Origin of the sequence: Nocardiopsis sp. ATB16-24, assembly GCF_030271535.1 — a bacterium.
In the GTDB taxonomy this organism is placed as follows: domain Bacteria; phylum Actinomycetota; class Actinomycetes; order Streptosporangiales; family Streptosporangiaceae; genus Nocardiopsis.
On the sequence record NZ_JASCXJ010000019.1, the window covers coordinates 1 to 57,671 of the forward strand.

Annotated in this window: 48 protein-coding genes, 1 tRNA gene and 2 pseudogenes (1 of these 51 running past the window's edge); 16 read left to right on the forward strand and 35 right to left on the reverse strand. The window is 69.5% G+C overall.

The features are described 5' to 3' along the window. Positions 1–158 precede the first annotated feature (158 nt). The 6 genes from PFX91_RS18405 to PFX91_RS18430 all read right to left on the reverse strand — a co-directional run bounded on the left by PFX91_RS18405 (position 159) and on the right by PFX91_RS18430 (position 10,426). Entirely contained in the window at positions 159–488 is a 330-nt protein-coding gene (locus tag PFX91_RS18405) for a hypothetical protein (RefSeq protein WP_285733529.1), read from the reverse strand. Positions 489–683: 195 nt separating this feature from the next. Then, the gene (locus PFX91_RS18410; RefSeq protein WP_285733531.1) at positions 684–857 is read right to left on the reverse strand and encodes a hypothetical protein; all 174 of its coding nucleotides are present in this window, start codon (positions 855–857) and stop codon (positions 684–686) included. Next, positions 854–2,467 (reverse strand): TRAFAC clade GTPase domain-containing protein, encoded by a 1,614-nt coding sequence (locus PFX91_RS18415; protein WP_285733533.1) that lies wholly within the window; start codon positions 2,465–2,467, stop codon positions 854–856. Before PFX91_RS18415 ends, PFX91_RS18410 begins: the two co-directional genes overlap by 4 nt. Next, on the reverse strand, positions 2,464–5,067 hold the full coding sequence (locus PFX91_RS18420) for a GTPase-associated protein 1-related protein (RefSeq protein WP_285733534.1): 2,604 nt from the start codon (positions 5,065–5,067) through the stop codon (positions 2,464–2,466). The genes PFX91_RS18415 and PFX91_RS18420 overlap by 4 nt, the downstream gene beginning before the upstream one ends. A 164-nt stretch (positions 5,068–5,231) precedes the next feature. Next, the gene (locus PFX91_RS18425; RefSeq protein ID WP_285733535.1) at positions 5,232–6,443 is read right to left on the reverse strand and encodes a TRAFAC clade GTPase domain-containing protein; all 1,212 of its coding nucleotides are present in this window, start codon (positions 6,441–6,443) and stop codon (positions 5,232–5,234) included. 254 nt (positions 6,444–6,697) lie between these two features. Continuing rightward, a complete protein-coding gene (locus PFX91_RS18430; protein WP_285733537.1) occupies positions 6,698–10,426 on the reverse strand; it encodes a SaeA-related protein in 3,729 nt (1,242 codons plus the stop codon). 696 nt (positions 10,427–11,122) lie between these two features. Here PFX91_RS18430 and PFX91_RS18435 point away from each other — a divergent pair. Together PFX91_RS18435 and PFX91_RS18440 are read left to right on the forward strand one after the other, a co-directional pair. After that, positions 11,123–12,124: a hypothetical protein gene (locus tag PFX91_RS18435; protein WP_285733538.1), complete on the forward strand. Its 1,002-nt coding sequence runs from the start codon at positions 11,123–11,125 to the stop codon at positions 12,122–12,124. A gap of 215 nt (positions 12,125–12,339) precedes the next feature. Further along, the gene (locus PFX91_RS18440; protein ID WP_285733540.1) at positions 12,340–14,127 is read left to right on the forward strand and encodes a SpoIIE family protein phosphatase; all 1,788 of its coding nucleotides are present in this window, start codon (positions 12,340–12,342) and stop codon (positions 14,125–14,127) included. Between the two features lie 63 nt (positions 14,128–14,190). Here the strand turns inward: PFX91_RS18440 and PFX91_RS18445 are convergent, their stop codons facing one another. The 7 genes and pseudogenes from PFX91_RS18445 to PFX91_RS18475 all read right to left on the reverse strand — a co-directional run. Next, the gene (locus PFX91_RS18445) at positions 14,191–15,591 is read right to left on the reverse strand and encodes a DEAD/DEAH box helicase (RefSeq protein ID WP_285733542.1); all 1,401 of its coding nucleotides are present in this window, start codon (positions 15,589–15,591) and stop codon (positions 14,191–14,193) included. Positions 15,592–15,818: 227 nt separating this feature from the next. After that, entirely contained in the window at positions 15,819–16,022 is a 204-nt protein-coding gene (locus PFX91_RS18450) for a cold-shock protein (protein ID WP_285733544.1), read from the reverse strand. 671 nt (positions 16,023–16,693) lie between these two features. Continuing rightward, positions 16,694–18,388, reverse strand: coding sequence for a SulP family inorganic anion transporter (locus PFX91_RS18455; RefSeq protein WP_285733546.1), 1,695 nt, complete (start codon positions 18,386–18,388; stop codon positions 16,694–16,696). Then, positions 18,385–18,744, reverse strand: coding sequence for an ArsR/SmtB family transcription factor (locus PFX91_RS18460; RefSeq protein WP_285733547.1), 360 nt, complete (start codon positions 18,742–18,744; stop codon positions 18,385–18,387). Before PFX91_RS18460 ends, PFX91_RS18455 begins: the two co-directional genes overlap by 4 nt. 120 nt (positions 18,745–18,864) lie before the next feature. Beyond that, on the reverse strand, positions 18,865–20,760 hold the full coding sequence (locus PFX91_RS18465; protein WP_285733549.1) for a heavy metal translocating P-type ATPase: 1,896 nt from the start codon (positions 20,758–20,760) through the stop codon (positions 18,865–18,867). A 134-nt stretch (positions 20,761–20,894) separates the two neighbouring features. Continuing rightward, positions 20,895–21,146, reverse strand: coding sequence for a hypothetical protein (locus PFX91_RS18470; RefSeq protein WP_285733690.1), 252 nt, complete (start codon positions 21,144–21,146; stop codon positions 20,895–20,897). A gap of 503 nt (positions 21,147–21,649) precedes the next feature. Then, a pseudogene (locus PFX91_RS18475) lies at positions 21,650–21,964 on the reverse strand (saccharopine dehydrogenase NADP-binding domain-containing protein); the annotation flags it as partial. A 99-nt stretch (positions 21,965–22,063) separates the two neighbouring features. Here PFX91_RS18475 and PFX91_RS18480 point away from each other — a divergent pair. The 3 genes from PFX91_RS18480 to PFX91_RS18490 all read left to right on the forward strand — a co-directional run bounded on the left by PFX91_RS18480 (position 22,064) and on the right by PFX91_RS18490 (position 24,177). Next, a complete protein-coding gene (locus tag PFX91_RS18480) occupies positions 22,064–23,017 on the forward strand; it encodes a helix-turn-helix domain-containing protein (RefSeq protein ID WP_285733551.1) in 954 nt (317 codons plus the stop codon). An 85-nt stretch (positions 23,018–23,102) separates the two neighbouring features. After that, positions 23,103–23,573: an NUDIX domain-containing protein gene (locus PFX91_RS18485; RefSeq protein ID WP_285733553.1), complete on the forward strand. Its 471-nt coding sequence runs from the start codon at positions 23,103–23,105 to the stop codon at positions 23,571–23,573. A gap of 103 nt (positions 23,574–23,676) precedes the next feature. Further along, positions 23,677–24,177 (forward strand): hypothetical protein, encoded by a 501-nt coding sequence (locus PFX91_RS18490; RefSeq protein ID WP_285733555.1) that lies wholly within the window; start codon positions 23,677–23,679, stop codon positions 24,175–24,177. A gap of 43 nt (positions 24,178–24,220) precedes the next feature. On the opposite strand, the gene PFX91_RS18495 is transcribed toward PFX91_RS18490, so the two are convergent. From PFX91_RS18495 to PFX91_RS18525, 7 genes are all read right to left on the reverse strand, one after another. After that, positions 24,221–25,207, reverse strand: coding sequence for a bile acid:sodium symporter family protein (locus PFX91_RS18495; RefSeq protein ID WP_285733557.1), 987 nt, complete (start codon positions 25,205–25,207; stop codon positions 24,221–24,223). Between the two features lie 190 nt (positions 25,208–25,397). Then, entirely contained in the window at positions 25,398–26,411 is a 1,014-nt protein-coding gene (locus PFX91_RS18500; protein ID WP_285733560.1) for an L-histidine N(alpha)-methyltransferase, read from the reverse strand. Beyond that, positions 26,408–27,409 (reverse strand): iron-containing redox enzyme family protein, encoded by a 1,002-nt coding sequence (locus PFX91_RS18505; RefSeq protein ID WP_285733562.1) that lies wholly within the window; start codon positions 27,407–27,409, stop codon positions 26,408–26,410. Before PFX91_RS18505 ends, PFX91_RS18500 begins: the two co-directional genes overlap by 4 nt. Then, positions 27,406–27,621: a CDGSH iron-sulfur domain-containing protein gene (locus PFX91_RS18510; protein WP_285733564.1), complete on the reverse strand. Its 216-nt coding sequence runs from the start codon at positions 27,619–27,621 to the stop codon at positions 27,406–27,408. Before PFX91_RS18510 ends, PFX91_RS18505 begins: the two co-directional genes overlap by 4 nt. Next, positions 27,614–28,267, reverse strand: a complete 654-nt coding sequence (locus PFX91_RS18515) for a HemK2/MTQ2 family protein methyltransferase (protein WP_502888334.1) — start codon at positions 28,265–28,267, stop codon at positions 27,614–27,616. Before PFX91_RS18515 ends, PFX91_RS18510 begins: the two co-directional genes overlap by 8 nt. A gap of 1,030 nt (positions 28,268–29,297) precedes the next feature. After that, the gene (locus tag PFX91_RS18520) at positions 29,298–29,537 is read right to left on the reverse strand and encodes a DUF397 domain-containing protein (protein ID WP_352231704.1); all 240 of its coding nucleotides are present in this window, start codon (positions 29,535–29,537) and stop codon (positions 29,298–29,300) included. A gap of 71 nt (positions 29,538–29,608) precedes the next feature. Next, a complete protein-coding gene (locus tag PFX91_RS18525; protein ID WP_285733568.1) occupies positions 29,609–30,472 on the reverse strand; it encodes a helix-turn-helix domain-containing protein in 864 nt (287 codons plus the stop codon). 229 nt (positions 30,473–30,701) lie between these two features. Between PFX91_RS18525 and PFX91_RS18530 the strand changes: the two genes are divergently transcribed. Both PFX91_RS18530 and PFX91_RS18535 read left to right on the forward strand, forming a co-directional pair. Further along, a complete protein-coding gene (locus PFX91_RS18530) occupies positions 30,702–31,271 on the forward strand; it encodes an ATP-binding protein (RefSeq protein ID WP_285733570.1) in 570 nt (189 codons plus the stop codon). A gap of 94 nt (positions 31,272–31,365) precedes the next feature. Beyond that, on the forward strand, positions 31,366–31,812 hold the full coding sequence (locus PFX91_RS18535) for a hypothetical protein (protein ID WP_285733571.1): 447 nt from the start codon (positions 31,366–31,368) through the stop codon (positions 31,810–31,812). A 263-nt stretch (positions 31,813–32,075) separates the two neighbouring features. On the opposite strand, the gene PFX91_RS18540 is transcribed toward PFX91_RS18535, so the two are convergent. From PFX91_RS18540 to PFX91_RS18550, 3 genes are all read right to left on the reverse strand, one after another. Further along, the gene (locus PFX91_RS18540) at positions 32,076–33,410 is read right to left on the reverse strand and encodes an NAD-dependent succinate-semialdehyde dehydrogenase (protein ID WP_285733573.1); all 1,335 of its coding nucleotides are present in this window, start codon (positions 33,408–33,410) and stop codon (positions 32,076–32,078) included. A gap of 70 nt (positions 33,411–33,480) precedes the next feature. Further along, on the reverse strand, positions 33,481–34,581 hold the full coding sequence (locus PFX91_RS18545) for an alcohol dehydrogenase catalytic domain-containing protein (RefSeq protein WP_285733574.1): 1,101 nt from the start codon (positions 34,579–34,581) through the stop codon (positions 33,481–33,483). Further along, entirely contained in the window at positions 34,581–36,074 is a 1,494-nt protein-coding gene (locus PFX91_RS18550; RefSeq protein ID WP_285733577.1) for an APC family permease, read from the reverse strand. Before PFX91_RS18550 ends, PFX91_RS18545 begins: the two co-directional genes overlap by 1 nt. Positions 36,075–36,299: 225 nt before the next feature. On the opposite strand from PFX91_RS18550, the gene PFX91_RS18555 reads away from it, so the two are divergent. Further along, on the forward strand, positions 36,300–36,962 hold the full coding sequence (locus PFX91_RS18555; protein WP_285733579.1) for a TetR/AcrR family transcriptional regulator: 663 nt from the start codon (positions 36,300–36,302) through the stop codon (positions 36,960–36,962). A gap of 740 nt (positions 36,963–37,702) precedes the next feature. Further along, positions 37,703–38,791 (forward strand): DNRLRE domain-containing protein, encoded by a 1,089-nt coding sequence (locus PFX91_RS18560; protein WP_285733581.1) that lies wholly within the window; start codon positions 37,703–37,705, stop codon positions 38,789–38,791. A gap of 371 nt (positions 38,792–39,162) precedes the next feature. Here PFX91_RS18560 and PFX91_RS18565 read toward each other — a convergent pair whose 3' ends face one another. Then, positions 39,163–39,828 carry a dihydroxy-acid dehydratase domain-containing protein gene (locus PFX91_RS18565; RefSeq protein ID WP_352231701.1) on the reverse strand — a complete coding sequence of 222 codons (666 nt, stop codon included), beginning with the start codon at positions 39,826–39,828 and terminating at the stop codon, positions 39,163–39,165. Between the two features lie 16 nt (positions 39,829–39,844). Between PFX91_RS18565 and PFX91_RS23170 the strand changes: the two genes are divergently transcribed. The 5 genes from PFX91_RS23170 (at position 39,845) to PFX91_RS18585 (ending at position 44,129) form a co-directional block, all read left to right on the forward strand. Then, on the forward strand, positions 39,845–40,102 hold the full coding sequence (locus PFX91_RS23170) for a DUF7691 family protein (RefSeq protein WP_352231702.1): 258 nt from the start codon (positions 39,845–39,847) through the stop codon (positions 40,100–40,102). Next, a complete protein-coding gene (locus tag PFX91_RS23175) occupies positions 40,095–40,448 on the forward strand; it encodes a DUF7691 family protein (protein WP_502888336.1) in 354 nt (117 codons plus the stop codon). Before PFX91_RS23170 ends, PFX91_RS23175 begins: the two co-directional genes overlap by 8 nt. A 657-nt stretch (positions 40,449–41,105) precedes the next feature. Continuing rightward, positions 41,106–41,990 (forward strand): P1 family peptidase, encoded by an 885-nt coding sequence (locus PFX91_RS18575; RefSeq protein ID WP_285733583.1) that lies wholly within the window; start codon positions 41,106–41,108, stop codon positions 41,988–41,990. Between the two features lie 131 nt (positions 41,991–42,121). Further along, complete coding sequence (locus PFX91_RS18580; RefSeq protein WP_285733585.1) at positions 42,122–42,505, forward strand: VOC family protein; 384 nt, start codon at positions 42,122–42,124, stop codon at positions 42,503–42,505. A gap of 457 nt (positions 42,506–42,962) precedes the next feature. Beyond that, positions 42,963–44,129: a S1 family peptidase gene (locus PFX91_RS18585; RefSeq protein ID WP_285733587.1), complete on the forward strand. Its 1,167-nt coding sequence runs from the start codon at positions 42,963–42,965 to the stop codon at positions 44,127–44,129. Between the two features lie 126 nt (positions 44,130–44,255). On the opposite strand, the gene PFX91_RS18590 is transcribed toward PFX91_RS18585, so the two are convergent. The 5 genes from PFX91_RS18590 to PFX91_RS18610 all read right to left on the reverse strand — a co-directional run bounded on the left by PFX91_RS18590 (position 44,256) and on the right by PFX91_RS18610 (position 49,894). Further along, the gene (locus PFX91_RS18590; protein ID WP_285733588.1) at positions 44,256–45,086 is read right to left on the reverse strand and encodes a hypothetical protein; all 831 of its coding nucleotides are present in this window, start codon (positions 45,084–45,086) and stop codon (positions 44,256–44,258) included. Positions 45,087–45,204: 118 nt separating this feature from the next. Then, complete coding sequence (locus PFX91_RS18595) at positions 45,205–47,262, reverse strand: hypothetical protein (RefSeq protein WP_285733590.1); 2,058 nt, start codon at positions 47,260–47,262, stop codon at positions 45,205–45,207. Continuing rightward, the gene (locus PFX91_RS18600) at positions 47,259–48,404 is read right to left on the reverse strand and encodes a 5'-methylthioadenosine/S-adenosylhomocysteine nucleosidase family protein (protein WP_285733592.1); all 1,146 of its coding nucleotides are present in this window, start codon (positions 48,402–48,404) and stop codon (positions 47,259–47,261) included. The genes PFX91_RS18595 and PFX91_RS18600 overlap by 4 nt, the downstream gene beginning before the upstream one ends. Next, positions 48,401–49,132, reverse strand: a complete 732-nt coding sequence (locus PFX91_RS18605; RefSeq protein WP_285733594.1) for an NUDIX hydrolase — start codon at positions 49,130–49,132, stop codon at positions 48,401–48,403. The genes PFX91_RS18600 and PFX91_RS18605 overlap by 4 nt, the downstream gene beginning before the upstream one ends. A 606-nt stretch (positions 49,133–49,738) precedes the next feature. Beyond that, positions 49,739–49,894: a hypothetical protein gene (locus PFX91_RS18610; RefSeq protein WP_285733596.1), complete on the reverse strand. Its 156-nt coding sequence runs from the start codon at positions 49,892–49,894 to the stop codon at positions 49,739–49,741. 408 nt (positions 49,895–50,302) lie between these two features. Here PFX91_RS18610 and PFX91_RS18615 point away from each other — a divergent pair, with 408 nt between their 5' ends. Continuing rightward, the gene (locus PFX91_RS18615) at positions 50,303–51,517 is read left to right on the forward strand and encodes an AAA family ATPase (RefSeq protein ID WP_285733598.1); all 1,215 of its coding nucleotides are present in this window, start codon (positions 50,303–50,305) and stop codon (positions 51,515–51,517) included. Between the two features lie 44 nt (positions 51,518–51,561). Then, on the forward strand, positions 51,562–52,194 hold the full coding sequence (locus tag PFX91_RS18620) for a hypothetical protein (RefSeq protein ID WP_285733600.1): 633 nt from the start codon (positions 51,562–51,564) through the stop codon (positions 52,192–52,194). 33 nt (positions 52,195–52,227) lie between these two features. Here PFX91_RS18620 and PFX91_RS23275 read toward each other — a convergent pair. The 6 genes and pseudogenes from PFX91_RS23275 to PFX91_RS18655 all read right to left on the reverse strand — a co-directional run. After that, positions 52,228–52,929, reverse strand: a pseudogene (locus PFX91_RS23275) (transposase family protein); the annotation flags it as partial. Between the two features lie 373 nt (positions 52,930–53,302). After that, positions 53,303–53,378 (reverse strand) — tRNA-His (locus PFX91_RS18635). A gap of 67 nt (positions 53,379–53,445) precedes the next feature. Further along, entirely contained in the window at positions 53,446–54,105 is a 660-nt protein-coding gene (gene orn, locus PFX91_RS18640) for an oligoribonuclease (protein WP_285733606.1), read from the reverse strand. 91 nt (positions 54,106–54,196) lie between these two features. Then, entirely contained in the window at positions 54,197–56,080 is a 1,884-nt protein-coding gene (locus tag PFX91_RS18645) for a DUF2510 domain-containing protein (RefSeq protein ID WP_285733608.1), read from the reverse strand. 100 nt (positions 56,081–56,180) lie between these two features. Beyond that, the gene (locus PFX91_RS18650; protein ID WP_285733610.1) at positions 56,181–56,810 is read right to left on the reverse strand and encodes a hypothetical protein; all 630 of its coding nucleotides are present in this window, start codon (positions 56,808–56,810) and stop codon (positions 56,181–56,183) included. A gap of 235 nt (positions 56,811–57,045) precedes the next feature. After that, positions 57,046–57,671 carry the 3' portion of a substrate-binding domain-containing protein gene (locus tag PFX91_RS18655; protein ID WP_285733612.1) on the reverse strand. The gene runs 1,135 nt beyond the window's last position, so 626 of the gene's 1,761 nt are visible here — the last part of the coding sequence; the start codon falls outside the window, past its right edge; the stop codon is at positions 57,046–57,048.

Sequence of the window (57,671 nt, forward strand, 5' to 3'; positions counted from 1 at the left end):
CTCAAGGTCGCCGGCCCTGCCGAGCAGGCGGGCCTCCAGGATGGTGAGTTCCTCGCTGACGGGGCGGATGATGCTGACGAAGGACTCGATGGAGCGGGGGGAGAAGAAGAGTTGGAAGGAGGCCATGGTCTTTCTTGCCGATACGGGGGTGGGTGGGGTCAGTCGGAGTTGATGTCCCGGTGGAACTCCCAGGGGGTGTCGTACTCCTCGGCGGACTCCAGATCGTTGAGCGCGGTCTCTCCCGCACCCGCCTGGATGTTCTCGGCCAGTTGCAGCCCGTGGTCCTGGACCTCCTGGAAGATTGGCTGCATGTCGTTCTTGAACAGCCCGAAGCCCAAGGCGACGTTGGGGTGGCCCGAGGCGGTCTTGGCGTCTTCCATGATCAGGTCGAACATGTCGGCGATTCCGGCCATGGCCGAGGCCAGGGTCTCGGCGTACTCGCCGCCCTGCATTGCCTCGATCGGATTGGCGCCGGCTTCGTTGGTCATGTCGGGGGACTCCTCTGCTCGGCGAACAGGGTGCGTGGGTGGGGATGGTCCGCAAGTTAGCACGCGTAACTCCTGGTGACGCGGGCGAACTTTTCCCCCTGAGTGAAGGGACACCTGATACCTGCTGCTTCGTGGAATGGCCGCTTCCGGCCAACGTGGTGAGGTTCACCCCGGCGCCCGACGAGCGCCTTCTCCTCAGACTCCCTCGGCCACACGGTCCAGGGCGTAGGCCCACACTCCCTGGACGATGGCCACGCCCAGCCACACCATCGCCGCGACGCCGACGACGGTCAGCACCCCGGCGAGCGCGTAGACCATCGCGGCGACGGTGCGCCGGGCGGCACGGTGTTCGGGTACCGGCTGGGTCATCGCACTTCCTCCACACGCTCCGACTCGGGGCCCCGCTTCCGCTCGGGTCGCTCCGATCCGGCCGCGTCGAGGTCGGAGGAGGGCGATCCCGGGGCGTCGACGGGGGACAACAGCGCGGTGAACGCCTCGTCCTCCTCGGCCAGCAGCCAGCGCAGCAGCGCGCCCAGGCTGGGATCGATCCTGCCGGAGGCGTCCATGACGGCCGAGGTCACCAGCACCTGGACCTTTCCGAAGTGGGCCTCGGCGTCGCGCAGCAGATTCCCCAGGCCCAGAGTCCGTTCCGCCCACCGGCGGGCGTCCTCCGACCCGGGGGCGACGGCGGTCCCCCGCAGCAAGTCCCCGCGCGTGACCACCACCGCCAGGCGGGTCCGCCCGACTTCGGGGGCACGACCGAGTCCCGGCATCCGGTACTGCCGACGGATCTCGTCGCGCACCGCCCCGTAGGCCAGTTCCGGATCGCGGGTGTGTGAGCGCTCCCCGGCCAACCTCCCCCTCTCCTGAGAGGTCAGTGACCGCCACACCGCTTCGATCCCCAGCGGGTCCACCACCAGCACGAACGTCGAGGCCTTGCCCAGGTAGGCCAGCTCCTCGGCGGTCGCCGACCGGTTGAACCGCTCACCGGCCGCGTCGAACAACTGTAGGACCAGGCTCGCGCCGCCCGCACCGAGGCGGACGGTCAGCCCACGCACCTCGCGCCCCGGTGGAGTGGGCGGGGTGCGCGTGGACAGAAGGCGCTCGCAGTCGCGCAGCCGCCGCACGGCCTCCTCGCCCACCGGCTCCACGTAGGCCCGCGGAACCTCGCGTACGGCCTGTGTCAGGGCCAGGTGCATCCCCGTGACCAGGCGTGTCTTACCCGCTCCGGTACCACCGAACAGCGGCAGCACGAACTCCCGCGACTCTCCCGGCCGGTGCTCCAGGTTCCGGTCGCAGTGCGGACACCGCGCCTCCAGATCGGCCGAACCCAGCAGGAGCAGTGTCGGCAGCCGTGCCCCGCACAGGCACCTTCGCCACCACAGCCCCCGGCCGCCGGGCCGGATGGAGCCGTGCCGACGACCGCACCGCGTGCACAGGTACGCCGGGTAGGCCAGGTGCAGGAAACATCCGGGACACACCATCCGGATCCGGCGCACCAACAGCAGGAACCGATCCGCCGTACGCAGCGCGCCCGCGACCGTCCACGCCGCGGCCAGGTAGACGACCACCACCAGGGCGTGGACCAGCAGGTGAGGCAGCAGGAACACGCTCCACGGCGCCGACGTGCCCCAACACCATCCCCACACCGCGCGCAGGTCCCACCAGGCCGGGCCGCCGTGATAGGCGAGGTGGGCGGGATCGTCCCCGGCACCGGGAAGCGGTGCGTCGGGATGCTCGCCGCCGAGCAGGACCGCGTGCGCGCGGCGCAGGTACAGCCACACCAGGCCGCACCATCCGGCCACGGCGACGGAGCCCCCCACGATCACCACCGCGCTCACCAGACCCGCGAGCAGCCACCACCGCAGCAGGTAGGCGACGACCAGCACCAGGAACACTCCGGCCGCGACGAACAGGGCCACGGCGAGTCGCGCGGCGCCGTCGTCACACCGTGGTCGTGGGGGCGTCGCCCGCCTCACGGGCGCCCCCCGCCCGCCCGTCGACCCAGCCCGAACAGTCCACGCGCGCGCGGGCCGCGCACATGGGAGGCCCACTCGTCGAACGCGCCCCCCGACTCCCGGGACAGCTGCCTGCGCATCCGGGCCACGTGACGGCGCTTCCACGCGGCCACGGCGGGGGTGAGCACCACCGTCTCCAGGTATCGCGCGCGCTCGTGGCCCACCAGCGCCTCCTGCCCGGTCGCCTGGTAGACGAGCGCGGCCGTGGCCGTGTCCGGACGTTCGTCGGCCAACCGCAGGGACACCGTCCGACAATAGGCCTCGAACACCTCCTCGGGGCAGTCCCGCAGGGCCTCGGCCAAGGGCGCGCACCGTCGCCACCCCAGCAGCATCCGCGCCACCAGCCTCCGGGTGACCTCCCGCACCACGGGGTGGGTCCCCCCGACGGCCCGGTGCACCGCCTCCAGCCGATCGGGGCCCTGCTCGGCGCCGGCGGCGCGCAGCGCGACCAGGACCGGACGCACCTGGGACCACTCGGCCAGCACCCTCTGGCCGGGCTCGGGCAACCGGCCGCGCAGCCAGTGCCCGGACACCTCGTCCACCAGCTCACGCCAGGCCCGTTCCTGTCCGGAGGGCGGGGCGGACGTGATCGCCGCGGACACCCAGTCGCCCACCCCCGGCGCCACCAGGGTTCCCGGGCGCAGGACGCGCAGGGTCAGCAGAGCGGCCCCGGGATCGTGGTCGGGTCCCCACACCCGGACGAGCAGGTCCTCGTCCACGTCGTAGGCGGCGATCCCCCGGGCACGGGCGGCCCGGCCGTCCCTGCGCACCGCCACCGCGTGCGACAACAGACCGGGAGGGTCGGTGCGGTCGGCGGTGCCCAGGAGTCGTAGTTCACGCAGGACGGCCGTGGAACCGTCACGGTCGTCGGCGAACAGGGCTCCCACCGGCCCGGCCGCCAACGTGGCCAGACGGTCACGGGGGAGCTGTGCCAGGCCCGTGGCCGCACCACGCCGGATTCCGGCGTGCGAGGTGATCAGGGTCCGTACCGCCGGATCGGGCAGGAGGGAGCCGGACAGCAAGGGGGCCAGGACCTGGCCGCCGTACCGTTCCAGACTCGTCGTCGGGGGTGCCAGTCCGCCCGCGCGTGCCCAACGCAGCAGTTCGACCGCGCGCTCGGGCGCGACCTCGCCCCGCTCCCCGGAGAGCAGGGCGGCCACACGTTCACGCGCCGTCTCACGTACCGACTCCGACCTGACCGGATCCACCGACGGGGCGGTCCTTCCGGCGGCGATGTCGTCCAGCGACCGACGCACCATGACGCGTTCGATCCGGTCGGTGACCCCCGACACCCCGCCGACGCGGTGCGCCGCCCTCTGCAACCCGGCCAGGGCTCCGTGGTCCAGGGTCATGCCCTCGGAGACGCCGTGCGCCTTCACCGCCAGACCCGCACCGACCGTGTGGGGGAAGTCGCCGGGGCCGTTCCCGCCCGGTCCTCCCGCGGTGGCCGCCGCTGCCGCGACCAGGGGCCTGGACTCCCGTTCACAGACGGAACCGCACGTGCTCCGTGCGCACGATCGGCACTCCGAGGTCGTGTCGGCGTCCAGGATCCGATGGATCAGGGTCGCCGCGTCCTCGGGGGCCAGCCACTCCACCGCCTCGGGAAGCCACTCGCGCACCGCGCGGAGGTCCTCGGCGGAGGCCGCCCACTCTCGCAGGAGCGAGACGGCGGCCAGGACCGGAAGCCAGTCCGCCAGGGAAGCCTCCCCGCCCGAGGAGTAGGAACGGGCCTGTCGCCACAGGGCGGCGGCCCGGCGTGTGCCCAGCCGGGCCAGGCGTTCGGCCACCGCCCACGCCCGAGGTCGGGGGACGGGCAGGTCGTCCAGCGAACCCAGCTCGGGGTCGTAGACGGTGAACCGGTCCCGCCACGGCGCGGTGTCCGAACCGGGAGGCACGCCCACCACGTGCACGAACGCCTCACCGGGGTTGCCGCAGTAGGTCGAGAACGACAACATCCGGGACCGTTGCGGTGGCATCAGGTGGGTCAGGGTCGCCACCCAGTGCGCCACGGACGCGCTGTCGGCCACCAGCGCCAGGGGTCGCTCACCGTCCACGGCGCCGTCGACGGCGAGCAACAGCCGCGCCACCACCTCCGGAGACCAACGCCGGACCCAGGAGTCGGTGCGTTCCCGGTCCAACGGCCCGGGACCCACCTCCGACTCCGACAGCTCCGACAACTCCACCGCCGCCGGGTCGTCCACCGGTGTCTCCACCCAGAAGTCGGCCTCCCACAGCTCCGCGGGCAGCGGACCGGTGCCCGGTGCGGCGGCCACCAGGCTGTGCGCGAAGTAGTTGCCCGGACGGCCCGAGGGGTCGTCTCCGCTGGAGACCACCCGACTCAGTACCGGAACCCCTCCCACGTCGGGTGAGTAGCACAGGTTCACCGGATGTTCGTCCACCCGGTCGGGCGGGCAGGAGCGTGGTGGCTCGTACACGGTGAACCGTTCGATCTCCCGTAGGACCCGGGGGTCCACGCCCGGAGTCGCGGCGTTGAACTGGTAGCCGGCGTAGCCGGACAGGCCGTGTTCGCACGATGTGTAGTACAGCTGGGCGAAACCCATCGGTGCGCCCTTTCCTGGTCGTTCGTGAAGGCGGTCGGTGACCGCCGGGTCGGAAAGGGGGGAGTCGGTCCGTGGTCGGAATCGGTCGTCGGTGGAAGCGGCGGGCCCGAGGGGAGGCACCGCCCGGATCGACCCGAGGACGCGGGTCGCGGTGGGCGGTGGGGTCAGGGCCCCTCTCGTGAGGGAATGACTCCGAACTGGCTGAGCATCCACAGGAAGGGGTCGGCCACCCGGTAGGGGCGTACGCCTCCCCGGACCCGGTTGCCCTCGTCGGGGACGCCGCCCAAAGCCGACACCCCGAAGTAGCGGGCGTTGCGGTAGTGGTTGCCCACGTGTCCGTCCACGCCGCCGCCGTCCCACCGGTGCAGGAGCTGCCGGACCTGGGCGTGCACGTCCTGGCTGTCGGACTCGTCGAAGAACGGCGCGCTCGGCTGTGGTCGATGCAGGGGCGAGCCCTCGTCCAGTTCGCCGTGCAACGCGTCGATCTTGGTCAGACACACCGCGATGGGCACTCGGATCAGCCTGTTGGCGGCCCCCGGACGGCTCATCAACAGATCGGTGACACGCCCCAGCATGTCCAACGGCCGGTTCTCCACCCTGCCCGGCGGAGGAGTCCGCGTGCCCGTCGGGACCAGCCGCCGGGCGCCCTCCATCTGGAGCGGGTCCAGCAACAGGATGACCCCGTCGGCGCTGTTGAGGTAGCGCAGGTTCGCCTCCACACTCGCCACCGAGGTCAGGTCCTCCCCGGCGGTGTCGAAGAACGACAACAAGGTGTGCTGTGGCCGTCTGCCGTACAGGCCACGGCGTTGGGTGGTGAACCGGAACACCAGTGGTTCGCGTGTGACCCCGGTGCGTCGGGTGGCGCCCAGCAGGCGTGACCGCTCGTACAGCGGGGTCTCGTAGTCGGCGTGGAAGCGGTGCCGGGTGTGGTCGTCCGAGCCACCGACCGAGGCGTTGAAACGGGAACCCACCCGGTTCATCAGCTCGTGGATGAGCACGGTCATGAACACGGTCTTGCCCGCGTCGCGCGCCCCGACCAGGGCGATCATGCGACTGCGGATCCGGCCGAAGTTCACCGGCAGTTGGGCGTGGCAGGTGGAGCACACCTGCATGCCGGTGGCCGCGGAGCAGGCGGGGCACACCGCGTGGGCGCGCCGCCCGTCGGCGGCGAACACCGGTGGCAGTCGCTCGCGCCTGCCCAGGTGGGCGCGGATGGCGTCGTCCTCCACCGGCTCGCACATCAGCCCCTTGGGTCCGGGGCGTCCCGTGCAGCGGAAGCGGATGTGCCGTTCGGTGAACCGTGAGTAGCAGTAGGGGCACACCAGCGGGCGGCCGTCCCCGGGGATCAGGGAACGCAGCGGTTCCAGGGTCCTCACCGGCCCTCCCCCCGGAACCGGAAGCCACCGGCCCGCACAGCGGGCGATGACGGTGGGCGGACGTGGAACCGTGTTCGGCTCCGGCCGTGGACCCGCGGGCGCAGGAGAGGCCGAAGCGAGAGACAGGCGAGCATGTCCTCCTCTGTCCTCCTCAGAGCTGATGTCGGTCGCGACCCGGCCGGAGCGGGTGGCGTGGGCCCCGACCGTGGGTCGCGGAGCGGGCGGTCGGGCCCCTCACGGGGCCGGTGCGAGGATCAGCACCGAAGCTCCTTCACCGGAGGCTGTCGCAGCCGGATGGTGTGATCGGTGTCGTCGGTCGGGAAGCACATCAACCAGCCCTCACCCGTCCCCCGGGGCGGGCGTACGCGCACCGAGAGCCACGCGCCCGCCTCCAGACGCTGGGCGGGGAAGATCGCGAGCACGACCCCCTGAGCGGCCGAGTGCGGCTGGACCGGACCTTCGGAGTAGATCACCGCCAACTCCGGCATGTCGCAGTCCTCCTCGGCGAGCACGTGGATCACCCGGTCCCGGCGCAGCAACCCCGCCGCCTCCACGCGGTAGTCCAACACCGCCCGACCGGGGACGATGACGTCGACCGGGGAGCTCACCGCCTCCCCGCCCTCGAAGGGAACGACGGCGCGCACGGCCACATGTACCGAGTCCGGGCCCATGGGGGCCTCGAAACCGCCGTCGGAGGCGTACTGGTGTCGGGTGCAACGCAGTTCACCGCCGATCCAGGGCTCGGAGCCAGGGACCTCCGGTCGCCAGGAGATCAGCGCGGACGCGGCGTCGTCCGGCCAGGTCCATCCCAACCGGATCGTGGTGTCGAAGCGCTGTGCGTGCAGATCCCGCACGGGCGGTGCCGCCACGACACGCACATGGGAGCCCACCACCGTCTGGTCGCCCGCCACGGTGACCGCCACGACGTGGTTGGTTCCCGAGTCCAGGGTCACCGCGGCCCGGGCTCTGGGCGGCTCGGGCCGAACCGTCTGGGGCCGGGCCGTCCTGGTGTGGGAGGTCCGATCCCGCGGAGCCCAGGGACGACCCGGTTCGGGCACGTGTGCCGGGCCCGGCCGGACGTGCTCGCCGCCGGGCTCACCGCCCTTCCCCTGCGAGGTCGCCGGGCGGGGGACGCTCGTCGGTCCCCGTTCCGCCCGACCCGCCGTTCCGGCCCACAACGCCCCGGGTGTCCTCGGGGCCGGCCCGCTACCGTCCTTCACCGACGAAGACCCGGGAGCGTCGCTCGTGGCGGGGGAGGGCGCAGCCGCCTCGGCGGGCTCGTCCGTGGTCGGGGAGCCCGTTTCCGAGGTGATCGGGGAGTCGATCGGGGAGTGGCCCCCGACGCCCGTGCCGGGTCGGGGACCTGCCGGTGTCGCCCGCTCCGTGAGGCGGCCCGCGGCCGGCTCCTCGGACGCGGGAGACGGTGCGGAGCCTCGCCCGTTCGTCGTCGCGACCTCGGGCCCCGGTGGGGGCGTGACGTGTGCCGAGTCCGCTCCGGCGCCGGTCTCGGCCTTGTCCTGGGGGCCGAGGATCCGGATGCCCTCCCAGTCCCCGGGATCCTCCTCCGGCGGCGCGCAGGAGGTCTCCCCGCGAGGAACCGGAGGCGCCTGCTCCTGCCCCGGTGAGGCGGGGGCGGGCCGTTGCGAGGCGGAGGAGACGGGGTCTTTATCCGCCGACCCGGGAGCGGGCGCCGTGAGGAAGGGGTCCGCCCCTCGGGGGGCGGGAGCTCCGGTCGGCTCGCCCGTGTCCTCGGCGTCGTCGACCTCGGCCGCCTCCTTCTGCTCGGAGGGGTCCAGGATCCGCACGCCCTCCCGTTGTCCGCCCCCGGTCTTTCCGAAGACCTCGGCGGGAGGGTCGGTCGTGGGCGGCCGGCTGTTGCGCACGGCCACCTCGCCCTCGTCGTCGGGCCCCAGGAGCCGAACACCCTCTCTCTCCTCGTGCGGCATCCGGGGCTGACGCGCGGCACGCGCCGGTCCGGTGCCGCCCGTCGCGGCGATGATCCCCGCCCCGGCGTGCCCGGTGACACCGGCCCGCCCCCGTACGTCCTCGGCCATGGGGCGCTGGGCCACCTCGCGGCCGTAGGCGTTCAGTTCTTCGGGACCCACCGCCGTGCCGGGCTCCCACGGAGGAGGCTCCGTGCCCACCCACAGCGCGACCCGACCCCGTGGCGGGCTCGTCCACGAGGCCACGAACTCCGTGCCGTCGCTGGGCCTCACCTCCAGGTCCAGTACCGGATCGGGGCACGGCCCCGGGCTGGCCCGTCGCACCAGGCCCACCGATCCCCGGGCGTGCCCGTTCGAGGTCACGTAGACGGCCCGGATCCGATAGTGGTACTCCACATCGGTCTGGACGTCGGTGTCGCGAAAGCCCGCGCCGTCCGTCTCCACCCGCACCCCGTCGCCCGGCCCGCGGGGAGGGGAGCCCTCACCACGCAACACCTCCACGCGCACGGCCTCGGCAGGGGCCTCCCAAGTGCCGCACACCTCCCGTTCCCCGGCGTACACACGCAGAGCGTGGACCTCCGGGGCGATCACCACCGGCGGGGTGGACACCGCCTCCGAGACCCCGCGCCCCCCGCGTACCGCCACCACGGTGTAGTGGACCTCAGAGCCCACGGGCGCGCCGGCGTCGGTGATCTCGGTCCCCGACGACTCGCCCACCGGAACCTCACGGGTCTTGCCGTCGCGTCCGGTGCGGCGACTGACACGATAGGTGAGAGCCCCCGCCACGCTCGGGCTGGGCCGCCAGGTCACGACCACGCTGCGACCCTCGACCCGTGCCTCCGCCCCGCGCGGGGGCAGGGGCTCGACCTCGCCCAGACGGGCGGCGAGCCCCTCGTCGTCGGCGGCCACGTCCACCGCGGCCGCGAGTGCCCGTGCCGCCTCCTCGCGGTCGCCCGCGCGCAGTGCGCGGTCCGCCTCACCGGTCAGTTCCTCCACCTGCCGCATCCGTACGCGCAGGCGGGCGTGCAGGTCGTGGTCCTCGGGCAGGTCCTCGGCGGCCTCCTGCGCCTGCCGCAACCGGTTGTCCACGAGCAGGTCACGTACGCTGCGCTCGGTGTGGGCGGAGGGTTCGGAGCGAGGGCCCGAGCGCCGCACGGTCGCGGCCAGCAGCATCGCCTCGTTCTCGAACAGGCCCCGAGCCGCCCAGGTGCGGACCAGTTCCGACTCCGTCACGGACGTGGGCTGCTCGCGCATGTCGCTGACGACCTCCCACAGCACGAGGGCCTCACGCAGTGCCTCGTCGCCGTCGGCGCGCAGGCTCTCCAGCACGTTCTCCGACGCGATCCTGTGTTCGGCCGTCTCCTCCGACCGCACCCGTTGGACCGCCTCGTCCAAGGCGGTCTTGTCCAGGGGTGTGCCGTCATGGAGGCGGAAACCGTCCAACACGGTGAACCCCTCGGCCAGACGTTCCTCTCCGAAGACCACCATGGGGGAGAAGGCCAGGCCCCGGGCGCGCAGGTTCTCACGTAGCGCACGAAAGGCCCGCAGACGCGGTGCGTCGGGAAGCTCGGGCAGACGTTCCACCACGTGCACGCCGCGGTCGAGCAGGACGCGTTCGGCGTCGGTCTCGGACACGCCCACAGGAGCGATCATCGAACGGAAGGTGTCCCTGTCCACCATGGCGGTGGTCAGGCTCTCGGCGATCTCCGACCACTCCGCCAGTGCGCGCCGGGCCGCCTCCTCACGCATCCGGTGGAAATGGGAATAGGTGAGGGCTCCCTCGCCCTCCAGACGTTCGTGCTCGGTGATCAGGTCGGTCAGCACCTTGCGCAGCGAACGCCGGCTGTCCCGCAGCGTGCGCCAGTGGGCGCAGACCTCCGTGACATGCGCGGTGAAGGCGCCGGGGTCGGCGCGCAGCCGCCGCTCCAGACGCGAGTCGACGCCGTAACGCGTGAACGGGTTCGCCGGGAGCCCGTGGGCACGCGCGGCCACCAGTACTTCGTCCTCGTAACGTGTGCGGTCCTGTGCGTCCCAGGGCATCGTGCGGTGCCGCTCCCCTCGTGTGGTCGTGGTCGTACGGTCCGGTGAGGGGGTGATGGGGATGTGGGTGGCGGTGGGTCGAAAGCCAGGGGCGGGGCGCGCTCAACCAGGGTGGGAAGGGTTCCGCTCGCCCATGCCGCGGTGCCGTGGTGGTGAACGCATTCTCCCCGCCTTTTCCCGAGCGCATTCACGCTGTGTCCTTTTCAGCTCAGGAGCATACCTCCCAGCAATGCGTTGACAGGAGAACCCAGGACTTTTGGGTGTGCGTGTCTGTAGCAGATTTATCGATGTGCCGGAAAAGGTCCTGAAGTGAGGAAACGTTGCTATGTGTGAGAGGAGTTGTGTTTTTCCGGGCTTTGTGGAAAAGGTAGGGAAAAGACGGGGAAGTGATGGTGGGGAGGCGCCACGCGCCCCACGGTTCCCGGCTTCCGCCCGACCCGCCGTCCGAGGTCCTTCGGCGGGGCCTCCCTCCGTTCCGCCCCGCGCTCGCCGGGAAGTCGCACTGCGCGTCGACACGCGCGTTCCCCTACCGCGGCGGACGCGCCCCCGCCCCCGGACGTTCTTCTGGGAGCGCCTCCATGGCCGTTCGTGACGCGTCCACTCCGGATCTGGTGCAGACTGTCGGATGTCGCCCGAAGCAGAACCCCGGTGCCGAGGGTGCCCACCCCGTACGCGCGCCGTGAGAGGAGGCACGCCGTGGTTCCCCCCACCCCGACGCGCCTCGCGATGGCGGTGACGGCCGTCACGGTCGTGGTCGCCGTTCCCTGTGTGCTCCACCCTCTGGTCGGACCGTGGACCCTGCTGTGGATCCCGGCCGTACTGCTCATGGGGGCTCTCTACCTTCGTGTCCAGAACGAAGACGCCCCGGACGACGGCGCCCCCCAGGACCCCGACACGGCACCCGGCACCACGCGCGGCACCCGTGTGCGACCGGTGGCGCTTCCCAGCGCCGTCGAGGACTACGACCTGGTCTTCTCCGCCGTGGTGCACTGGCAGTGGGACGGACACGTGGACCTGCGTCTGCGTCACCCGGTCGCTCCGGCCGTCCTGGCGATCGTCACCCGGGCCGCCGAACTGGCCAGGGGCGTGGACCCCGCCGACCACGGCATGGCCGAGTGCGAACTCGCGGCCCGGCTCGCGGTGGAGACCGCCGTCACCGGCACCGGGATCGTGGTGTGGGCCGAGGACGTCGCACTGCGCCTGCCCGAGGACGACGTCGAACGACTACGGAGCATGGCCCGGATCCGCAAGGACCGCGAGCTGCGCGAGGCCGTCCGCGACGCGGAGGAGGAACTGGAGGAACTACGGGAGACCGGGATCGGTCTCCCGTCGCGTTCTACGACGGGCACCGGACTGGACGCGTTCGAAGGTCGGCTGGACCTGGAGGAGGACGGAGCCCTCATGCCGTCCGGTCCGGGCAGCGACGTCGACGTCGAGGGCTATGAGAGCTACTGGTGGCCGGCCGAGGGAGGCGGACAGGAGTCCGTCGAGCATGACGTGCAGGTCGCGATCCTTCGGGGAATGATCGCCTCGCTCCCCGCAGGCGCGGACCGCGCGGAGTTCGCCCGCGCCCAGGTGGAGATCCTGGAACGGGGCGGTTTCGGCGAAGTGGCGCGGCGCGTCCGCGCGGAGTTCCCGGACCTGGGCGATGGCGCGGCGGGGACGAACGGCCCTTCGGGGACCGAAGGCGGTTCCTGAGCCCCGGGGCCCCGTGGGGTCCACACCCCGTCACCGGCGCACGCCCGCCGCGCGTGCGATGCCGCATCGGAGGCGACCCCGGCGCGGCCTCGCGGGCACCGTCCTTCGACCGGCGGCACTCCTGACAAGGTCCGCCGGTTCTGAGGGGCGGCCCTTATCCTGTGACACACGGTGCTGTGGGGGCCGTTGTCGAACAGCGGGACAGGCGGAGCGGGATGGACAACGACGACATGCTCTCCGGTGGAGCCGACCGGCCCACGGAACCGGGGCTTCTCCGTGTACCGGCGGCTCTCGGACTGGGCCCCGAACCCGACGAGGGCATGGAGCGCTTCGCCCGTGTGACCGCACGCCTGCTCGGGGTCCCGGTGGCCCTCGTGGCGCTGCTGGAGGAGGAACGTCAGATCCTCCCCGGCATGGTGGGTCTGGGAGAGCCCTGGTCCTCCTCCCGACAGGTGCGGCTTCCCCACCCCTCGCGGCTGCGCATGGCACTCGCGCACGAACCGGCGATGTACTACGACGACGCTCGCTGTGATCTCCTCGTTCGCGACCTCGGTCTCGACGGGATCGGGGCGAAGGCCTGTGCCGGGATGGCCCTGAAGGACCACCGGGACAACGTGTTGGGCGTCCTGGCCGCGATCGACACCGTGCCGCGCTCCTGGAACGAGGAGGAGCGCGAGGCGATGCGGGACATGGCCCTGGCCTGCGGCACCGAACTGCGCCTGCGCATCCTGACGCACGACGCCCAGAGGGTCCGTGTCCGGGCCCGACGCGCCTTCGAGCGTTCCCGGCTGCTCCTGCACGCGGCCGACGTCCTGGCCGGCGCCACCGATCTGCCCCAGATACGTCGCAGCCTCGGAGAACTGGTGGACGGAGGACTCCGTCCCGTCTACGTGGGCCTGGTGCTGGTCCAGGGGGATCGGTTGCGCCGGATCGTCGACACCGACGACCCCTCTCCCATGGACGTGGCCTACCAGGACTACGGGCTGGACAGCGACTGGCCCACGGCCCTGGCGGTGCGCACCAACACCCTCGTGGAGGTGTCCGGCCCCGAAGACCTCAAGCGCTACGGACCCGAGGCCGGGGAGGGGTTCGCCATGGAGGGTTTGTCCAGCATGGTGTGCGTGCCGCTGCCCGCCGCCCCCTCTCCTCTGGGCGCGCTGGTGCTGGGATGGGAGAGCGACCACGAGATGGACGTCGTCGAACGCGCGTTGCTGCGTTCCCTCGCCGAGTACACCGCCCGTGCGGTGGAGAGGGTGGAGTTCGTGGGCCGTCGGGTGGAGACCGCGCGGTTGATGCAGCAGGCCATGCTGACCGACCTGCCCTCCATCGCCGGACTGCGGATCGCCGCGCTCTACCGACCCGCCGTACGGGAGGACATGGTGGGTGGCGACTGGTACGACGTCTATCCCCTGCCCGACGGGGGCGTGGCGTTCACGGTCGGCGACATCACCGGCCACGACATCCACGCCGCCACACTCATGGGGCAGGTCCGCAGCATGCTGCGCCAGGCCGACATGGACCACCTCGGTCACGGGCCCGCACGTGCCCTCACGGCCTTCGAACACGCCAACCGGGAACTGGGAGTCGGGGCCAGCGGCACCATGGTGCACGCCCACCTACGTCCAAGCCCCGAGGGATGGTCGCTGACCTGGACCAACGCCGGTCACATGGCGCCTTTGGTCGCCTCCGCGGAGGGGGAGACCGAGCGGTTGGACGAGCACGGCCTGCTCTTCCACCCCGACGTGCCCGGCCACCCCCGCACCGACAGCCGGCGACTGCTGCGGCCGGGGAGCACACTGCTGTTGTTCACCGACGGTCTGGTCGAACATCGTGGCCACGACCTTGACACCGTTACTGACCGTGTCGCGCGCATGCTCGGGGCCGGCACACGGCGGCCGTTGCCCGAACTGCTGGGAGCGATCGCCGACGAGGTCGCCGGTGAGGCGCACGACGACGACGTCGTACTCCTGGCGGTGCGGCTGTCCGCCGACGCGCCCGTGTGAGCGGCCGGGGAAGCCGCCTCCGGTGCGGTGGCCACCGGCAGGCGGAGTTCCTGGGCTCGTGCCCTACCTTCTGGGCCTGCGCCGCCGCTGCTTCGCGCCGACGGAGGCACCGGCCCCCTGACGAGCCGGAACGGCCGGAATGGGAAGGGACACGGGCACGCCCGAGGGGACACGCGCACCGGTCAACTCGGCGAGTTCGGTGTCCCCCGCGGCGACCTTCATCGTGCGGGCCCTGATCTCGGCCCGGTCCATCAGGCGTTTCATCTCGCGCTGCTGGTGGGGTAGGACGAGGGTCACCACGTTGCCCGAGGCCCCGGCGCGCGCGGTGCGGCCTCCCCGGTGCAGATAGTCCTTGTGGTCGGCGGGGGGATCGACGTTGACCACCAGGTCCAGCCCGTCCACGTGGATGCCGCGGGCGGCCACGTTCGTCGCCACCAGCGCGGTCACCCTGCCGTCCTTGAACTGTTCGAGGGTGCGGGTGCGCTGCGGCTGCGACCTGCCACCGTGCAGGGTCGCGGCCCGTACACCGTTGGCGAGCAGGTGCTCGGCCATGGCGTTCACGGCCCGTTTGGTGTCCAGGAACATGATCACCCGCCCGTCACGGGCCGCGATGTGCGTCGCGGTGGCCCGTTTGTCTCCGGCGTCCACCTGGAGGACGTGGTGTTCCATCGTGGAGACGGTGTTGGCGGACGGGTCCACGGAGTGCACGACGGGATCGTGCAGGAAGCGTCGGACCAGGGTGTCCACGTTGCGGTCCAGCGTGGCGGAGAAGAGCAGACGCTGCCCCTCCCGGGGAATCTGCTGGAGGATGGCGGTGACCTGGGGCATGAATCCCATGTCGGTCATCTGGTCGGCCTCGTCCAGCACGGTGATCCGTACACGGTCCAACTGGCAGTCGCCCCTGGCCACCAGGTCGCGCAGGCGGCCCGGGGTGGCGACGACGAGTTCGACGCCCCGGCGCAGGGTCTGGGCCTGGCGGGACAGCGACATGCCTCCGACCACCGTCGTCGAACGGATCCCGAGTGAGCGCGCGTAGGGCTCCAGGGCGTCGGTGACCTGTTGGGCGAGTTCACGGGTGGGGGCCAGGACCAGGGCGAGCGGTCTCCTCGGTCCGGCCTTCCTCCCCTCCAGGCGGGTGAGCAGGGCCAGACCGAAGGCAAGGGTCTTACCGGATCCGGTCCGGCTGCGTCCGAGGACGTCGCGGCCGGCGATCGAGCTCGGCAGGGTCTGGGCCTGGATGGCCGAGGGCACGGTCAGTTCCCGCCGATCCAGGACCGACAGCAGGGGAGCGGGCAGCCCGAGTTCGCCGAAGGTGGTCACGGCGGGCAGGGCGGGGGTGGTCGAGGCCGGGAAGGAGTCGTTCCGCGGGGGAGCGGACGCCCGGGCGGGCCTCCGACTCCCGCCTCCGCGGCGGACGTGCCTTTTTTGGCCGTGTTGTTCTCTGGAAACGTTGGTCGTGCGCAATCTGGACCTTTCGAGGTCGACACCACCCGGCGCTTCGGTACCCGCGGACACGGGGAGCGCGCGTGGTGTGTAAGAGGTCGGCGCCTCCTGCCCGGGCGAGAGCCCGAGGGGGCGAAAAAGGCCGGTTCCCGGTCGACTGAGGCGACGGACTGGAACCGGACCGGATGAGGACACCGCTACGGGGCCCGACTCGGTGGAGGCGGGCCCCGTACGCGGTCGGGTCTTGACTAGACCAGCGTGATGTTCTCGGCCTGGAGGCCCTTGGGGCCCTGCCTGGTCTCGAAGCTCACGGCCTGGCCCTCGGCCAGGTCGCGGTAACCCTCGGTCTGGATGTTGGAGTAGTGAGCGAAGACATCGGCTCCGCCCCCGTCCTGCTCGATGAAGCCGAAGCCCTTTTCGCTGTTGAACCACTTAACGGTACCGGTTGTCATGATGAACTACCTCACATCGTCTTCGGGAATTCCACACCGTGCGGGATTCCAACGCCACCGTGATGATGTCCCGAGTGGAGATAACCATGTGAGGAGAACCGGCTACCGAGCCGATTTCCGCAAAAGTCAAGCGGGAACCACTACTGCAACTTCCGTAACGGTAGCACAGGGTTTCCGTGCCGGGAGGACAATGTGTCTTTTCTCGCGTGTCCTCGCTCCGGTGGCTCCGGTCTCCCGTAGCGGGTCCCCTGCCGCCTCAACGACCCTGCCGGTGGCGTCTTCCCAGGTCGGAGACGGGGTCCGAGCGGTGCGTAGGCCGCGAGGGGCGCGGTTCACGAGGAACCTGAGCGTGCGGGATCCGTGGCGTCATCGGACGAGAATCAGAGGCCCTTCGCGGTTTCGCGTCGAGAAAACGAGCCCGCGATGGAGTGCGGAAGCCGTGCTCAGGCCTACGAAAGAGAGCGCCGGTTCATTCCCGATGGCGAAGGCGAATTCTTCGGTCCCCTTGGATCTTCCCGACGTCCCGTGGTGGGAGACGTTCACGTCGACCACCGGCTCATGAGCCGGCTCCGCTCCTTCGGCCCGCCGCAGGAGCCTCCGGTCGCCCCTCCCCACGAGGAGGGATGACCGGCCCACCCCGACGGCGGGCCGAAGGGATGCGACGCGGCCGTCTACCGCGCTCGCTGCGCTCCGACGTGGAAGCGGGTGCTCGGCGACCGGGCCTCCCGCTCACGGGCGGTGTGGGTACGGGCGTGGGCGACGGCGGCCTCGAGATCGGAGAACAGGTGCTTGTGGTGCCGTAGCGCGCTCAGGGTGCCCACCCGGCGCAACAGGAGGGCGTGGTCGTCCTGCACCCCCTTGATCAGGACGGTGACGCCACGGGCCTCCAGCCGCTGGACCACCTCGGCGAGCATCTGCGCCCCCGTGGCATCGAGCAGCTGCACCCGGGACAGTCGCAGGATGACCACCGAGACGCTCTCGCGGCCGGTGATGTCCTCCAGGATGCGGTCGGCGGGTGCGAAGAACAGCGGCCCTTCCAGGCGCAACAGGGCGATACGGTGGTCGTCCGGCTGGGAGTCTCCGGGAAGTTCCTCGCGCTGTACCGTGCTCGCCCGCGCCAGTCCCCGGAGCGCGAAGACACCGGCCACGACCAGCCCGATCATCACCGCGACGATGAGGTCCACCGAGACCGTCACGATGGCGGTGACCACGAAGGCGGCGGCGTCGGAGCGCGTGGAGCGCAGGATGGACCAGGCCGTGCGCAGGTTGACCATCCGCAGTGCGGTGACCATGAGCACTCCGGAGAGGGCCGCCAACGGGATGTGCCCGACCGGTCCGGCGACCGCGACCACGATCAGGAGCAGCACCACGGCGTGACCGGCGGACGCCAACCTGGTCCTGGCCCCCGAGCGGACCGCCACGGCCGTCCGTGCGATCGCGCCCGTGGCCGGCATGCCGCCGAACATTCCGGCGGCCACGGAGGCCAGACCCTGCCCCACCAGTTCACGGTCGGGATCGTAGGGACCGGTGTCGGCCATGGAGGCCGCCACCCGTGCCGAGAGCAGCGACTCGATCCCCGCCAGGGCCGCGACGGTCACCGCTGGAAGCAGCAGGGTCATCACGGTGGCCTGGTCCAGGACCGGAAGACTCGGCGCCGGCAGTGTGCTGGGCAGTTCCCCGATCACCGACAGCGGTGTGGACATGAACAGCGCCAGCACGGTGACGATGGTGATGCCGATGAGCGACCCGGGTACGGCGTGGTGGAGTCGTGGGAGGAACACCATGCACGCGGCGACGATGGCGACCGCGCCCAGCCCCCAGAGCAGGTACACCGGGTCGGCCGAGGCCACGGAGCGCACCGCCTGCACCGCGACGTTGGTGTGACTGGCGCCGTGCTCGTCGGGGCTGGTCAGAGCGGGTACCTGTTGCAGGAAGATGATCACGCCGATACCGAGGGTGAAGCCCTCGATGACGGGCCAGGGGATGAAGGAGACCGAGCGGCCGAGTCGGAGCACTCCGGCGACGAGCACCAGGATCCCAGCGAGGATCGACACCAGGGCGACCGCGGCGATGCCGTGGGTGGCCACGATCGGCGCCAGCACCACCACCATGGCGCCGGTGGGTCCGGACACCTGGACGTGGGAGCCGCCGAACACCGCGGCGACCATGCCGGCGACGATGGCGGTGATCAGCCCGGCCTCGGCGCCGGCACCCGAGGAGATGCCAAAGCCCAGGGCCAGGGGGAGAGCGACGATGCCCACCGTCAGTCCGGCCAGGAGGTCGGAGCGCCAGGTGTGCCGCAGACCCCGATAGTCCCGGCGCTGGGGCAGCAGTCGAAGGAGACGGGAGGAGACGTTCTTCATCATTCACTGAGCTCCGGCAGGTTGGTCACCTCGGTGAGGCGTTCCCCGTCGCTCGTCACCATCTGCACGAGCAACCGTCGGGCGGCCACCAGGAAATCGGCGACCTCCGGCCAGGCGAGCCGGTAGTGGACATAACTTCCACGTCGTTCGGACACCACCAGCCGGTGCCGTCGTAGTACCGCGAGGTGTTGCGACAGGTGGGAGGCCTCCAGGCCCGTGTCCTCCAGCAGTTCCGCCACGGTGTGCTCGCGCCCGTCGGAGAGCACCTCCAGTACCCGCACCCGGAACGGGTGCGACAGTCCTTTGAAGAGTCCGGCCTTCACCTCGTAGAGCGGCCGTTGACCTTGATTAAATGGCATGATGAAATCATCATATCAACGGTCGTGCGGAGAGTCATGGGATTGTGACGCATCTCAAGGGCCGAGATCTCATGGGGCCGATCGAGGTGAGAAGGCCTGGGAACGCGAGGTGCCCGGATGCTACGTCGAGTACGTCCCGGTCCTCGGCCCGCTCCGGTCCGCGTGAGAGCCGGTGGAGGAGGACGGAGCGACCTCGCGGTGCACCCGTAGGGCGCGCAACGCGCTGAGGATGGCGACCAGGTCGACGACCTCCTGCAGCAGCGCACCGACGACGGCGGGCAGATGGCCGAACGCCGCCACCAGCATCAGGCCGACCGAGATGACGATGCCCGCCCAGATGGACTGCAGGGCGATACGTACGGTGCGCCTGCCCACATGCACCACGTCCGCGACCCGGCCGATGTCGTCGGAGGTGATCACCGCCGAGGCCGACTCGCTCGCGGCGGTCGCTCCGCGCCCGGCCATCGCGATCCCCACGTCGGCCGCCGCCAGCACCGGGGCGTCGTTGATGCCGTCCCCGACCATCAGCACCGGCTTCGGCTCCATGCCCCCGACGATCTCCACCTTGGTCTGAGGTGTGGTCTCCGCGTGCACCTGTGGGATGCCGGCCTTACGCGCGACCGACTCCGCCGTCGAGACCACGTCGCCGGTGACCATCGCCATGGTTTCCACGCCCTGGCTCCTGAGCCGGTCCACCGTGGCGGCGGCGTTGTGACGCAAGGGGTCGGACAACACGATCACCCCGGCCAGGCGGTCGTCCGCCGAGACGTACACCGCGGTCTCTCCCGCGCGCAGCTCGGCCCGTTCCAGACCACCGATGGCCTGCTGGATGAACGCCGGTTTGCCCACACGAACCTCGGTGCCCTCTTCCAGGACGGCCCGCACCCCGTTGGTGGCGACCTCCTCGGCCGACTCCACGCCGGGAAGCTCCAGCCCCAGCCGCCGAGCCTGAGCGATGATCGGACCGGCGAAGACGTGCACGGAGTACCCTTCGGCGGCGGCCGCCAACCGCAGCGTCTCCTCGGACGACAGGGCACCGGAGCGGATGTCCACCACCCTGGGCTCACCACGGGTGAGGGTGCCGGTCTTGTCGAAGGCGGCCGAGCGCACCCGGGCCAGGGATTCCAGGGAGCCCCCCTCCTTGACGATCACGTTCAGCCGCGCCGCCGAACTCATACCGCCCATGAACGCCACCGGCGCCGCGATCAGCAACGGGCACGGGGTGGCGACGACGAGGACCTCCGCGAAGCGGGTCGGGTCCCCGCTGAAATACCAGGCCAGTCCGGCGATCGTCAGCGACACGATGGTGAAGGGCACCGCGTAGCGATCCGCCAGCCGGACCATGGGAGCCCGTGACTCCACCGCCTCCCGTACCAGTCGCACGATCGAGGCGTAGTGGGAGTCCTCCGCGGTCGCCGCGGCGCGAAGAGTGAAGGTCTCGGTGCTGTTCACCGTTCCGGACAACACCGATTCCCCCTGGGAGTAGGTGACCGGCATCGGTTCACCGGTCACGGAGGACTCATCGATCACCGCCCGCTCGGACACCAGGACGCCGTCCACCGGGATCACCTCCCCCGAACGCACCACCAGCAGGTCGTCGACAGCGATGTCGCCGACCGCCACACGTTCCACGTCAGAGGTGACGGGGTCGATCCGTTGGGCGAACGCGGGGGCGCGGTCGAGCAGGGTGTCCAGTTCACGACCGGCGCGATGGGCCGCCCAGTCTTCGAGAGCCTCTCCGCCGGTGAGCATCAGCACGATGATGAGCCCGGCGATGTACTCGCCGACCAGCACAGTGGCGATCATGGCGACGACGGCGAGGACGTCCAGGCCCCAGTGCCCGGCCATGAGGTCCTTGACCATGTCCCACGCGGTCACGACGATGACGAAGCCGATGGCGACGATCGCCAGAACACTCACCGCGGTGGTCTGACCCAGCGCCGTGAGGACCAAGGCGGCGATGAGGGCGGCCACCGCCCCCAGGACCAAAGGCTGACCGCGAAGGAAACGCAACACCTTCCCACCCCCCTTTGGAGTGTAGGCCGGGCCTCCGGCGCACCTCCGGTGACGGGGCGGGTCCGTAGAGCCGCCCCGGAGGAACGGGGCCCGGAGCGGGCCGGAACCCCGTGGCAGGAGGAGACCCCCTCCCTCTACCCGGCCCCGGGCGAGCGTTTCCCGGCGCGGGTCGACACCCCGTCTCGGTGCGACCCGAGCGCGATGTGCGCGGACAGCGCCCGCAGGAACGCGGGGGCGTCGAAGATCTCGCCCGCGGAGGCCGCACCGGTGGTCTTGACCCGCCCGGTGAGGATGCGGTGGACCGCCTCCACCGCCAGCGGAGCTGTGACCGCGTAGATGTCCCGGCCGCGGGCCGAAGCCCGCCGGTCCCTGCCGCCGGCCCGCACGACGACGTCGACGACGAAGGTCTGCGCGGACCGGCCGCGCTCGTCGGCCGGGGCCGGCGGCGGCGTTCCGGGGCCGACAGCTCCTCGGCGGCCTCGACCGTCATGTGCGCACGCACCTCGGGAACGGCCAGGTGGCGGGGGATCGTGACGGACTCGGCCATCGTGAACCCGCCGACGACGGCCCTGGTGCCCATGGGATCCGGGAACGTCCACTCCAGGAGGGACCGGGGGCCGTAGAGGTACTCCATCCGACCGCCGGTGTGGAGGACGCGCCGGCCGCCCCGCCGCTGTTGGGACACCCGGCCCGCGACGCGGGTTCCGGCCGTGGGGTGCCAACCGCTCAGCCCGTACGCGACGTGCACCTCGTCGGCCCTCTTCCAGTCCCCCGTCGCCGTCACGGCCAACAGGTCGCCGAGAGCACCGAAGAACGCCATCGCGGGCACTACCGCCACCCCCGCGGCACGGGCGCGGTCCGTGAAGCGCGCGAACGTGTCGAGGTTGGCCTCGATCTCGGCCGCCACGTCCACGTACGGGATGCCCGCGCGCAACGCCGCCTCGACCACGGGGACGGCGGTCACGGCGAAGGGGCCGGCGCAGTCGACCACGGCCGCCGTGCCTTCCAAGGCGCGGTCGAGCGAGGACGGGGCGTCGGTCGACGCCGTCCGAAGGGCGAGGTCGGGTGTCCCCAGCGCCCGCAGCCTGCGCCCGTCACGGCCGACGAGGACGGGGACGTACCCGCGGTCGCGCAACTCCGCCGTCACGAGCCGCCCGGTGTGCCCGTAGGCACCGAACACGGCAACCACAGGTCCCGGTTCCACCGGTTCTCCTCACCGCTTGAATGGTCCACGGAAAGATCATGTCGCCGACCGCCGAGCCGCACCAGTGTCCGGAACGACACGATGCGTACAATTCCGGACATGCCTACGGTCGCGCTGGTCGTCACCGACGGGATGCTGCACTTCGAGCTTTCCATGGCCCACGAGGTCTTCGGCGCAGACCTATCTGGGAGGGTCGATCCCTGGTACGACGTCGCCCTCTGCGGACCCGGCACCGCAAGGATCGGTCGGTTCCTCATGGAGCCGGACCACGGACTCGACCGGCTGGCACATGCCGACACGGTGATCGTGCCCGGGTGGGCCGATGTGGACGAACACCCGCCGACCGACATGGTCGACGCTGTGCGCGCGGCCCATGACGCGGGCGCACGGGTGGCCTCCCTCTGCACGGGCGCGTTCGTTCTCGCCGCGGCGGGCCTCCTGGACGGACGGCGCGCGACCACGCACTGGGCCCACACCGAGGCCCTGGCCTCTCGCTACCCGCGGGTAGAGGTCGACCCCGGGGTGCTCTACGTCGACAGCGGCAGAGTACTCACCTCCGCGGGCAAGGCCGCGGCGATGGACCTGTGCCTGCACCTGGTCCGGCTCGACCACGGCTCGGCGGTCGCCAACACCGTCGCCCGCCGGCTGGTCGTGCCCCCTCACCGGCCCGGTGGGCAGGCGCAGTTCGTTGTCGCCCCGGTCCCCGCCCAGGACGGCCACCCCCTGGCCGAGCTGTTCCCCTGGGTGATGGAACGGCTGGACCAGCCGCTCACGGTGGAGGACCTGGCCCGCCGGGCGAACATGAGCTCGCGCAACCTGGGCCGCCATTTCAGGGCGATGACCGGCACCACGCCCCTGCAGTGGCTGCTGGCGCAGCGGATCCGTCGCGCCCAGGAGCTGCTCGGGACCACCGGGGACGGCGTGGAGGCCATCGCGGCCGCTGTCGGCATGGGTACCGCCACGACGTTACGCCGGCACTTCGGCCGCGACGTCGGTGTGCCTCCCGACGTGTACCGCCGCACTTTCCGCGACCGGACACCCCGTCAGGGGTGAGGTGTGCCCCGTCCGGCCGGGCACGGAGACGGGCGAGTCCGCCCTATCCGGGCACGCAGCCTCCGGGATGGTTAGTGTCGGGGGCATGGCTTTCGATCCCACGGCGTCCTTCGCCCGCCCCCGCGTCGCCTCCGGCGCCCTGTTCTTCGACGATCTCGGTCGAGTGATGATGGTGGTCCCCTCCTACAAGGACCACCTGGACCTCCCCGGCGGATTCATGGAACACGGCGAGACACCGACCCAGGCCGTGGCACGCGAGGTGAAGGAGGAACTGGGGATCACTCCGCCGATCGGGCGGCTCCTGGTCGTGGACTGGGCACCCACCCCCGCCGAGGGCGACAAACAGCTGTTCGTCTTCGACGGGGGAGTGCTCGACAAGGGTTGGTTGGACCGCATCGTCCTCGACCCCTCCGAACTGACCGACTACGCCTTCCACGACGTGGCCTCGATCCCCGGGGCGACGATCCCCCGCCTCGCGCGTCGGATCGACCAGGCGGTACGCGCCCGTCAGGAGGGAACGACCCTCTACCTGGAGGACGGCGTGCCCGTCCGGTAGGGGCCCCCTTCCGAGGGCGGGGTGCGGGAACCGCCGAGGCCCGCGTTAGGGTCGAAGCCCCTGCTACGACCGGTCGGTCCTCGACACCAGCGGAGGAACCAGGATGGACGCCGCCGTCGACGCCGCCCAGTGGCACGACTTCGGTGTCGCGGTCATCGGCGCCAGTGCCGCGCTGGCCGGTCTGCTCGTGGTGGCGGTGTCCATCAACCTGCAGCCGATCCTGGCCAACGAGGGACTACCCCGACGGGTCGTCCTGGCCCTGGTGACCTTGACGACGCCGTTGGTCTTCTCCGTGGTGCTGTTGATCCCCGCGATCTCGCCCACCGTGACGGGCTCCCTCCTACTGGCGGTGGGCCTTGGGAGCGGTCTCGTCCTCGGCGTGATCGTCGCGCCGTCCCACCGACCGCAGGAGCGTTCCCTGGTCCAGTGGCTGATCGCCCCCGTCCTTCCGGTGGTGCTGCTGGTGGGTTCGACCGTGCTGGCCGGTGTGGGGGTCCTCCTCGGGACGCTCGGCGGGCTCTACTGGCTTCCCGTCGCCGTCATCGCCTCGGTGCTCGGCGGGCTCACCCAGACCTGGGTGCTGCTCATCGAGATCCTGCGCTGACCCGCGGGGAAGGCGGTGGGGCGTCGGGAGCCGCGTCGCGGCTTCAGCGGGCCCGCACGCCGTCGCTCTCGGGATCGGCGGGAGCGATCCTGCGGGCGATCACCGCGCAGACGAAGAGCTGGATCAGGTGGAAGATCATCAGCGGGAGCACGTACATCCCCACTTGCTCGGAGGGGAACAGCAAAATGGCCATGGGCAGCCCGCTCACCTGGCTCTTCTTCGACCCGCAGAACAGCAGGACCACACGGTCGGCCCGCTCCAGACGCACCAGGCGACCGAGCACGGTGAACAGGGTGAGCACGACGGCCAGGAGCACGCACGAGACCAGGATGACGACGAGCAACTGCGACGGCGGGACGATCTCCCACAGCCCCTGCGTCACGCCGGCGCTGAACGCCGCGTAGACCACGAGCAGCACCGACCCCTGGTCGACGACCGACACGACCGGCCTGTGCCTCTTCAACCACGGCCCGATCCGCCCGTGCAACAGCTGTCCGGCGAGGAAGGGGACCACGAGCTGCCCGAAGATCCCCAGCAGGGACTCGGCGGTGATCTCCACCGTCGACCCCAGCAGGATCGCGGCGAGCAGCGGGGTCAAGGCCACCCCGAGCACGTTGGAGATGGACGCCGAGCTGACGGCGAGGGCCACGTTGCCACGGGCGATCGAGGTGAAGGCGATCGAGGACTGCACGGTCGACGGCAGGATGCACAGGAACAGGAATCCCGTCGCCATCACCGGGCTCAACACCGACGAGGGCAGCGCCACGATCGCCAGGCCGAGGAGTGGGAAGACCAGGAACGTGCCGCCGAGCACGAGAAGCTGGAAGCGCCACCGGGAGAACCCGCGCCGGGTCTCCGCGGGGGAGAGCTTGGCCCCGTGGAGGAAGAACAGCAGACAGATCGCCACGACGGTGAGGTGGTCCAGCGCCTCCGCCGCCACCCCGCGGGCCGGCACCAGCGTCGCGACGACGGGCAGAAGCAGCAGCAGGAGCAGGAACGGATCCAGGAACCGGGGCAGACGGGTGAGCATCCGTCCACTTTGCCCTCAGGGGGCTCACGGGAACAGAGTTAGGGAAGTGACGGTGTTCACTGGTCGGGATGACCTTCGGCACCGTGCCCCCTCCGGCGGAACGGGAGAGCGACGACGGCGTGGGAACGGAGATCCCGCTCGTGGTCGACCCCTCAGCCGTTCCCAGGCTCGAAGACGACGCCGGGAGGGGTCACCGTGAGGGCGAGGACTCGTCGCGACGAAAGAGGAAGAGCCCGTACCGTGCCTCGGGATCCAGCCATCGGGTCCGCAGGTGAAAGCCGTGCGCCCCCACTTCCCGGGCGAGGCCCTCTTCGTCGAACTTCACCGAGTAGCCCACGTTGAGGAAGTGCCCGCGCGGAAGGTGCAGGGTGACCCCCAGCCCCGGTATCGACACCGTCCGATCGGCGCGAGCGCGAAGACGCCCCTCCACCGTGGAGGTCTGAGTGTTGTAACAAGCGTCCGGAACGAAGTCGTCGAGCACGAAGTCGGCGCCGTAGAGGTCGTTGAGCCGGGTGAGGTAGTTGAGCCGGAAGTCGGCGAAGGCCGTGTACCCGACGGGATCGTTGTAGCAGCTCTCCAGGACCTCGGGACTCTTGTCCAGGTCGGCGGAGACCAGGAAGCTCTCACCCGGCTTCAGGGTGCGGGCGATCTCGTGGAGCAGGCCGTCCCGCTCCTCACGCGTGGCGTTGCCGAAGCTGCTCCCCAGGAAGATGACCGCCAGCGGCTCGCCGGTGTGGTCGCGCAGCCAGTCCAAAGCCGCCTCGTAGCGTCCCCACAGCCCGGTGACCTCCAGGTCGTCCAACTGCGAGCACAGCTCGGCGGCGCTGGAGCGCAACATGCCCTCGTCGACGTCGATCGGAAGGTACGTGGTCCGCCGTAGGCGCACACAGCTCTCCAGCAGCAACCGCATCTTCTTCGCGCTTCCGCTGCCCAGCTCCGCGATCCGTCCACCGGCCAGCAGCTCGGCGATCTCCGGCGAGTGGCGTTCCAACAGGGCGCGTTCCACACGGGTCAGGTAGTACGTGGGCAACTCGGTGATCTGCTCGAACAGGTCGGAGCCGACCGCGTCGTAGCCCAGCCAGGGCGGTAGGTGGGGCGGCGTCCGCCGAAGGCACTCGCGTACGACGTCCTCCTCCGGGATCTCCTCACCTCTGCCGGCGACGGGGAGGACACGGGCTCGCGTCGCCGGTCCGGGCGGGTTCACGCCCTCCCCGCTTCCACGGTGCCGTAGCAGCTCGACTCGCCGCGGTTCCAACAGCGCAACAGCCGCTCCTCCAACCGGCCGGCCAGGAACGTGCTGCTGCGGACCCCGAACACGATGTCGGCGGCCAACTCCGGCTCGGCGCTCAACAGCGGTGTGATCACCCCGCGCCGGATGAGCTGTTCGTGCACCGCGTCGGCCTCCACGTGCTCGGCGTAGAAACGGATCGCGGCCGGTCCGCAGCCCAACCTCCGCATGGCCCTGACCAGCCGGTCCGAGCCGGGGGAGGAGGTGATCTCCACGGTGGCGAACTGCCCGATCAGCGCCGCCCGCAACCCACGATGCAGTCCGCACAGCGACATGAAGTTGACCTCGGCCAGCATCTCGGCGGGCGCGGAGTTCAGGTAGGCGCCATAGGCCGCGGAGAGCCCGAGTTCGGTCATCATCTCGGCGAAGAGCCTGGAGTGCACCTGCTCGGGGTCGCCCGCACCGTACTCGTCGTGCTGCACCGTCACCAGGGCGGCCTTCGGCGTGCCGTCCAGCCGTGGGATGACGAAGGTCTGCGGGTCGGCCTCCTTCAGGTGGTAGAGCGAGCGGTGGGCGACGTACTCGCGCAGCTGCCACATCTCCCCGCGGCGGCGCAGGTGATGGGACAGGCCGAACGCGTCGAGGTGCTCGACCAGGAGTGCGTCGAGCTCGCCCTCGACGTCCGTGCCGGCGGGCACGTCGTTCCGGAGCGCGCCGAGGAAGACCCTTTCCAGCTCGGCGCGGATCGCCAGCAGGGCCGGATCCCACTCCAGGCCGGGGTCGACCCCCTCGAAACCGCGATAGTGCAGCTCGTAACAGCAGTAGAGCGCCAGCTGGAGGTCGTCACCGTAGGGTGAAGAGTCGTCCACGGCGGGAGGTTCGGATCGTTCTCCGCGCAGCACGGACAGAACATTCTCGGAGATCGGGCCGCGAGGGGCGGGCAGAGTCGGTGCCTTCGGCAGCGTCGTGGTCATGGGTCGTACTCCTTCCGCTCTTCACCGCGTACACGTCGACGGTGGCTGGTGTCGCAGAACGGGCGCCGCCCGCTGCGACCGCACGCGCACAGGGCGGTGACCGCCCGGTCGCTGGGCACACGCGTCCCGTCGGGCATCTCCACGTCCACCGGACCGTAGACGAGGATCGGGCCGTCCTCGGTGACGATGACCCGACGGCGGTCCTCAGGCATGGCGTGCCTCGATGACCACGAGTTCCTCCTCCGTCTGATCGGGGGCGAGCAGCCCGCGGGCGCGCAGCATCGGAGCACGTGCCCGCAGCACCGGCCCGAAAGGGACGTGGGCTCTGGCGAGCACCTCGGGCACCATCCCGGCCTCACCGAGCCGGTCCAACGTGGCCTGCGAGTCGGCGAGTTCGGACTGCACGAGGAGCAGCACGCCGTCCTCGTTGAGCACCGAGGACACCCCCGCACAGATGCGGTCCAGCAGGAGACGCCCGTCCGGTCCCGCGTCCCAGCACCTCCCCATCCGGTAGCGGGGAGGCAGCAGGCCGGTGGCGGGCATGTACGGCGGGTTGGCGAGCACGAGGTCGAAGCGGTGCGGGGCCACGGGGGCGAACAGGTCGCCTCGTCGGACTGTCGCGGGGATCCCGCGCAGTCGGCTGTTGAGCCAGCTCGCCAGCACCGAGCGTCGTGACAGATCGATCGCGGTGAGGCTGGCCGCGCCGGCACGGAAGGCCTCGATGCCCAGGGCACCGGTGCCCGACCCGACGTCCAGGACCGAGCTACCGGAGACCTGACCGTGTCGGCGCAGTACCTCGCGGAGCAACGACGTGTCCTCCTGTGCCCGGTACACACCCGGAGGTCTCACTAGCAGCATGACCTAGCCATTACCCGGCCTTCGGGTCGCCCAACCGCGACCAGCGTCCTTGTGGGCTGTCGAGCGGTGACCGTGGGTGAGGGTGGGGCGAGCGGGGCGAAGCGTTCGGTGACGCGATGCGGGCGGCGATGTGGTCGGCGACGTGTTCGGTCCGTGCGGAGTCGGTGACCGACCCCCCTTCCAGGGCCGTTTTCGAGCCTCGCGATGGCCCCGGAAAGGGGTGCGGCGGGGCGGGGGCTCTGACCCGGTAGCCGTGCGCGTCCTATGGGACTGCCAGGCCTTAGTCGGTGGGGACTCCGTCCGGCCAGAAACAAGGAGAGGAGGCACTGATGGAAAGCCGGTCATCCGGGCTGGACCTCAGTGAAGGTGATCGAGGGAGTCCGTGGGAAGCCCAGGGAGGCTGGGGAGGCCATGGAAAGTCCTTCCCTGATGCCCGGTGGGTGTGCGAGTGATGGCTGAAGTCCCCGGCCTGGGGAGGCAGATGCGCCTGGTCGTGGTCTGTGGTCCTTGCCCGGCCCGGGGCCCGGCCGGGCCCCGGTGTTCTTGAGGGCCACCTGGAGGCTGATAGACGAGCCGGAACCGTGGCGGGTGTGACAGGTGGGATTCGAGCCCCCGTGATCTTGCTCCGAGCGTCACTGCCAGGCGCGCTCAGTGACGCTGGGAGCAAGATCCACTGGTTCGTTCTGCCGGCGCTCGCGCGCCCGGACGGCGGAAGCACCGGCCCCTGGGGGTCGAAGGCTCGCCGCCTCCCGGTTCCGGTCGCCACCGTGGCACGCTCACCCGGTCTCCTCCTGGTCCAGCTCACCCGGCTCCTCCCGGCTCCCTGTCGGGGAACGACAGACGGCCTTCCTCAGGGCCACTCGGGTGGAGAAGCGCGCTTTCCCCCGGTGATCTTGCTCTGGGTGTCACTGCCGGGCGCCTCCAGTGACGCTGGGAGCAAGATCACGGGGGAAGGGGCAGACCGAGGAGGCTTTATCGGCCTGCCACTTGACGTAGAAGCGTCGCCGCAGATCGGGCGTGGGTCGGGGCGCTACCGGGAGAGTGCGGCGGAGAGGAAGCCGGCCCACTCGGCGGCGGGGAAGGGGAGGTGCCCGGCGTCCGGGTGCTTGGAGTCGCGGATGGCGGCGCCGCAGGGAAGGTCGGCGACCTCGACGCACTCCTGTCCCTGGGCGCTGTAGCTGCTCTTACGGAAGGCAGCGGGGATGTGGGCGACCTCGACGCAGTCCTGCCCAGCACCGCTGTAGCTGCTTTTGCGGAAGCCTGCGGGGATGTGGGCGACCTCCACACAGTTGACGTCCTGGCCACTGTAGCTGCTCTTGTAGAAGGTCAACTCAGGGTCTCTCATGAGGCGCTCTCTAGAGTCTTGATCTGGTTGGTGATGTACTCGGCAGACTCTGCCGAGCTGATTGCTGACCCTTGTATGTCCCCAAAGGTGGCTTTATAAGCCTCTATGTCCTCATGATCTTCTAGGTAAAGCGCATCAGTAAGGGTTGGCACGCAGACGATAGGTGTGTCGAGAGGGTGAGGAAACTCCAGGATTATGAAGGGGGCAGTTAGCCCGGCATGAGCTCCTTTGCTGTAAGGCAATACTTGGACATCGATGTGCGGCATTTGTGCCATGTGTAGCAGGTGCTTGAGTTGATGCAGCATCACGTTGGCTCCGCCAACGGGGCGATGGAACGCCGCCTCATCGATGATCGAGCGAAGATGTACAGGCTGATGTCGTGTCAAGATCTCCCGTCGCTTCATGCGAGCCTGAGTCCTTTGTTCCATCTCGCTAGGGCTGGTATAACGCCCTCCTTGGAATAGGGCTCTGGTGTAGTCGGGGGTCTGGAGTAGCCCTGGGATGACCTGTCCGTCATAGGACCGTAAGACGGACGCTTCTGTCTCGAAGTCGGGGAGTGTCTCGTTCTTGAAGACGTCTTTGTACTTCGACCACCAACCACGCACCCGAGCATCTCTAGCGAGGGCATGCATGCCCTCGCGTCTTTCTGGATCAGTGACGTTGTACAGATCCATCAACTTATCGAGATCATCCGCATTGATGCGCTTTGCCTCGGTTGTCTCCATTCGGGTGACCTTGGGAGGGCTCCACTTGAGCTCCTTGGCGGCTTTCGTTGCTGTATAACCAGCAGTTTCGCGTGCGCGGCGAAGCTCAGAGGCAAGGCGGCGGAGGCGTAGGGAAGGGCTTCGGGGGTCTTGCATGGCATGAACCTAGCTCAATGCTGATCAGTAATTTTCGAGAAGTGCTTGTATAACCTGTACTTTACAAGTTAGCTTAGAGGTGTGGTCAGTGACCGGTGGATCACTCAGGGTTCATGTCGGTCAGGCTACGCCTTGCCCGTTCCTCGCATCACGGCATCCGTGAGACTTCTCCAACGGGCCCACGAAACCCCTGCTCATGTACGGCTCTACGCCAAGGAGTGTGCTCGTCATGCCCGTAGACACCTCTGCCTCCGCCGCCGCGCGCTCGGTGCCCGTACCGGGTGAGGCCACCGTGCCGCTGGCCGCCTTCGTCCAGCCCGCCCATCGCCACTACTTCACCCGCCGGCCCGACCGCCCGAACTACCGAGCCCGCCGCTACACCTTCGCCGGCGTTCCCGCCCTCATGCCGCTGGTGCGGGCGTTCCTGGACACCTGCGCCGCCGACCAGCCCACCGACTACCGGTACCTGTTCACCCTGCTGGGCGGCGAACTGGTCACCAACGCCCTTCGCCACAGCCTCTCCGGGCAGGCAGGCGGAAGTTACACGCTGCTGGTGCACCGCCACCGCACCGGACTGCACCTGTCCTGCCGTGACCGGGGCGGACTCCGCGACCAGGACGGCCACCTCAAGCCCCAGGAGAAAGCGCTGGACCCGTCCGCCGAGTCCGGACGAGGGCTGGCACTGGTGGACGCCCTGGCCACCGAGTGGGGCGACAACGGCAACGCTCACTACCGCACGGTGTGGTTCCACTTGGCCTACGACCTCACCGGCAACCGCTGGAACACCACCGACCTGTGACATGAAAGCGGGCCCAGGAGAGCGCGCCAACGCTCGTCCCGGGCCCTGAACCCCCAAAACCCAACACGGTCATATGTAAGGAAACGAGGATCTGATGCGTCAGCCTATCCCCTCACCCCGCCGCTCCGCCGAGGCTCTGCCCCTGCCGATGCTGCCCCGCCGCACCCCGCTGGCCGGTCCCCACTGCCCGCCCGTCGCCCTCCACCACCCTCAACGGACGCCTTCGGCGCAGTCCTCTCCGTCGTGCGACCACCCCTCCTGCCGGGAACGCCGCGCCCAACGCCTTCCCCGCTTGGGCGGACACCGAGCCGAGTTCGCCGTCGAGCACGCCCAGGCCGCCGCACTCCGGGCACAGCACCGCCACCTGCTCATCTGGTGGGGTGAGGCCACCCAGTCCTTCTGGGTCGCCACGCCGACCGGGCTGGAGGAGGCCCACGATGTCGACACCCTGCTGCTGATGTTGTGGAAGTACACCGATCCGCCCGCCATCCGTCCCTGGGCGCAGGCGATCGGCCACACCCGGGTTCCCGTCCCGGCCTGATCGGTCCGTGCCCGCACACCGCCGTGACCCTTCCCGGTACCCGTCGGGGAAGGGTCGCGGCGCCTTTTCACGCACGGCTCGGCCGAGTCCGGTTCCGGCGGCTCCGTGGGATTGGAACCCCGAGTTCGGGAAGACGGCGGGGCGGGCGACCCGGCACGCCGCACACCGGACCCGGCCCACGAAAAAGGGAGCCGACCCCGGGCGCATCCCCGGTTCCGGCTCCCTCACGAGGCCGATACGACCCCGTGGTCATACGGGCGTTTTCACGCGACCGTGCGGATGAGCTTCTTGTTGACGAACTCCTCCATGCCCAGACGGCCCAGCTCACGGCCGATGCCCGAGCGCTTGACGCCCCCGAAGGGCAGCTCGGCGCCCTCGGCGCCGACACCGTTGATGAAGACCATCCCGGCCTCGATGCGGTCGGCGACGCGCTCGGCCTGCGCGGGGTCGGTGGTGAACACGTACGAGCCCAGGCCGTAGGGGGTGTCGTTGGCGATCCGTACCGCCTCCTCCTCGTCGGCGGCGGAGAACACCAGGGCGACGGGGCCGAAGAGTTCCTCTCGGGCCACGGGCAGGTCGGGGGTGAGGCCGGTGAGGACGCCCGCGGGGAAGTACGCCCCCTTGCGCTCTCCGGCACTGACCAGCCTCGCGCCCTGGGCGACGGCGGCGTCGACCTGGCGTTGGAGGTTCTCGGCGGCGGCGACCGAGGACAGCGGGGCGCCGGACTGCTGGGCCAGTAGCCGTTCGGCGAACCGCTCCACGAAGGCCTCGTACAGGTCCGCGACGACGATGAACCGCTTGGCCGCGTTGCAGGCCTGGCCGGTGTTGTCGAGCCGGGAGGCCACGGCCGCGTCGACGACGGAGTCGAGGTCGTCGGCGGACAGCACCAGGAAGGGGTCGGAGCCGCCGAGTTCGAGGACCACCTTCTTCAGGTGGCGCCCCGCGATCTCGGCGACCGCGGAACCGGCCCGCTCGGACCCGGTGAGCGAGACGCCCTGCACACGCGGGTCGGCGATCATCGTGGCGACCTGGTCGTTGGTCGCGTAGACGTTGACGTAGGCGCCCTCGGGGAAGCCCGCCCGGACGAACAGCTCCTCCAGGAGAGCCGCGGTACCCGGGCACTGCGGGGCGTGCTTGAGGACGATGGTGTTGCCCACCGCCAGGTTCGGGGCGGCGAACCTGGCGACCTGGTAGGCGGGGAAGTTCCACGGCATGATGCCCAGGAGCACGCCCACCGGGAAGCGTCGCAGAACGGCCTCGCCAGGCCCCGAGGTGACGTCGATCCGCTCGTCGGCGAGGAACTCCTCGGCGTGGTCGGCGTAGTAGTGGTAGATCTCGACGCAGAAGTCGATCTCCCCCTCGGCCTCCGCGAGCGGTTTGCCCATCTCCCGCACGATGCCCTCGGCCAGGGCCGCGCGGTGCTCGGCGTGCAGGTCGCCCAGGCGGCGCAGCGCCGTGGCGCGCTCGGCCGCCGTGCTCGTGCGTCCCCAGGCGGTGGCCCGGTGGGCGAGCTCCAGGGCCGACGAGATCTCGGCGTCCGTGGCGGTCGGGTAGGTGGCGATGACCTCGCCGGTGGCGGGGTCGGTGACGGCGTACATCGGTTCTCCAGAAAAGGTGTGCGGGTGCGGGAGGCCGGTCGGCCCCGCGAGGGGCGGGACCGACCGGATGTCAGGGCCGCAGGATCGTGCGCAGGCCGGTGCCCGCCTTGAGGTCGTCGAACGCGGCCTCGACCTCGGACATCGGCCGGATCGTGCCGATCAGATCGTCCATGGGCAGCCGCCCCGACAGGTACAGGCGCGCCAGCCTCGGAATGTCGACCTGTCCCACACTGGAACCGTAGTTGCAGCCCAGGATCCGCTTGCCCTGGTCGGCGAGGTCGAAGAGGTCGAACGCGCCGGTCGCCCCGATGGGGGCCATGCCGACCAGGACGGCGGCGCCGCCGGAGGTGAGCATGTCCGGAAGCGTCTCGATCACCCGCGGACTGCCGATGGCCTCGAACACGTGGTCCGCGCCGCCGAGCTCCTCCCGGCACCAGGCGGCGACGTCGGTCGCGGCGCCGTCGAGGGCATGGGTGGCACCGAACCGCAGGGCCGCCTCCCGCCTTTCGGGCGACAGGTCGACGGCGACGATGGGGTCGGCCCCGGCCAGCCGGAGCCCCATCACCACGGACAGACCGACCCCTCCGGTGCCGATGACCACGGCGGACTCGCCGGGGCGGACCTCGGCGGTGTTGGCGACCGCACCGATCCCGGTGGTGATGGAACACCCGAGCAGGGCGCCCACGTCGAACGGCAGTTCCTCGGGCACCTTCACCGCGGCGGACTCGGGGACGACGAGCCGTTCGGTGAACGCCCCCAGCCCCAGGTAGGGCCACACCTGTTCGCCGTCGGCGTCGGTGAAGGGGGTGGTCCCGTCGGGCAGGGTGTTGTCGACGGCGCGGGTCTCCGTGCACAGCCAGGCTTTGCCGGCCGCGCACTTACGGCACCGGCGACAGGGCGCGAACCAGGACAGGACGACGTGGTCGCCCGGCTCCAGCCCGGTCGTTCCCGCTCCGGTGGCGGTGACCACGCCCGCCGCCTCGTGCCCCAGGATCAGGGGCCGGTCGGTGGGCCAGTCCCCGTTGAGCACGTGCAGGTCGGAGTGGCACACACCGGCGGAGCGCACCTCGACCTCCACCTCACCGGGGCCGACGGGCCTGAGGGAGACCTCGCGTGTGTGCATCCCGCGGCCGGGGTCGACGACGACGGCCGGGGAGGATTGCGACGACATCAGGGCGTCTCCACCTTCTCTTCCTGCTCTTCCTGGTTCTGGCTCGCCGGGAGCCGGGTGTGGGGCTTGGCGACCATGACGTAGACGAGGCCGATGGCGAACAGCACGGAGAAGACCAGGATCACGGCCCAGACCTGCACCCAGCTGCCGCCGACCGGGGCGAGTTCCACCCGCGGCCAGGCGATGTTGGTCGCCTCGAAGAGCAGCCACACCACGGCCACGACGTTGATCACCAGGCCGGCGCGGCCCAGGCGCACCCGCCCCTGCGACGGGCGCCACCGCCCGCTCAGACGGGAGACGAGGGCGACGAGGGCGACCGACAGGAAGACGAAGTAGAAACCGCCGGACCCGAACGCGATCAGGGTCGCCGCGGCGTTGCCGTTCAGTCCGAGCAGGAGCCCGAGGCTGGCGAGCACCGCCGTGACCAGCAGGGAGACCCACGGGATCTGACGCGGTCCGACGGTGGACAGCGTGCCGGAGAAGGGCAGCTGCCGGTCGCGGGCGAAGGCGAAGACCGCGCGGCCGATGTAGGTCTGGATCGAGATGGCGCAGGCGATGAAGGCGACGAGCACGACCGCGATGAAGGGCTTCTCGCTCCAGGCGCCCAGGTTTCCGGTGACGGCGTCGAAGACCGGGTCAGCGATCCGTCCGGCGACGGCGTCCTCCGGGTTGGGCAGCGCCAGCGTGACGGCGACACCGGTGAGCAGGACGGTGAAGGCGACGAACAGGTAGGCGCGCAGCAGGGCCCGGGGAACGCTGCGCCTGGGCTGGGAGGTCTCCTCGGCGACCTGCGTGGTGGCGTCGAAACCGAGGAACGCCCAACCGGCCACGGCAAGGCAGGTCAGGAAGCCGGCGAAGACCGACCCGTTGGAGACCGACTCCGCCCCCAGGGTCTGGAAGAGGAGGTCGAACCCGTTGTTGTGCGCGAAGACGAGCAGGAACACGCTCACCGCGATGGAGGCGACGCCCTCGGCGATGATGCCCGCGTTGAGGAAGTGCTTGACCGGGTTGACGCCCAGGAGGTTGATGCCCAGGGCCACGGCGATGAAGACCACGCCCAGCAGCACGTGGTGGAGGGGCTCCAGCGGCGCGTCGCTGAAGAGCATGTGCAGCCACGTCGCCCCCAGGTAGGCCACCGTGGTCAGCGAGGCGATCGCCGAGGCGAGGTAGATCCAGCCGACCAACCAGCCCAGGCGCGGGCCGCCCAGGCGGCGTACCCACTGGTAGACGCCGCCGGTGACCGGGAACTGTGAGGACAGTTCGGCGTAGACGGTCGCGACCGTCAGTTGGCCGAGGAAGGCGACGACGACCGCCCAGATCCAGGCGGGTCCGGCGAAGACGAACCCGAGTTGTACGACGGCGTAGATGCCCACCACGGGCGAGATGGTGGCGAATCCGATCGCGAACACGGCCCACACGGACAGGCTGCGTCGGAGTTCTTGTTGGTAACCGTATTCGGCCAGTTCCCTGGCGTCGGTGCGTGTGTGGTCCACGTTCGTCTCCTGTGAGGGGTGCGCGACGACTTCAGCGGGCCCCCGTGCTGTCGGCGGAGGGGCGGTGTCCGTGTACGGAACACGCCGCGGTGGGCCGGGGTGAGGACTCGGGGCCGACGGTGGAGGTCCCACCGAGGGCCGGGTATGGGCAGGTCACCCCAAGTCTAAGCTATTGGCCGCGCGACCAATAAGGCTATTGGGTGCTTACCCAATAGCATCTGTGCCATGACGTCAAGAGGTGGCGGGAAACGAACCCGCAAAGCCCCCGAGGAGCGCCGGGACGAGATCGTCGCGGCGGCCGCCCGGATCGGGCTCATCGAAGGCCTGGAACGCATCACCCTGCGCCGGGTGGCCGACGACCTGGGGGTGCGCTCCGGCCTGGTCGGTCACTACTTCCCCGCGGTCGAGGACCTGGTGGCCGAGGCCTTCACCAGCGCCGCACTGGGGGAACTGGACGCCCTGCTCCCCGAGGAGTCCACGGACAGGGCTCCAGACGGCGCGGTGCACGTCCTGCGGGGCTTCCTCGCGCGGATGTCGGGTACCGCCTTCGACGACGTCAGCAGGCTGTGGCTCAACGCCCGCCACCTCTCGCGCTACCGGCCCGTGTTGCACGAAAGGGTCGTGCGACAGGAGTTGCTCTGGTGTCGGCGGGTGGAGAGGGTCATCGCCTCCGGAGTGGAGGAGGGGGTGTTCCGCTGCGAGGATCCGTGGGGTTCGGCCGTGCGGGTCATGGCCGCCATCGACGGGACCAACTCCTACACCAACACCAGTGCGCCGCAGCGGTCCGCGCCTTTGACCGCCATGGTCCGCACGTTCGCGGAGGTCGAACTGGGGTTGGCCCGTGACGCCCTCCTTCCCCAGGGGGTGGAGGCGGCCGGTTCGCCGTGACGGCAGACCCTTCCCACCGCTTTGCTTCCGGAGAGGGGACGGGGGAGGAGTAGGGGAGTGCCGGCCTTACCGCCCGTTCCCCGGGGCGACGAAGCGCGTCGGCCGCCCCGAGAAGAAAGATCCTGCCGTCGGCCGAGACCGTCGCCTCCTTCATGGCGCGGGCGGCGGGATCGTCACACGCGGCCGATCTTCGTCCTCGTGCGCAGTCCGTCCGTGGTCCCCTCGACGTGGCGCCCGGTGGCCCGCCACCTCATCGCCTTCGCCACCACCGCCTGAGCCGCTCTCGGCGCCCGCTGTCCGGAAGCGGGCGCCGTGGCGCCGCACCGCCGCCCTCAGGGGTCGCCGTGCCAAGGAGCGTCCCGTCCGGTGGGGAAGTCCCTCCGCCACCCTTTTTCCGACGAAGAACAAGTGTTCTTCCTATGGCGCAGGCGCGACTGTGTGAAAAGTAGAATATTTTTCCTCGCGCGCAGGTCGTTATTTTCGGTCTTCCGAGAATTGGATTTTGGTGTCTGATGGATAAAGAGGGTCCGTGCGGGCGAGGATGGAGCCCCTGGTCATGGGGGCTTGGGGTGGTGCTCCTGTTCTTGATGGTGGTAATTGTCGTTTCGGTCTGTATTTATACTCTTGGGGTTTGTGGGATGCCGCGGGAATTTGGTAAATTCCTCGTCATCGGAGCGGGTCTTCGGATTCCGGTTCGGCCCTTTTTCGGTCATAGATGAAATAGACAGGTACTCCCCGTAATGCGTCGCCCCCTGGCCCGTGCGACGGCGGCTTGTGCAGCCTCCGCTCTGGCGCTGTCGCTGTGGGCGGTCGTCCCCGCCACGGCAGGCGAGGAGGCCCCCACCGCTACCGATGGCACCGCCGCTTCCGGCGAGCGCGGTATCGAGGTGGAGCGCGTCGGGGAGCAGGGCAAGAGCGCCGCTCCCGTCCTCGCACACGCGGGTCGAGGCAGGATCGAGACCGAAACCTCCCGCTGGACCTACGTGGACCGGGCCTTCCCCCACCAGGACTACGACGACGCCGAGATCGCCAGTGTGGGCACGGGGCGCCTGGAGTGGGACCGCGTCTACACCCGCCGCGCCCTGCTCCGGTTCCCCGTCGAACTCGACCCCGGCGCCGTCGTCGAATCGGCGGTACTGCGCGTGGAGGTGGCGTGGTCCTACGACTGCCACAGCCCCTCCCACGTCCAGCTGCACCGGATCGACCCTTTCGATGCCGAGGCCACCTGGAACGACCAGCCGACCGCGCACGCGTTGCTCGACACCCAGGCCGTCGAGGGCGGCCGGCCCACCTGCCCGGTGGACGGCGGCGTGGAGTTCGACGCGACCGAGGCCTATCGATGGGCCGTGCACAACGGGGAGTCCCACCTCCACCTGCGACTCAAGGAGCGCGGTGAGGCCGGCACCACGGCCTGGCGCCGCTTTCGTGTCGAGGGCGCTGCGCCGGTACTGGTGGTCGACCACCGCACACCGCCGACCGGAGCCGCCGCTCCCGAGCCGTCCGACCTTCGGAACACCGTCGACTCCGGGGAGGAGTTCCCCGGCCCGCTCCCATCCGGAGGGTCGGAAGGGTCCGCCCTCCCCGGGGACGGGATCGCCTCCGTCACCGAGACCGACACCGTTCTTACCCCCGGCCCCGTTCCGGCCCATCGTGCCCCGAACGAGAGCGCGCAGGCTCGTTCCGGGACACGCACATCGGCGGACCGTCCTGTCGCGCCGCAGGGCGGTCGACAACGGGACGGGGACGATCTGCGAAGAGCCCGAGGCCCCCCGGGACCGGCCAAGGTCGGGGATCGCACTCAGATCCACCGACCACAGGGAACCGGTTGACGGACGAGGGCGCCCCGCTCTCCCGGTGTGGGCCTCCGACAGGGCGGAGGAGCGCACCGGCGGCGGCCCGAGGGGATGCGGGTCGGTCGTTCCCGGAGCGTTGTACGGGTGAGGACTCCGGACGCGACCACAGGGGCCGCATCACCGCACAGTCACAGGGCATGGTGACCGACCGCGGTGGCAAGGCTCCGAGCCGCTGAGAGGAAGGCGTCCGTTCCCGCAACCGGACGGAGTTCGTACGGCAGAGCCTGGCAGGAGCTCTGCCCCGGACGCCACAGAGCGCCTGGATCCGCCTGTGTGCATGGGCACCACACAGGCGGACTCCAGGCCATCGCCGACAGATCGTGAAAAGTCGGCGCAGCCGGAACGGCTCAGCCCGTGACGGCCCCGGTGGAGGCGGAACGGACGAGTTTGACGTACTTGCCGAGAACCCCCTCGGGGAACGTGTGGGCGAGGGGCCGCCAACCGGCCCGGCGTGCGCGGAGTTCCTCGGCGTCGACGTGGAGGGTGATGGTGCGCGCGGAGATGTCCACCGTGACGCGGTCCTCCTCACGGACGAACGCGATGGGTCCGCCCTCGGCGGCCTCCGGGGCGATATGGCCCACGCACAGGCCCGTGGTCCCGCCCGAGAAGCGCCCGTCGGTCAGGAGCATGACGTCGCGGCCCAGCCCCGCGCCCTCCGGCGCGAGCGACCCGTGGAGAACGGTGATACCGCCCGTGGGGTGGAGGGGGTCGTCGAAGCGACGAAGGACGGTCCCGTCGATCGGTTCCGGCGCGAGGCCGTGGAGGTTCTCCGCGACGGTTCCGCCGGTGACGGTGAGGGCGTCACCGTGCAGGAGTCCCTCGCCCAGGAGCGCGTTCATCAGGACGGGGACGCCACCGACACGGTCGACGTCGTTCATGACGTACCTGCCGAACGGCTTGAGGTCGCCGACGTGGGGGACACGGTCGCCTGGGCACCCTTGGGGTCTTCCGGCCACATCTCCGGGCTCGACGGCCCTCCCGAGAACATCCGGCCCCGAAATGTCGGCGGCCACCGATAGTTTTTCGAATATGAGCTACGGACTGATGACATATGTGGTCGACCTCGACGTTCTGAACGGTTCTGTCGGTTCGAAGGACGCCAAGATGCGCCGGATGATCGGCGGTCGGTTCAAACAGCACCTGGCTCACTTCGACGACCAGTCCTCTCCCCTCACCGAGGACGAACACCTTCCCATCTACGAGGCGATCCGCGCGGTCATCGGACGGTGGCCCCTTCGACGAGAAGCACAGCGTCACGTACAACTACGCCTTCAAGTGGATCTGTGAGTTCCACGGCCGTTTTCTGGACAACTCCAACTTCTCCCCGATGAAGGCCGGGTGGCTGGAGACGGTCGGCGAGGGACTGGCGGAACTGGGCGTGACCGCGGTCAGGGTCGAGGACCTCGGTATGGGGAGCGCTCCCTCCCCGATTCCGATCTCGTCCGAGGGTTTTCCCTGCTACGGGGAGTGGAGCCTCGCGGAGTGCGAGAAGGCCCTGGCACAGTGGGAGGAAGTCACCGAGGAACGCAAGGCCGCCATCGACCCCTATGTCCTGCAAGCCGCGGAGTCGTGCATGGGCTGGTGCGGGACCGCTGTCGCGGCCGGTCGTGGTGTCGCGGGCTTCTTCTACTGACCGGTCGATCTTCTTGGGGTCGACGACCGGGAGAACCTGGAAGGTCCTTGGGCGAGGAGACCGTTTTCCGCCAGGCCCCGATCCGCGTTCGCAGGGTCCGAAGCCGTGAGTACGGTGGTGGGTCGTGAAAATCCCCCTTTGACGCGGATCTCCTTAATAGGGCGTACCCGGGCGTTCCCTGCCGGGCGTTCGCCTTTGCGCAGATCAGTCCATGATCACTGTCGCCCTCACGCCGATCCTCGGTGCCGTGGGGCCGGGTCGCACCCGGATGTGTTCCTCACCGATGCGGCTTCGGGAACGTCGATCGTTTCGGGGGAGCGGGCCCCGACATGCCGTCCACGGCGCCGAGGGAGAAGGAAGGGGTGGGTTCGGACTGCGTTAGGGTCGAGGCTTCCGGTACGAATGGACGGCCTCTTCTTCGGGGAGGGACCGCGGCGGGCGAGGACGTCGACACCACCCCACGGAACCAGCGTGCCGGCGCGTTCACCGGTGCCGAGGTCAGGACGCACGGACGGTGGTCGTCCGGTGCGGGGGTCCTCACCGCTCCCGTGGAAGGTTCGGAGACTCCTCCTGGCCGGCGTGCCACCGGGCGGGGACTCGACGAGGAGTCCACTGTCGGCGGGAAAGCATCGACGGGTAGAGACCGAGGGGGTCGACATGGCGACCGTGACCGATGTGGTCGGTGTCCGGGGCGTCGGCGTGGGGCACTGGACCGACCCCGTGGCGCGGACCGGCTGCACCGTGGTCCTCCTTCCGGACGGCACGGTGGCCTCGGCGGAGGTCCGTGGTGGCGCCCCCGCCACACGGGAGCTCGCCGCCCTGGCCCCCGACAAGGCCGTCCTGAACATCGACGCGGTGGTCCTCACCGGCGGATCGGCGTTCGGGCTAGCCAGCGCGGACGGCGCCATGCGATTCCTTGAGGAGAGCGGGCGAGGAGTGCCCACACCGGGCGGTCGTGTGCCGGTGGTCCCGACCCTGGCCCTGTTCGACCTGGCGGTGGGTGATTCCCGTGTACGTCCCACCGCGGACGACGGCTATCGGGCGGCCACCGCCGCGGCCCGCGCATCGGGAAGCCCGGTGTCGGGTCGGCTCGGAGCGGGGACCGGAGCCCACGCCTCGCACTGGCGCGGCCCCGAGCACCGCCGCCCCGGCGGGTTGCGCTACGCCGAGTCGCACCTGGACGACCTGGTCGTCGGGGCGCTCTGCGCGGTGAACGCCTACGGGGACGTCGACAACGGAGACGGCGCACCGAAGCTGGACGCGGTGGCCGCCCTGGACGAGCCGTTCGCCTTCGAGCACTCCCGGGTCCACACCACGATCGGTGTGGTGGTGACCAACGCCAAGCTGAACAAGGTCGAGTGCCACATCGTGGCGCAGGGCGCCCATGACGGCCTCGCCAGAGCGTTGACCCCGCCTCACACGCGTTTCGACGGTGACGCCTTCGTCGCCGCCTCCACGGGCGAGATCGACGCCCACGTCGACACCGTCCGATTGATGGCCCTGGACGCGGTGTCCACCGCCATCCGGTCCGCCGCTCAGTGAAAGACCCCCGTCCTTTCGCGATGACGTCGCCCATGGGCCGGTCGTCCGGGGGTGTTTCCGGCCCCGGAAACGATGGCGTCTCAGGAACAGACCCGTTGCTTTCGGCGCGAAGGACGAGAAGGCTTACGCGCATGGTCTCGGTGGTGCAGAACGTGGCGATCGACTGTGCGGATGCCTACGAACTGGCTCGGTTCTGGAGCGGTGTGACCGGCCGTCCGCCGCATCCGGAGAGCAGACCGGGGGACGGGGAGACTCAGGTGCCGTTGGCCGAGGGGCTGATGCCGTACTTCAACCAGGTGCCGGAGGCCAAGACGGTCAAGAACCGGATCCACCTGTGTCTGCGTCCCCAGATCTCGCGGGACCAGGAGGTGGAGCGGTTGCTGGGTCTGGGAGCCACCTTCGTCGCCGACCACCGTGACCCCGATGGCTCGGGCTGGGCGGTCCTCGCCGATCCCGAAGGCAACGAGTTCTGTGTGCTGCGCGGTGAGTCCGAATGGACGGCCATGGACTCCTGACGCTCACGCGCCGGTCCCGGCCGGTGAGCGTTCCCCGTGCGTTCCCGTCCCAGACCCGAACGGTGGTCCCGCTTGTCCCTTGGCGGCGGCGTCGGTGTCGGAGCGTGTTCGGGCCGGTGCAGAGGACCCGCACGGCTTCGGTCCGGGGCGAATCGTGGCCGATCGCTTCGGCCACTCTTCTCCGTCGTGTTTCTTGTGGTGTGGGGGAGAACTCGTGTATGGCGATGCGAAGGTCATCGCCATGATTTTTGCATCTATAACACCATGAGAAACAACAGAATCCGTTTTATAAGGGGTCTTTCCATTGCCCGTGTGGGCACCTATGGTGGGGGACCGTTTACCGGATGTATCGGTGAACTTCGTGAATCGGATCAACTCCGATGTGTAAAAAGGGCTTTCCGTTCCTACAGGAACTGAGGCCCGACCCGCCAATCCCCCTTTGGAGAATCAGGGACCTATGCGACCCTCCCCCGTTATCTCCGCCGTAGGCACAGGAGCACTGGCCTTCGGCTTGGCACTGTCCATGGCCCCCGGAGCCCTTGCGGCGCCCGGACCGGTACCCCAGAACCCCGTCGCCGACGACACCGTCGCCGCCGCCGGCATGGTGGACGCGCTCAAGCGCGACCTCGACCTCACTCAGGCCGAAGCCGAAGCACTCTTGGAAGCCCAGGAAGACGCCCTGGACACCGACGCCGAGGCCACGGAGGCCGCCGGTGCGGCCTACGCCGGCTCGCTGTTCGACACCGACACCCACGAGCTCACCGTCCTGGTGACCGACACCGCGGCCGTTGAGGCCGTGGAGGCCACCGGCGCCGAGGCCACCGTGGTCTCCTACGGCACCGAGGGCCTGGCCGAGGTGGTGGAGGACCTCAACGAGGCCTCCGTCCAGGAGGGCGTGCTGGGCTGGTACCCGGACGTGGAGAGCGACACGGTCGTGATCGAGGTGCTGGAGGGCTCCGGCGCCGACATCGACGGTCTGATCGCCGAGGTCGGGGTGGAGGCCTCCGCGGTCCAGGTCGTGGAGACCGACCAGGCCCCCCAGGTCTACGCCGACATCATCGGCGGTATGCCCTTCTACTCGGGCAGTAGCCGCTGCACGATCGGGTTCGCCGCGACCGACGGCCTCGGCCGGCGCGGCTTCGTGACCGCGGGCCATTGCGGCCGGGCCGGCACCCAGGTCACCGTGCCTCCCGACGGGGTGGGGGTCTTCCAGCACTCGGTCTTCCCCGGTAACGACGCCGCCTTCGTCCGCGAGGTCTCCAACTTCACCTTGCGCAACCTGGTGTCGCGCTACAGCTCCGGTGCTCACCAGCTCGTGACCGGCACCACCCAGGCGCCCCTCGGTTCGGCGGTGTGCCGTTCCGGGATCACCACCGGCTGGCGCTGCGGCACCATCCAGGCCCGCAACCAGACGATCCGCTACCCGCAGGGCACCGTCAACGGCCTCACCCGCACCAACGTGTGCGCCGAGCCCGGCGACTCCGGTGGTCCCTTCGTCTCCGGTACGCAGGCCCAGGGCCTCACCTCCGGCGGCTCGGGCAACTGCCGCACCGGCGGCATGACCTACTACCAGGAGGTCCTGCCGATGGTGAACTCCTGGGGCCTGAACATCTACACCGGCTGACAGGTTCCCTCCACGGTGTCCCCGTCCACGGAAAGGGCGGGGACACCCCGTCTCGCGCTGGAGGAGAGAAGCCATGGAGAGCGGGTGTGAGGGACCCGCGGGTCTCCGTGTCATCGGAACCGAGACCTAGGAGAGCTCCTCGTACAGGTCGGCGACGGCTTCGGCGGAGGCCCTGAGGTTCTCCAGCGACGCGAGCGACTGCTCCTGGGAGGAGTCGGAGGGAAGGTCTTCCAGCTCCGCCAGGAGTTCGTTCATCCTGCGGGTGGCGTCGGCGTCGGCGACACGTTCACGGGCCCTGCGGATCGCCTCGGCGTAGGAGGAGATCACCTCGACCCGCCTCGTGGCCCGGCTCCGTAGGGAACCGAGAGCCCGTTGGACCCGGGAGCGGGCCGCGGGGTCGGCCTTTCCGGAGGAGTCGATGTCCTCAAGGCGTCGGATGCCGTCGCCGACCTTGAACAGGTCGTTGGCGATCTGCCATTGGACCGTGGGCAGGACGGCGTGGTTGTGAGCGTGGTCGATCAGACCGGAGTAGGGAGCCGGCAGACGGCTATCGAGGATGGTGTCGACGTCGGTGGCCGGCCGGTCGGCGACCTCACGCTCCTTCGGAGTCAGCGTGTCAAGGCAGATGTAGTCGTCGGGACAGGCATAGGCGAATCGGCGCTCGGGGTGGTCGAGCGGCCCGGGAAGGGCTTCACCGCGTCTCCGGTGCTCGAACGCGGTGGGAGCCGTCACGAAGAGGACGAGGACGGAGAGCATGCCGAGCCAGACCAGACCGGCGACCACGGAGACCACGAGAACCGTCGACATGATCAGGGAAGCCCAGGCGAAACCACGAGCCGTGGCCATGTGCTCGTCGTGGTCTGCGTGAGCGCGGTCCAGGGGATTCCCGGTGATGCCCAGGGACCGCTCGACCTGGTCGAGGGCGAGCCCGGGACGGACGATGATGCGGGAGGTCATGGTTCTTCCGGGGGGTTGTGTCGGGGGTGTTCGGTGCCGGACCCCCGGTGGCCGGGTGCGATCGGGGGTCCGGAAGTCGGTCCCCGCGGTACGGCACAGGGCGGACGGCGCCGTTGCGTCATCCAGGGAGCGGTTGGGTCGACCGCTCGCGCACGGTCACGCTACCCCGTGCCGCCGTCGTGGTGCCCGCGTGCGAAGGTTCGTCGGTCACGGGCCGGTCGGAGGAGAACGCGGGCTTCGGGTCCACACCGCGTTCGAACCACGATTTGCCCTCAGCGGCGATGCCTTCGAGGATGCGAAGCGTGTGGGAGAACCCGGCGGCGTCCAGGTTGATCTCCGAACTCTCGCTCTGCGGCGACTCCTCCACGGTGTCGAGCGTGGGCACGTCGGACACCGGGATCTCCTGGGTCGGCCCGTTGGTCAGAGTGATGTTCAACGTGTAGCGGCGTGCGCTCTCGATCTCCACCTGGACGGAGGAGAGCGCGTCGAAGCGGTAGTTGTTCCGCTCGCTGCGCCGCCAACACCCCCGCTCGAAGTCGAGGTCGGCGGCGGCCTCACGTACCCCTTCGTCGGTGACCAGGAAGAGCCTGATCTCATACCTCGAATAGCGCCAAGGGCCCCGGCGCACATGGGCGGACTTGCAGGGCCGGTTCGGGGTCGGCAGGAAGGCGTGGGCGATCACCTCGTGCCAGGCCAGGCCGTAGTGCTTCAACACCTCGTCGAGGATCAGCGTCTTGTCCGCGTCCAGCCAACCCTCCATCTCCTCCTCAGAGGGGCGTAGTGCCTCCAGTTTGTTCTTCCACCGCTCGTGCTCGGCTCGACGGGCGCCGATGATCTCCCGCCGCTCCTGCGACTGCTCACGGAAGCGTCGACGTTCGCTGTGGATCTTCAACCACAGGGGGACCGTGAACCTGGCGGTGACCGAGGCGAGGAGGACGCAGCCCACCGTGGCCACCGGGGCCTGCTGGAACGCCGAGGTCAGGGCCGACGCGGTCGCCACCACCAGAAGCAGGAACAGGGTCGTGCACCGGAGTTTGGCCGCCGTGCTCACCTTGTGGACATCGCGCGGTTCCAGCGGCATCCCCTCGTTCCAGCGCGACCGCACGTCACGGACCATGAACCGGATCAGCCAGCGCACCTGGTCGGCCCTGACACCGGTCTCCCGGTAGGTGCGAGTGACCTCGTCGCGCAGGTATCGGCGCACGCCCTTGGTGCCGTCCAGCCACGCGGCCCTGTCCGCGGGGTCGGGGGCGTAGGTGAAGAAGTAGTGGTCGAACGCCTCGTCCACCCGGTCGGCGAACCCGCCCTTGGGCGGTGACGAGGTGGAGCGCAGGTAGCCGTACGCGCGTTCCAAGGCGGCTCTGCGCCGGTGCTTGTGGTGCCATGAGCACAGGTCCCACGCCGCGGCCGGCCCCAGGGTCAGCATCGCCAGGCAGGAGGTCAAGGACAGGAAGTCGCCGTGGGTCAGAGCGGCCTTCATGATGAGCGCTATGGGTGTCAGGGTCGCCATGGCCAGAAGGAGCCCGCTGAAGACGTCCCATCCGGTGAAGGACGCGGACTCGGGGTGTCTGGCTCTGGCCGGTGCCGGTTCGGGCTCGAAGTAGGACCAGACACGCTCGCGCCGGTCACGGGAAAAGCGTTTTTCCTGGGCGTTGCCTCGGACCTGGTTCCACAGACCCTGCTTCATGCCGCCGGTGAGGACCAGGCCGAGATGGCGCAGGATCAGAGTGCGCTGAACAGAGGGAAGGGCGCGCAGCCGGGTGATCGCGGTGTCGGAGTTCCCGCCGGAGCCGTCCACACAGGAGAGCAGGGCGAAGACCACGCTCAGGCCCTGCCCGTGCTCATCATGGCCCATCGACTCCGTCCGCGACTCCAGCTCTTTCAGGACGGCGCGGTCCCTTGTGCCCAGGTCTCGATAGGAGCGCTTGCTGAGGATGGCCAGGGCTCGGTGGAAATGCAACTCCGGGCCGTCCAGTCCTCGGGCATAGGCGCGTTCGAGATGCTCGCGTGCCTTACCCGGGACGCCGGACTCCAGGTAACGAACGCCCACCTCGTAGATGTTCTCGGGCGGGTCGTCGGGGCCCACCACATAGACGTGGGAGTCGTGCATCTGCCCGACCTGCACTCCGACGAAGGAATGAGGGCCGGCCGTGTTGATGGTCTCGGGACCGCTCACGAGACCCCCTTGACCGCGGTGATCAGTGACGCGACCTTGGCGGCCAGCGACGTCAGGTCGCCGAGGAGCCCCATGAGTCGCTTCAGGGCCAGCAGGGAGGTCTTCCTGCTCTGGGGCGTGGCCTCCTCGACCCCCTTGCTCGCGATGTCGATCTCTTGGGAGGCGGCCTCGTGGGTCTCCGTGTCGATCCGCCCCGCGGAACGCTCTCGTGCCAGCTCCTCCCGCAGGGCCGAAATCCGGGCCGAGAGTTCCATGGGCTCGGGTCCGGGGGAGGCGAGCGACACATGGAACGTGCCGCCGCTGACGTGACCGGCCTGGACACCGACGCTGCCGTAGGCGGTGTTGGTGACGTCGCCGGAGTCGCGGGGGGTGTTGTTCTCGCGCATGGTGGGAGGCTCCTCTTCGACGAGTTCGGTGGCCAGTGCGAGGGCGAAGGCGGCGGCGTTCGCGGCGGCGAGCGGTTGCCACCTGCGGTCCGCCTCGGTGGCCTTGGTTCCGTCGGCCCGGTCGCTGATACCGCGCACGATCGCCACCGGGGAGCCGCTCAGGTGCCCGGCCTGGGCGACGCCGGCGCCCTCCATCTCGATGGCCAGCGCATCGTTGTAGGTCTGCCGGATCCATTCCGCCTCTCGGGAGATGCGCGAGTTCTGCACGACCTCACCGGCGGCGATGGCCCCCATATGGGCCTGAGGAAGGGGGTGGTCCGATGGGCGGTGGCGGGCCCACTGGCCGACCCTGGCCAGGTGGGCGGCGGTCTGGCCGATCTCGTGCGCCGTTTCCCAGACCCGGGGCCGGGCCTTGAGACCGTCGTCCTCGCTGGTTCCGCCGTGGTAGGCGTACACATGGGTGGCCACCACCACGTCGCCCAACGGCGGTGTGTCCCACAGGGCTCCGGCCACACCCACGAAGAGCAGTGCGGCGGGGGAGAACTCCTGGATGGCCCGCTCGGCCAACACCGCGGACGGCTGGTTGCCCTTGCCCGTGAGCCCGAGGACCACACGCCCTCGACCGCCGGGCAGAGCGCCGATCTCGAACAAGGTACCTCGCGGGTGTCGGTGTGGTCGTGGAGAGTGGAGTCGCTCGCGCACGGCCTGGTATTCCAGGTTCAGGGCGGTCAGGACCACCACGAGATCGTTGCTCATCGCGCTTCCTCGTTCCGGGTCGGGGGCAGGGGCCGCAGGATCGGTGGGCGTAGTTCCTGCTGGGGACCGGCTCGGAAGAGGCGGGCGGGGCGGCCCCCGGTGGTGCGACGGTCCGTGTTGAGCGGGATGAGGAAACCGGGCACCGACTGGACCTTGCGGTAGAAGTTGCGCGGGTCGAGGTCGAAGCCCCAGACCGCTTCGTAGACCCGTTGGAGTTCGGCGATGGTGAAGGTCGGGGCACAGAAGGCCGTGGCCAGCGCGGTGTGCTCGATCTTGGTGCGGGCGCGCTCCAGCCCGTCGTCGAGGATCTTTCGGTGGTCGAAGGCGAGGGTTCGACCACCGGTGATGACCTCCTCGACGGGGAGCCAGGAGGCGGCGGAGGCGTCGGTACCGGCTTCGGGTTCGGGCAGGCCGGGGGCGATGGCGAGGTAGGCGACGGAGACGATGCGCCCCCGTGGGTCGCGGCCTGGGCGGCCGTAGGCGCCCAGTTGCTCCAGGTGGAGTTCTGTGGCGTCGAGGCCGGCCTCTTCCCGGAGTTCTCTGCGAGCGGCGTCGAAGATGTCCTCGCCGGCGTCCGCGATGAATCCGCCGGGAAGGGCGAGTTCGCCCTTGTAGGGCTCGATGCCCCTCTCGATGAGAAGGACGTGCAGGGCCGAGGCGCGCAGGGTGAGGATCACCAGGTCGACGGTGAGCAGTACGGGGGGTGGTCGCCAGGTTTCGTTCGGCATGGGCCCGAGCGTAGCTTCTTGTCAGATCGACAGGAAGGGTTTTCGGGAAATTGGTGCAGGTGAACGCTGGGGTTTATGAGGTGTAGAAAGTGGCCTTGTGGGGCTGGTGAGCCAGAGGTCGGCACGGGGGCGAACACCACGGAGGGGGATGGTCGGGAGCGGAGGGGCTGTGACCAGGCACAGTTGGAAGAAGGTGGTGACCGGGCACAGCGGTGTCTGTTATCGGGGCGGCTGGAAAATTTGCCGGTATGCGTTGTGGCATCACGATTGAGAGTGCCCTGGCGTCCCTGGCGGTCGACGCGCCGGTTAAGCGTCGACCTGGTACTCCTAGGATCGTCGCGCGGGCCCCACGATGTGGCTGATGCGCGACTGTTCGTTCAGGTGGACCTGGACGTTTCCGTTGCCCACTTCTCCTGCCGGGCGCGCAGCTACGGCTTCGTTGGTGTGCCCGCTTCTCTCCCCACTTCTCCGTTGATCCGTTGTACCGCACGCACCGGTCCTCTCCACCCATTTGTCGACCTGGCCTGCCCGACCTGTGGACGCTCCTTTTGTCGCGACCGCAGCGTTCAACACCTTCCGTGTCTGGGAGGGCACTGTTCCGAGTCCTCACGCGAACATGCCCAGACCGTGCGGGTCCAGGCTCTCCGCCGCCGCCTGCTCGCCTACTTCGGCGAGACCACCCAGTCCTTCTGGATCGCGACGGCCTCCCGTCTGGTCGAAGCCCACGATGTCGATGCCCTCTTGCTGAGGATGTGGCCGCACATCGACCCGCTCGTCCCTGGTCGTACGCCTGACACGAGGTGTTCTCAGGATGGCATCTCTCAGCGCGGTCCTAAGGGATAAAGTCGCTGATGAGCTGGCTTTCTCCCCACGCACGTGGGGATGGTCCGCGTTGGAGTACATGTCCCAGAGCCTGGGCAGGTTTCTCCCCGCGCACGTGGGGATGGTCCTTTGCGACTAGGCGCGTAGTCCGACTGCCTTGTGCTCCCCGCGCACGCGGGGATGGGTGCTACTAAGGTGCTTAGGGGAAGTGTTCGGAGGGCTGCTCTCCGAGCATGCCGATGCTCCAACTGCGGTGGCAATTGCTTCTCCGAGCACATGGGGCGGAGCCCGCCCATCACATCTCTTTCTCTGGGCCGGTTGGAACGACGACAACGAACGCTGGGAGCTATGCACAAGCGCTTGCTGGAAATCGAAGTTCAGAACTTCCGCAGTCTGCGCCAAGTCAGTGTCCCGCTTGGCCCGCTCAACGTGTTGGTCGGGCCCAACGGGGCAGGCAAGAGCAACGTGCTGGACGTCTTCAGGTTCCTGGCCGACATCATCCAAACCGACATCGAGCCCGCGCTCGCAGCGCGTGGTGGGTTCGAGAGCACGGCGTTTCGTGGCGGGAATAGGACTCCCTCCAACATTCGCGTTCGGCTCAAAGCGACATGGACGAAACACAGCAGCCCCAACGCACCCGACGAGTATGCGCTTCAGATCACGAGACGTCGCAGGGAGGGCAGGGAAACCCTCTCTCGGCAGGAGAGTTTCCAGTTCAAGAGAACCAAAGGCCGCGGACGGCGTATCACCATCCAGGGTGAGAAGGCCCAGGTCGTGGACACGCGTAAAAGCGAGGACGAAGACCCGATCACCCACTCAATCGGCCTGCAACGCTTCAGTAGCGGTTTGTCGACCCTTCCTCGTCTGAGTGATGATGCCGGGGGCACTGAGGTGGTGGCCTTGGCTGAAGGACTTGCGGAGTTTCGTGTTTTCGACGTGGATGTGGCTTCGGCTCGATTTCCCTCGCGTTTCCCCTCACACGCACTCCCAGGAACTGCCCTTTTCGAGGACGCTTCGAACCTCGCGCTTTTTCTGTTCATGCTCAAGAGAAACGATTTGGAGGCATGGAAGCGTCTGGTGAACGATGCCAGGGAAGTGCTTCCACAACTCCAAAGCATCGATTTCGAGTTTCCTTCTGGAGCGGCACGCGAGGTCATCGTGGTTCTCCATGAAAGTGGCCTCCGTGTGCCCACCGAACTGGCGGACGCCTCCTACGGAACCATCCGGCTCCTCGATCTCCTCGCACTTTTGTACGATCCACGTCCACCAGCCCTGACCTGCATTGAAGAGATCGACCATGGGCTCCATCCTCAAGCCCTGGAACTCCTCGTGGAACGGATACGTGAGGCGAGTGAACGTACCCAGTTCCTCATAGCGACCCATTCGCCGGCTTTGGCTGACAGACTCAGGCCGGACGAGCTCCTCGTCTGTGAGCGGGACAGTGATGGAGCGTCCCGGATCCCGGCTGTCACACGGGGGCAACTGGAGGCTGTCGTGGAACGAAGCGAAGGTCTTCCCCTGGGTGAACTGTGGTTTTCGGGAGTGCTGGGCGGTGGTCTGTGAGTGGCCGTCACCCCAAGCGAGGTAAGGGCCGAGCCCACTCCGTCGTGGTCATTGCCGGGGAGGACCGCAACGACCGTGAAAGCCTGAAGATCCTTCTGGAGGAGAAAAGGCCCGGCCTACGCGGAAGCATCGTGCAGATTCGAGACACGGTCCGACTGCACAGGGCCACGGGAACGAACCTCACCAAAAGGGTCCGTTCGATTATCAACAAAGCAGAGGGTGTCGCCGAGAAACACGGCCCTGGAACCCGAGTCGCCTGCCTCTACGTACATGAGGACTTCGATGCGGTCGACGGTCCGGCCCACGTGGAAGCCCATCGGCGTGTGGAGCAGGAAATCCATAGGCAACTGGGCCATGGACACTATGTTCTGGCGGTTGCCGAGATGGAGGCGTGGATGCTCCTCTTCCCTGAAGCGTTGCCCGCGGTGATGCAGGCGTGGAAACTTCCCGCCAAGCGCCTGGGCAAAGACACCGGCCGGTTTCCCGATCCCAAAGGGATCCTCATGCGTGAGGTTTCCAAAGCCGCAGGGCGCCGCTATTCCAAGTCCGACGCACCCGCTGTATTCCGGGCCATTGTCGAGGGCGGACACTTGGAAAAACCACGTGGGATGAACAGTCCCTGGAAGCGCTTCTGGCAGGATGTCGAGAAGTGCGGACAAGAACACTTCCGCAGGTAATGGCCTTAGTGCTCCATTCGTAGATCCGGTTTGTCATGATCCGCGGGCTTCCTGTATGCGGTAGTGGCAGTGCCGGACCTGCGCTTGGTGGGAGCGTCTGAATACCGACCGGACCAGCATGTGCTCCTGGGTGGACTCGGATCTGAACAGGGCGTGGAACAGGCGGGCGATCTCGTTGCAGGTCAACGCCACCACCCCGTCCGGATCCGGATGGTGGCGAACCTCCCGCGGACGGCACAGGGATACGAACGCGTAGGCGACCATGGCCAGCAAGCTCCACCGGTGCCAGGAGGTCTATGTCCGCACCCGGTGCTCATCCAGTCCGGCCAGGCCCTTGCCCTGGGCGAAGGACTCCTCCACTCGCCAGTAGTACCCGGCTACCGCCACCAGGCGGGCCAAAGGCACCGGCTCGGGGGCGTAACACCGGTGGAACGCCAGCTCACCAGTGATCCGATTGTGGCGCGGCGGCACCCACCACACCCCGGCCCGGTTCGCACGGCCGTGGAGGAGCGCCCAGTCATAGAAGCTCCCCCTTGGCGCCGGCCCTCGCGGAGCGCTTCTGCCAGGCGGTGCCGGGCAGCACACCGCCGGCTCTTTGAGCGGGAGCGGGCCGCGCGGGGTGGCCAGGCGGTCGGTGACAGAGACCGCCATCACGTGCCCGGTGCGGCGTTCCTCCAAAAAGGCGCGTAGATCGGGGTTGCGTCCGTAGACCTCGTCGGCGGCCACCCAGACGCCGGAGGCCGACGCCAAATAGGCGCGGGGAGTGACAAGACACAGGTCGAGATCGGTGTCTGGGTCACTTAAGGGCCTCACGACCTCCCAGAACCCCTGGGTGCCAGGGTTCCTCTCGCACACCCGTAACGATCGGGGTAAGGCTGGTTGGTCGGGAAAGTTCTGCTGGACTGCGCCGGTGATGGTCGAAAAGATCTGTGAGTGCGGTGCGCGGCTGTGGATCCGGGTGCACCCCCGCCTCATCGGTGAGTGACGGGATGGGTGGTGCGCACTCACCGACCCGGGATCGCGGCCCCGTGCACCCGCCGGAGCACCCCCCGAACACGCAAAAGCCCCTGACCACTGCGCTTTCGCGCTTGTCAGGGGCCTTCGCCTCTGGGGTGAGTGACGGGACTTGAACCCGCGACATCTTGGACCACAACCAAGTGCTCTGCCAGCTGAGCTACACCCACCACGTGCGCCTGACCTCTCGGCCCTGCGTACGTATGAGATCTTAGCCGACTCTGAGGAGTGCTTCGATCAGTTTTCGGCCGAGTCGTCTTCGGGTGCCCCGGCCGCGGCCTCGCGGGCCTTCCTTCCGGTGCCGCCGGCGACCACTTCGGCGGCGATCGCGCGGGCGGTGGCCGAGTTCGGACCGGGCTCGGGGACGAAGGCCGCGGCGCGGTAGTACCGCAGCTCATGGATGCTGTCGGTGATGTCGGCCAGTGCCCGGTGGCCGCCGTTCTTGTCGGGGCTGGCGTAGTACACGCGCGGGTACCAGCGGCGCAGCAGCTCCTTGATGGAGGACACGTCCACCATCCGGTAGTGCAGGAAATCGTCGATGCGTTTCATGTCACGTGCCAGGAACGTGCGGTCGGTGGCGATGGAGTTGCCGCACAGCGGGGCCTTGCGCGGCTCGGTCACGTACCGGCGGATGTGCTCCAGGACGAGGTCCTCGGCCTCCTCCAGGGTCACGCCCTTGTCCAGCTCGTCGAGCAGGCCCGAGGAGGTGTGCATCTCGCGCACGAAGTCGCCCATGTTGTCCAGTGCGGCCTGCGGGGGTCTGATCACGACGTCCACACCCTCGTCGAGGATGTTGAGCTCCCTGTCGGTGATCAGACAGGCCACCTCGATCAGCGCGTCGCGTTCGAAGTCCAGGCCCGTCATCTCGCAGTCGATCCACACCAAACTGTCATTCATACCGGTCAGCTTAGAGGTTCGCGCGGTATGACCGGGATGGTGAAGGGTGGCCGACGGCACCGTCGGCCACGGCCACCCTTGCGGAAGGGAATCAGTCCCAGACCCAGCTGTCGGAGACGCCGGGGGGAGCGCCCACGTTGAAGATCGCGTACATCCAGTCCCACACGTCCCAGAACTGGAGGTAGGCCAGGATGCCCAGGACGAGCACGACGAAGAGCAACGTGAAGCAGCCGCATCCGCAGCCGCGTCGTTTCTTGGGCTGGTGCGGGGGCCGCTGCTGGTAGGGCTGCGGGGGTCCTCCCGGGACTCCGGGCCGGTCCCACTGGGAGCGCGGAGGACCGCCGGGGTGGCCTCCGCCCATCGGAGGTGGACCACCGTGGCCTCCGCCCATCGGAGGCGGGCCGCCGTGGCCACCGGGCATCGGGCCCGGGACGGGCGGGTAGCCGGGCGGCGGGCCGGGGGGACGGCCCATCGCGTGCGGGGGCGGGCCGTGGGGGCCCTGTGGCGGGCGAGGAGGGGCTCCGCCCATCTGCTGGGGAGGCGGGTACCCGGGCGGCGAGTAGCCGGGGGGCTGCTGGTACCCGGGTGGGGGACCCAGGGGGGGAGGCTGGGGTCCGGAGTGCGGCGGGGAGGGGAACGCGCCGGGCTGGGGCCCGGAGGGGGCCGCGGGCGGTGCGGAGTATCCGTGCTGGGGGCCCGAGGGATGGGACGTGGGGGGTTGTCCACCGGGGAAGGGGCGGGCGGAGGGCTGGGGGCCCGAAGCCTGCTGGTCCGGCCGGGGCGGGGAAGGCCAGGGCGCGGCCGGTTGGGCGCCGCTGGGTGCGCCGGAGGCCGAGTCCGGGTTCTGCTCCTGGGGGGTGGCCTGCTCCTCGGAGTGGTGCCGTGCCTCCTCCCGCCGCTGCTCGGTCTCCTCCTGCCGTTCGGCGGCCTCTCGGAGTTCGGCCTCCTTACGTCGGCGTTCCTCCTCCTGGCGCTTGGCCGCCTCCTCCTCGGCCTGGCGGCGCTGTTCCTTGCGCTCCTCGGAGAGGTCGGCCCACCCCTCCTTGAGGTTGCCGAGGAACTTGTTGAACTTGCCGCCCTTCTTGCCGTCGTCCTCCTCCGTGCCCCCGGAGAGCGCGGGGTCGCCGGGTTCGAGCACGGCCGTTCCGGAGGTCTCGCCGCCGGTATCGGGGTCGAACACCGCGGTGCGGGGGGTCTGGCCGATGGCGTCGGGGTCGAACACCGCCGTGCGGGGGACCTCCTGGCCGACGCTGCCGCTCAGGTCCGACGTGGGGATCGCGTCATCGCTCAGGTCCGAGGTGGGAAGGTCGTCGTCGGTGAGGTCGGCGGTCGGCATCTCGTCGTCGTCCCGACCTCCCGGAGCGGACGGGTCGGTTCGCATGGCGGACGCGGTGGCGCCCAGGTCCGTGGTGGGTTCCTCGTCGCCGGTGTCCGATGTCGAGGAGGGGGCGAGGCGGATGGTGCTGGGCTCGTCGTCCACGGGGGCGGAGGAGGGGTCGCGTGCCCACGCCGGGTCGATCCGGATGGTGCCGGGCTCGTCGCCGATCTGGGGCGGGGAGGGCGGCGGGGGCGTGGCCTGCGAGGAGGGGTCCGGTGTCGAGGAGGGGTTGATGCGGATGGTGCTGGGTTCGTCGTCCACGGGGGCATCAGGAGCCGCCGCCGCTCTTTGTGCCCACGCCGGGTCGATCCGGACGGTGCCGGGTTCGTCGCCGATCTGGGGTTCGGGGGGAGCGGCCGGACCCAGGCGCACCGTCCCGGGGTCCTCCTCCTCGATCTCCATGGGAGGGGAGGGCTCCTGCCCGGAGCCGCCCAGAGAGGTGGTGGGAGCCTCCTCGTCGTCGGAGCCGCCGGTACCGCCCTGGAGTTCGCTCAGGGAACGGGTATGCCGTGTCCACTCGTCACCGTTCCACCATCTGAGCGTTTGCGCATCGCCCTGCGGGTCGGCATACCAACCCGGCTCGATAGATCCACCCATGGGCGACAGACTAAGGGGTTTCGGACCGGTGATGAACCAGTGGTACCCCGTTCTCCCTGATCACGCGGCCGTGGGGCTTTTCGGTCCTATCGCGGTGTGCTCATCCGATCGCGGAGGGTCGCGGTCGTGGGGGTGTGTCAGGAAGCCGGAGGCGCTCGTCGGTGGGCGGAGCACAGCCCAGCAGTCGTGCGGTGTCGATGCGACCGGGCCCCTTGGAACAGGAGCCGGGGACCTGGTCGTGGCCGAAGTGGCCGCCCCGAGCCCACAGGCGCGCCGCGTCCTCGGCCGTGCCGCCGCCCGTTCCGGGCCGGCCCGCGGGCCAGACCCGGGCGACGCCCCAGGAGTCCAGCCACGCCAGGATCGGCTCTCGGCCGCACATCGGACCGTCGGTGAAGGGTTCCTCCCGCGAGGCGACCACCGCCACCACCAGACACACGCGCCCCTCATGGCCGTGGTCGAGAGGTCGGCCGTGGGGCCGGGTACCACCCAGGTCCAGGCGTCCCCGACGGGTCGCCGCCAGTGTCTGGACCACCTCTCCGGTCAGGGGGTTCCACACCAGGTGTGAGGTGTGTCCACCGTCCAGCATCCGCCGCGCCTCCTCGCGCGCGGACCAGGCCCGCGGATCGGATCCCGTCACCGTCCACACGGCGCGTGGAGCACCGATCCCCGCGGGCGCCGGGGCGGTGTCGCCACCGAGCCTCTCTGCTTCGGGCATCCACGCTCTCGCCACGGTCCTCCCCTTCCGTTCCAGGGGCGCTCCCGGCCCCTTTTTCTGGGTACGCCGGCGTGGGGGAGAAGTCCATAGCCCCTCGCCCCAAGGACAGGGACTTGTCACCGGCGGGGTGTGTTCGGCCCGGCCGAGGACGGATCATCGGCCGGAAGGGGGGAGGGGGATCGCGCCGGAGCCACGAGAGCGGACGGGCCGCGGTGCCATGCACCACGACCCGTCCGCCTTGGGGCGAGGATCACTCGGAGTCGCTCCCGGAGATGCGCAGGGAGAACGCCTGGAGGAAGATGTCACCGATCTCGGTGGGGTCCTCCGTCATGTAGGCGGCGCCGCCGGTGGCCGCGGCGATCTCCTGGAGCGGCTCCAGGTTCTGCACGTCGGGTCCGAACGCGATCGTGATGATCGGGATCGGCCGCGCCGGGTCCGAGATCGTGTCGATCTCGGACAGCAACTCGTCCAGTTCCAGCCCGCCGCCGGGGTTGTCGTCGTCGCCGTCCGTGAGCATGAGGATGACGTTGGTCCGGTCCGGCTGGTAGGTGCTCGACATCTCCTGGTAGGCGGCCAGGTAGGTGTCGTACAGCGCCGTGTCGCCCTGCGGCAACGGCTCCATGGAGGAGAGTGCCCCCGCCAGGACGTCCCTGTGCTCGGTGCCGTCGTCGGAGGTGGCCTGTAGTTCGCGGATGGGGGCGATCTCCTGGTGGTGCAGGCCGTTGTTGACGTCGGTGGAGAACTCCCACAGTCCCAGCTCGGAGGAGTCGGTGAACATCTGTAGCCCCTGCGTGGCGGCGGCGCTGGTCACCTGCATGCGGGTCATCCCGGTTCCGGGCACCTCCGCCAGCATCGACCCGGAGATGTCCACGATCG

Bases quoted from the DNA above. Each gene is read 5' to 3' on its own strand.
- PFX91_RS18615 (WP_285733598.1), top strand. From the start codon at position 50,303: ATGCACAAGCGCTTGCTGGAAATCGAAGTTCAGAACTTCCGCAGTCTG.
- PFX91_RS18420 (WP_285733534.1), bottom strand. From the start codon at position 5,067: ATGGGTTTCGCCCAGCTGTACTACACATCGTGCGAACACGGCCTGTCC.
- PFX91_RS18480 (WP_285733551.1), top strand. From the start codon at position 22,064: ATGCCTACGGTCGCGCTGGTCGTCACCGACGGGATGCTGCACTTCGAG.
- orn (WP_285733606.1), bottom strand. From the start codon at position 54,105: ATGAATGACAGTTTGGTGTGGATCGACTGCGAGATGACGGGCCTGGAC.
- PFX91_RS18560 (WP_285733581.1), top strand. From the start codon at position 37,703: ATGCGTCGCCCCCTGGCCCGTGCGACGGCGGCTTGTGCAGCCTCCGCT.
- PFX91_RS18450 (WP_285733544.1), bottom strand. From the start codon at position 16,022: ATGACAACCGGTACCGTTAAGTGGTTCAACAGCGAAAAGGGCTTCGGC.
- PFX91_RS18495 (WP_285733557.1), bottom strand. From the start codon at position 25,207: ATGCTCACCCGTCTGCCCCGGTTCCTGGATCCGTTCCTGCTCCTGCTG.
- PFX91_RS18540 (WP_285733573.1), bottom strand. From the start codon at position 33,410: ATGTACGCCGTCACCGACCCCGCCACCGGCGAGGTCATCGCCACCTAC.
- PFX91_RS18535 (WP_285733571.1), top strand. From the start codon at position 31,366: ATGCGTCAGCCTATCCCCTCACCCCGCCGCTCCGCCGAGGCTCTGCCC.
- PFX91_RS18460 (WP_285733547.1), bottom strand. From the start codon at position 18,744: ATGCCATTTAATCAAGGTCAACGGCCGCTCTACGAGGTGAAGGCCGGA.
- PFX91_RS18605 (WP_285733594.1), bottom strand. From the start codon at position 49,132: ATGCCGAACGAAACCTGGCGACCACCCCCCGTACTGCTCACCGTCGAC.
- PFX91_RS18515 (WP_502888334.1), bottom strand. From the start codon at position 28,267: ATGCTGCTAGTGAGACCTCCGGGTGTGTACCGGGCACAGGAGGACACG.
- PFX91_RS18455 (WP_285733546.1), bottom strand. From the start codon at position 18,388: ATGATGAAGAACGTCTCCTCCCGTCTCCTTCGACTGCTGCCCCAGCGC.
- PFX91_RS18405 (WP_285733529.1), bottom strand. From the start codon at position 488: ATGACCAACGAAGCCGGCGCCAATCCGATCGAGGCAATGCAGGGCGGC.
- PFX91_RS18530 (WP_285733570.1), top strand. From the start codon at position 30,702: ATGCCCGTAGACACCTCTGCCTCCGCCGCCGCGCGCTCGGTGCCCGTA.
- PFX91_RS18485 (WP_285733553.1), top strand. From the start codon at position 23,103: ATGGCTTTCGATCCCACGGCGTCCTTCGCCCGCCCCCGCGTCGCCTCC.
- PFX91_RS18645 (WP_285733608.1), bottom strand. From the start codon at position 56,080: ATGGGTGGATCTATCGAGCCGGGTTGGTATGCCGACCCGCAGGGCGAT.
- PFX91_RS18545 (WP_285733574.1), bottom strand. From the start codon at position 34,581: ATGTCGTCGCAATCCTCCCCGGCCGTCGTCGTCGACCCCGGCCGCGGG.
- PFX91_RS18600 (WP_285733592.1), bottom strand. From the start codon at position 48,404: ATGAGCAACGATCTCGTGGTGGTCCTGACCGCCCTGAACCTGGAATAC.
- PFX91_RS18575 (WP_285733583.1), top strand. From the start codon at position 41,106: ATGGCGACCGTGACCGATGTGGTCGGTGTCCGGGGCGTCGGCGTGGGG.
- PFX91_RS18510 (WP_285733564.1), bottom strand. From the start codon at position 27,621: ATGCCTGAGGACCGCCGTCGGGTCATCGTCACCGAGGACGGCCCGATC.
- PFX91_RS18490 (WP_285733555.1), top strand. From the start codon at position 23,677: ATGGACGCCGCCGTCGACGCCGCCCAGTGGCACGACTTCGGTGTCGCG.
- PFX91_RS18555 (WP_285733579.1), top strand. From the start codon at position 36,300: ATGACGTCAAGAGGTGGCGGGAAACGAACCCGCAAAGCCCCCGAGGAG.
- PFX91_RS18525 (WP_285733568.1), bottom strand. From the start codon at position 30,472: ATGCAAGACCCCCGAAGCCCTTCCCTACGCCTCCGCCGCCTTGCCTCT.
- PFX91_RS18585 (WP_285733587.1), top strand. From the start codon at position 42,963: ATGCGACCCTCCCCCGTTATCTCCGCCGTAGGCACAGGAGCACTGGCC.
- PFX91_RS18580 (WP_285733585.1), top strand. From the start codon at position 42,122: ATGGTCTCGGTGGTGCAGAACGTGGCGATCGACTGTGCGGATGCCTAC.
- PFX91_RS18440 (WP_285733540.1), top strand. From the start codon at position 12,340: ATGGACAACGACGACATGCTCTCCGGTGGAGCCGACCGGCCCACGGAA.
- PFX91_RS23170 (WP_352231702.1), top strand. From the start codon at position 39,845: ATGAGCTACGGACTGATGACATATGTGGTCGACCTCGACGTTCTGAAC.
- PFX91_RS18410 (WP_285733531.1), bottom strand. From the start codon at position 857: ATGACCCAGCCGGTACCCGAACACCGTGCCGCCCGGCGCACCGTCGCC.
- PFX91_RS18590 (WP_285733588.1), bottom strand. From the start codon at position 45,086: ATGACCTCCCGCATCATCGTCCGTCCCGGGCTCGCCCTCGACCAGGTC.
- PFX91_RS18505 (WP_285733562.1), bottom strand. From the start codon at position 27,409: ATGACCACGACGCTGCCGAAGGCACCGACTCTGCCCGCCCCTCGCGGC.
- PFX91_RS18430 (WP_285733537.1), bottom strand. From the start codon at position 10,426: ATGCCCTGGGACGCACAGGACCGCACACGTTACGAGGACGAAGTACTG.